Source organism: Acidaminococcus intestini DSM 21505 (genome assembly GCF_000425045.1).
In the GTDB taxonomy this organism is placed as follows: domain Bacteria; phylum Bacillota; class Negativicutes; order Acidaminococcales; family Acidaminococcaceae; genus Acidaminococcus; species Acidaminococcus intestini.
The window spans coordinates 1-42,795 of record NZ_AULA01000022.1 but is presented as its reverse complement, the minus strand read 5'-3'; the positions used below and the strand labels follow the sequence as shown (position 1 = coordinate 42,795).

The 42,795-nt window shown below is 49.9% G+C and carries 30 protein-coding genes and 6 tRNA genes; 28 read left to right on the top strand and 8 right to left on the bottom strand.

Annotated features, from left to right (window positions below; all coding sequences use genetic code 11):
- Positions 1 to 209 (bottom strand): transposase family protein (locus H503_RS12275; protein WP_071604138.1); only part of this gene is annotated, 209 nt, incomplete at its 3' end.
- A 484-nt stretch (positions 210 to 693) separates the two neighbouring features.
- On the opposite strand from H503_RS12275, the gene H503_RS0107800 reads away from it, so the two are divergent.
- The 7 genes from H503_RS0107800 (at position 694) to glyS (ending at position 11,653) form a co-directional block, all read left to right on the top strand.
- Positions 694 to 1,866 carry a M20 family metallopeptidase gene (locus H503_RS0107800; RefSeq protein WP_035196181.1) on the top strand — a complete coding sequence of 391 codons (1,173 nt, stop codon included), beginning with the start codon at positions 694 to 696 and terminating at the stop codon, positions 1,864 to 1,866.
- A gap of 20 nt (positions 1,867 to 1,886) precedes the next feature.
- Positions 1,887 to 3,326 (top strand): YfcC family protein, encoded by a 1,440-nt coding sequence (locus H503_RS0107795; protein WP_009015391.1) that lies wholly within the window; start codon positions 1,887 to 1,889, stop codon positions 3,324 to 3,326.
- A 143-nt stretch (positions 3,327 to 3,469) separates the two neighbouring features.
- Positions 3,470 to 5,503 carry an LTA synthase family protein gene (locus H503_RS0107790; protein ID WP_009014977.1) on the top strand — a complete coding sequence of 678 codons (2,034 nt, stop codon included), beginning with the start codon at positions 3,470 to 3,472 and terminating at the stop codon, positions 5,501 to 5,503.
- Between the two features lie 2 nt (positions 5,504 to 5,505).
- The gene (locus H503_RS0107785) at positions 5,506 to 6,249 is read left to right on the top strand and encodes a glycosyltransferase family 2 protein (protein WP_009014976.1); all 744 of its coding nucleotides are present in this window, start codon (positions 5,506 to 5,508) and stop codon (positions 6,247 to 6,249) included.
- Between the two features lie 486 nt (positions 6,250 to 6,735).
- Positions 6,736 to 8,190, top strand: a complete 1,455-nt coding sequence (locus tag H503_RS0107780; protein WP_026385657.1) for an amino acid permease — start codon at positions 6,736 to 6,738, stop codon at positions 8,188 to 8,190.
- A gap of 524 nt (positions 8,191 to 8,714) precedes the next feature.
- Positions 8,715 to 9,593 (top strand): glycine--tRNA ligase subunit alpha, encoded by an 879-nt coding sequence (gene glyQ / locus H503_RS0107775; protein ID WP_021737128.1) that lies wholly within the window; start codon positions 8,715 to 8,717, stop codon positions 9,591 to 9,593.
- On the top strand, positions 9,593 to 11,653 hold the full coding sequence (gene glyS, locus H503_RS0107770) for a glycine--tRNA ligase subunit beta (protein WP_009014973.1): 2,061 nt from the start codon (positions 9,593 to 9,595) through the stop codon (positions 11,651 to 11,653). Before glyQ ends, glyS begins: the two co-directional genes overlap by 1 nt.
- A gap of 73 nt (positions 11,654 to 11,726) precedes the next feature.
- Here the strand turns inward: glyS and H503_RS0107765 are convergent, their stop codons facing one another.
- On the bottom strand, positions 11,727 to 12,017 hold the full coding sequence (locus tag H503_RS0107765; RefSeq protein ID WP_009014972.1) for a GNAT family N-acetyltransferase: 291 nt from the start codon (positions 12,015 to 12,017) through the stop codon (positions 11,727 to 11,729).
- Positions 12,018 to 12,158: 141 nt separating this feature from the next.
- The gene (locus H503_RS0107760) at positions 12,159 to 13,295 is read right to left on the bottom strand and encodes a trans-sulfuration enzyme family protein (protein WP_009014971.1); all 1,137 of its coding nucleotides are present in this window, start codon (positions 13,293 to 13,295) and stop codon (positions 12,159 to 12,161) included.
- Between the two features lie 296 nt (positions 13,296 to 13,591).
- On the opposite strand from H503_RS0107760, the gene gatC reads away from it, so the two are divergent.
- Genes gatC through gatB form a run of 3 tightly spaced genes read left to right on the top strand, consistent with a single transcriptional unit; the run spans position 13,592 to position 16,805 of the window.
- A complete protein-coding gene (gatC, locus tag H503_RS0107755) occupies positions 13,592 to 13,879 on the top strand; it encodes an Asp-tRNA(Asn)/Glu-tRNA(Gln) amidotransferase subunit GatC (protein WP_009014970.1) in 288 nt (95 codons plus the stop codon).
- A 14-nt stretch (positions 13,880 to 13,893) separates the two neighbouring features.
- Positions 13,894 to 15,360, top strand: coding sequence for an Asp-tRNA(Asn)/Glu-tRNA(Gln) amidotransferase subunit GatA (gatA, locus tag H503_RS0107750; RefSeq protein WP_026385656.1), 1,467 nt, complete (start codon positions 13,894 to 13,896; stop codon positions 15,358 to 15,360).
- Entirely contained in the window at positions 15,360 to 16,805 is a 1,446-nt protein-coding gene (gene gatB, locus H503_RS0107745) for an Asp-tRNA(Asn)/Glu-tRNA(Gln) amidotransferase subunit GatB (RefSeq protein WP_009014968.1), read from the top strand. The genes gatA and gatB overlap by 1 nt, the downstream gene beginning before the upstream one ends.
- 415 nt (positions 16,806 to 17,220) lie before the next feature.
- Here gatB and H503_RS0107735 read toward each other — a convergent pair whose 3' ends face one another.
- A complete protein-coding gene (locus H503_RS0107735) occupies positions 17,221 to 18,111 on the bottom strand; it encodes a DMT family transporter (protein WP_014129061.1) in 891 nt (296 codons plus the stop codon).
- A gap of 274 nt (positions 18,112 to 18,385) precedes the next feature.
- Between H503_RS0107735 and rplU the strand changes: the two genes are divergently transcribed.
- From rplU to rpmA, 3 genes are read left to right on the top strand one after another with little or no spacing between them, the layout of a single operon-like run.
- Positions 18,386 to 18,697: a 50S ribosomal protein L21 gene (gene rplU, locus H503_RS0107730; protein ID WP_009014966.1), complete on the top strand. Its 312-nt coding sequence runs from the start codon at positions 18,386 to 18,388 to the stop codon at positions 18,695 to 18,697.
- Positions 18,698 to 18,700: 3 nt separating this feature from the next.
- A complete protein-coding gene (locus H503_RS0107725; protein WP_009014965.1) occupies positions 18,701 to 19,027 on the top strand; it encodes a ribosomal-processing cysteine protease Prp in 327 nt (108 codons plus the stop codon).
- 5 nt (positions 19,028 to 19,032) lie between these two features.
- Positions 19,033 to 19,323, top strand: a complete 291-nt coding sequence (rpmA, locus tag H503_RS0107720; protein WP_016459987.1) for a 50S ribosomal protein L27 — start codon at positions 19,033 to 19,035, stop codon at positions 19,321 to 19,323.
- A gap of 114 nt (positions 19,324 to 19,437) precedes the next feature.
- Here rpmA and H503_RS0107715 read toward each other — a convergent pair whose 3' ends face one another.
- Positions 19,438 to 20,046 (bottom strand): tetratricopeptide repeat protein, encoded by a 609-nt coding sequence (locus tag H503_RS0107715; protein WP_009014963.1) that lies wholly within the window; start codon positions 20,044 to 20,046, stop codon positions 19,438 to 19,440.
- A 217-nt stretch (positions 20,047 to 20,263) separates the two neighbouring features.
- Here H503_RS0107715 and H503_RS0107710 point away from each other — a divergent pair, with 217 nt between their 5' ends.
- The 3 genes from H503_RS0107710 to rpoC all read left to right on the top strand — a co-directional run bounded on the left by H503_RS0107710 (position 20,264) and on the right by rpoC (position 29,774).
- On the top strand, positions 20,264 to 20,617 hold the full coding sequence (locus H503_RS0107710; protein WP_009014962.1) for a hypothetical protein: 354 nt from the start codon (positions 20,264 to 20,266) through the stop codon (positions 20,615 to 20,617).
- Between the two features lie 1,401 nt (positions 20,618 to 22,018).
- A complete protein-coding gene (rpoB, locus tag H503_RS0107700; RefSeq protein ID WP_035196187.1) occupies positions 22,019 to 25,747 on the top strand; it encodes a DNA-directed RNA polymerase subunit beta in 3,729 nt (1,242 codons plus the stop codon).
- 16 nt (positions 25,748 to 25,763) lie between these two features.
- Positions 25,764 to 29,774, top strand: a complete 4,011-nt coding sequence (gene rpoC, locus H503_RS0107695) for a DNA-directed RNA polymerase subunit beta' (RefSeq protein WP_016459990.1) — start codon at positions 25,764 to 25,766, stop codon at positions 29,772 to 29,774.
- 442 nt (positions 29,775 to 30,216) lie between these two features.
- Here the strand turns inward: rpoC and H503_RS0107685 are convergent, their stop codons facing one another.
- Positions 30,217 to 30,864 (bottom strand): NERD domain-containing protein, encoded by a 648-nt coding sequence (locus H503_RS0107685; RefSeq protein WP_009014959.1) that lies wholly within the window; start codon positions 30,862 to 30,864, stop codon positions 30,217 to 30,219.
- Positions 30,865 to 31,050: 186 nt separating this feature from the next.
- Here H503_RS0107685 and H503_RS0107680 point away from each other — a divergent pair, with 186 nt between their 5' ends.
- From H503_RS0107680 to H503_RS0107630, 11 genes are all read left to right on the top strand, one after another.
- Positions 31,051 to 32,595 (top strand): AbgT family transporter, encoded by a 1,545-nt coding sequence (locus H503_RS0107680; protein ID WP_016459991.1) that lies wholly within the window; start codon positions 31,051 to 31,053, stop codon positions 32,593 to 32,595.
- 131 nt (positions 32,596 to 32,726) lie between these two features.
- Positions 32,727 to 34,274, top strand: a complete 1,548-nt coding sequence (locus H503_RS0107675; RefSeq protein ID WP_014129053.1) for an AbgT family transporter — start codon at positions 32,727 to 32,729, stop codon at positions 34,272 to 34,274.
- A 612-nt stretch (positions 34,275 to 34,886) separates the two neighbouring features.
- Complete coding sequence (locus H503_RS0107670; protein WP_009014956.1) at positions 34,887 to 36,431, top strand: AbgT family transporter; 1,545 nt, start codon at positions 34,887 to 34,889, stop codon at positions 36,429 to 36,431.
- Positions 36,432 to 36,614: 183 nt separating this feature from the next.
- Positions 36,615 to 36,689: transfer RNA gene (locus H503_RS0107665), tRNA-Asn, on the top strand.
- A gap of 2 nt (positions 36,690 to 36,691) precedes the next feature.
- Positions 36,692 to 36,766: transfer RNA gene (locus H503_RS0107660), tRNA-Glu, on the top strand.
- A gap of 9 nt (positions 36,767 to 36,775) precedes the next feature.
- Positions 36,776 to 36,851: transfer RNA gene (locus tag H503_RS0107655), tRNA-Val, on the top strand.
- A gap of 18 nt (positions 36,852 to 36,869) precedes the next feature.
- Positions 36,870 to 36,946: transfer RNA gene (locus H503_RS0107650), tRNA-Pro, on the top strand.
- 10 nt (positions 36,947 to 36,956) lie between these two features.
- Positions 36,957 to 37,030 (top strand) — tRNA-Gly (locus tag H503_RS0107645).
- Between the two features lie 9 nt (positions 37,031 to 37,039).
- A tRNA-Arg gene (locus tag H503_RS0107640) sits at positions 37,040 to 37,116 on the top strand.
- A 191-nt stretch (positions 37,117 to 37,307) separates the two neighbouring features.
- Positions 37,308 to 37,673, top strand: coding sequence for a hypothetical protein (locus tag H503_RS0107635; protein WP_009014955.1), 366 nt, complete (start codon positions 37,308 to 37,310; stop codon positions 37,671 to 37,673).
- Positions 37,674 to 37,867: 194 nt separating this feature from the next.
- On the top strand, positions 37,868 to 39,790 hold the full coding sequence (locus tag H503_RS0107630) for a TonB-dependent receptor plug domain-containing protein (RefSeq protein WP_226828459.1): 1,923 nt from the start codon (positions 37,868 to 37,870) through the stop codon (positions 39,788 to 39,790).
- A 617-nt stretch (positions 39,791 to 40,407) separates the two neighbouring features.
- Here the strand turns inward: H503_RS0107630 and H503_RS0107625 are convergent.
- Complete coding sequence (locus H503_RS0107625) at positions 40,408 to 41,439, bottom strand: hypothetical protein (protein WP_009014953.1); 1,032 nt, start codon at positions 41,437 to 41,439, stop codon at positions 40,408 to 40,410.
- Between the two features lie 745 nt (positions 41,440 to 42,184).
- Between H503_RS0107625 and H503_RS11940 the strand changes: the two genes are divergently transcribed.
- Positions 42,185 to 42,610, top strand: coding sequence for a TAXI family TRAP transporter solute-binding subunit (locus H503_RS11940; protein WP_026385652.1), 426 nt, complete (start codon positions 42,185 to 42,187; stop codon positions 42,608 to 42,610).
- On the opposite strand, the gene H503_RS12270 is transcribed toward H503_RS11940, so the two are convergent.
- Positions 42,543 to 42,795 (bottom strand): transposase (locus tag H503_RS12270; RefSeq protein WP_162141337.1); only part of this gene is annotated, 253 nt, incomplete at its 5' end. The two genes, H503_RS11940 and H503_RS12270, sit on opposite strands and share 68 nt — an antisense overlap.

The following is a 42,795-nucleotide window of genomic DNA, read 5'->3' as shown; positions in this document are numbered from 1 at the left end:
TGCAACTCTTTATGGAGAAGTGGGGAATGTTTGATGAGGCGCGTATAGTAGCCCTTTATGCGTCTTGTAGTGGCCTTACAATGAGGGCAGATGTGTTCTTGAGGCGGCAGCTGAACCGCTAAAACCAAGGCTGATTCCGTTTCCTTTAAATTTTGAATCCATTCCTCTTTAATTCCTGTTAATTTTTCGATATAATCTAGAGAAGGCATATGTATTCAACTCACTTTCTTTATTGTTTGATCACTTTAATTGTAGAGGATTTGAGTGCATATGCCTATTTTTTTATTGAAAAAAAAGTAGGCGCTGAGAGGACACGCATCTGGACGGTCACTTTAGCGCCCCAAAATAAATTATAGAACCTTTTTTCGTCTGCTTTTAGCAAAATTCGGTTCAGATGGGTCCAACTGTAAGGAGCTTCTGGCCTCTTAAGCTTTCTTAACCCATTTGGCTCACGTTCTACATCAAATCAGCCTGATTTTTGGCCTGACTTCGATAAGAACGTGAACGAGATGCTTTTTGTCCATCAGAGATGAATAATTAACCAACTAGGTGCAAACATGCTTTTTCATGGAAAGTTGACATCCGTACAACCCTAAATTTTTAGAAAAAAGTATTGCACCCTGTATAATTGTAGGGTAAAATGTATTTATATTCATTTTTTGCAAAGACGACCCAAATGAATGAGGAGGTTTTATGGGAGAACTTCAGGAAACCATCAAAGATAAAGTGGCCTCATACCATGAGGACATGATTGAATATTGGAAAGACCTTGTTAACTACCAAGCAGGCAGCAAGGAAGCAGAACTCATCACCGCCCTCCTACAAAAGGTGGCGGACCGTTTCACCAAGGAAGGCTTTACGGCGACAATGCTTGATACGAGCTGCGCCATCCCCATGCTGCGGGCAACCTTGGGTGATGATCGACAGGGAAAACCCATTCTTTTCTGTGGTCATGTCGATACGGTATTCCCCAGTGGGTCCTATCCTGATCAACCTTTCCGTATTGAAGACGGAAAGGTCTATGGACCGGGCTGCGCCGACATGAAGGGCGGCGTCGTGATGCTTTTATATGTCATCAAGATCCTGACGGATCTGGGATATAAGGACCATCCTTTCAAGGTTGTCCTTGTCGGCGATGAGGAAACGACCCATGTGGGATCTCGGGCCGACCAGATGCTTGCCGAAGAAGCGAAAGGTTGTCTCTGTGCCTTCAATATGGAAACGGGCCGCATGAATCACGTCCTTACCGTCGCCCGTAAGGGGTGCATGGATGTGTGGGTCAAGGTCCACGGCAAAAGCGGCCACGTCGGTAATGCCTATACGACGTCGGCAAATGCCATTGAAGCTATGGCCGGTATTATCACCAAGATGCGGGCGCTGACGGACCTTGAAAAAGGACGCATCGTCAGTACCGATGTCATTTCTGGCGGCGTGGTCTCAAACGCTGTCCCCGATTTTTGTCGCATCGAAGCGGATTGCTGTGTCGACTACAATAAGGATTTGGAAGAACTTAAAACGGCCATTCGAGCCATTTGTGAGCATCTTGACGTGCCGAACACAAGGGCGGAGGTGGAATTTCCAACAGAAATGCCTGTTTTTGAAAAAAACGAAGGAAATCTCAACCTCCTTGCTCTCTACAACGAATCTGCAGCGGAATTTGGCATTGAGCCCTTTGGTCCTTACCATCCAGGCGGCTGTTCTGACGCCTCGTACCTTGCCAAGGCAGGAATCCCCATCCTCGATTCCTTGGGCCCCGAAGGGGATCATGCCCATACCATGCAGGAATATGCCGTTCTTGACAGCCTCTTTACCCGTACAGCCATGCTGGTCCGTACCATCTTGAAACTTACGGACGTTACCCTATAAGAAAAAAAGGAGAACTCACGATGAGCGAAAATCCTCAGCAGGCGGCAAAGCCCGTCCAGAACAAAAAAGTCTCGGTCCCAAGTCCTATTATGATCATTGCGGTCATCCTCGTCTTAAGTGCCATTGCTACGTATATTGTACCGGCTGGTGAATTTGTCCGCATCAAGGACGCAGCCAGCGGCCGTATGATTGTTGATCCGAACTCGTTCCATTTCATTGCCCAGAAACCAACGAAGATCCTGGATTTCTTGATGTCTATTCCAAAGGGCATCAAAGGCGCGGCCAGTATTGTTGGCTTCCTTATGATCATTGGCGGTGCCCTGAACGTCATGGCGGAAACAGGCGCCATCCACGCTTTCATGGGCCACGTTGTCAAAAAGATGGAAGGTCACGAAACGCTGATCATTCCTGTCCTTCTGCCGATTTTTATCTGCCTCAGCGCAACGGCTGGCTGCAGCGAAGAATACATTGCTTTTATTCCGCTCATGACCGCTGTGTGCTACGCTTTGGGGTTCGACTCCATTGTAGCGGCTGGTATGTTCCTCTGTGCTGTTGGCGCAGGCTATGGTGCCGGTGTGACGAATCCTTTCACGGTTGGTGTAGCGCAGAGCATTTCAGGGCTGCCCATGTTCTCAGGGATCCAGATCCGTCTTGTCATGCTTGTAACCCTCATCATTGTTACGGTGATTCCACTCTACCTTTATGCCCGTATGGTCAAGAAGCATCCGGAAAAGAGCTTCATGTATGACTATGACCAGATCTACAAGGAAAAGATGAACATCGAATCCATTATGGGTGAAACGGGCACTATGACCCGAACCCATAAGCTTGTCCTTTTTGGTTTCTGTCTTGTTGTAGCCGGTATCCTTATTGGCGTTTTGAAGTTTGATTTCTATATGGATGAAATTGCGGCTCTTTTCATTGCCCTCATCATTTACACCGGCATTGTGTCCCGCATGAATGCGAACAAGGTCGCCAATGCTTTCATCAAGGGCGTTGCCGGTATGGCGCTTCCTTGCATGATGGTCGGTATGTGCAAAGGCGTGACCATTTTGTTGGATAATGGCCATATCCTTGATACCATCATCTACTACCTAGCAAACTCCCTGAACGCCGTGCCGAAATCCATGCTTGGCATTGGGATGTTCATTGTTCAGGATATCTTCAACATGGTGGTTCCTTCCGGTTCCGGTCAGGCCGCCATCACGATGCCAATCATGGCGCCGTTGGCTGACCTCGTCGGCATTACCCGTCAGACTGCTGTCCTTGCCTTTCAAATGGGCGATGCCTTCACCAACAGTGTCACTCCTGCAAGCGGTACGACCATGACCATCCTCAGCATTGCTGGCATTCCCCTGCGCCGCTGGTGGAAATTTGCTATCCCCATGCTGGGCATTTGGTGGATTGTAGCCTTTGTGGTTCTCTTTTATGCAACGGCCGTTCAGATCGGTCCCTTCTGATTATGGAATAAAAGCCCTTTCCTGCTGTTTTGCGGCAGGGGAGGGACTTTTCTTTTGTGCGAAAACAAGATTTTTATGCTTTTTCTTGCAGTTCACGCAAAGAACCGATAAACTAAGAGCAGATAGAAGCAAAGGAGCTCATTATGTTCAGTCAATTTTTTGCGTCCCTGCAGCAGGATGCCAAACTTTTTTTATTTTTCCCCATCCTATGCGCCCTCTTTCGGGCTATTTTCATCAAGGTCTACAGCCCGTACCCCAATTTTGCGGGGAAGGGAAAGATTCTCTGGCACACCTTTCGTTACGGTTTTTGGTGGGGCATGGACTTTAACGCCTATGTTTTCCTGATTTCCCTGGTCCTTGTGAGCCTGCCCGGCGCCTTTTTTCCTGCCTATTTTGCCCTGGGCAATACACTGCGTCTTGTGGGCGGCCTGCTTTATGCCCTTGTCCTTTATCTTGCTTTCATGGGAAAGATGCTCTACTACAGCCATTTTCATGACATCTACAACCAGACCATGAAGCTTGGCGCCCATGCGGAAAAGCACAACCTCGTTGATATTTTCTTCCATCAGGACCATGGTGCTTGGATCCTTCTTGGCATTGTGCCCTATCTGTACCTGTGCCGCCTTGCACTCTTGGCGTTTTTAGGTCTTCCCAGTCTTTCCTATCCAGCTATTGCCTCGCCTTTTCTTCGCTGCGCCTTCAATACAGTTGTTTTTCTTTTGTGTATTGCTGCGTTTTACTGGTTCCGGTATGGCGGGACCTTCTGGCATGACGATAAGCCCGAATGGGATACGATTCCGAGTCTTGTGAAAAAGGATATCTTTTTTGCCAAAGCGACCGTGGATGACCTTGTCGCCTTGGAACAGGTGATGAAGCATGACCTCAATGAAGCCTATGAGCACACGGACGAAGAGGACCTTGCCGCCATTGCGCCGCTGGTGCCGGTAAAAATGCCCCTTTCCGATTTTCCCAATCCTGTCTATGCCTTTCGCCGTGCGGCAAAGGGCGCGCGCATCACAAAACCGCGCCATATCTTCCTCCTTGTGGGGGAGACCTATCTTCAGCAGTTCTTTGACCCGGCCTTTGCCTCGCTGAACCTTGTCTCGGGCGGACGGTTTCTCAAGGATGATCCCCACACAGCCCAGCTTACGAGTGCCCTTTCAGCTGGCATCATTTCCAGGCCATCCATCGTGAGCCTCATGAGCGGCATCTTTGACGCTGGTCTTGAACTCAACGAAAAAGAAAGCTTCTGGACGAACAAACTTCCTACGGCCCTGCCACGACAGCTGAAGAAACTTGGCTATCACGCGGCCTATTGGTATGGCGGCAATGTCACATATGGAAACTTTAACCAGTTTGCTCCCAGCTGCGGCTTTGACGAAGTGGAAACGGCAACGGATTTTTGCGGCCCTGACGCGCCAAAGACCTGGGTCGGCGTCTATGACAACCTCTTTCTGGAAAAAGCAGCGGACATGATTCTTTCCGGGGACGAAGAGCGCGGGGAATATCAGTTCCATTTCCTTTATACGACAAGTTATCACGGGCCCTTCAAGATTCCTCTTGAAAAATATGGCTATGATACGGAGCGTGTCATGCCGGATGCTCCGGAAGACATCAAAAACAGCAAGAGTTTGCAAAAGAATCTCGGGACCTTCTGGTTCTCAGACCAGGCGATTGGAAAGTTCCTGCGCACCATGAAGGAAGCCTATCCAGACAGTCTTTTCATCGTGACAGGCGACCATTCCTATGACATGAGTGCCGTCCTTGGGAAAACAAGCCTCATGAAACGAGACGCGAACCTGCGGGAACGCCATAGTCCGGTTCTATTCTTCCATCATCCTGAAATCGACCAGTCCCTTTTCGGGGAAAATACCATTGGCGGTCATATGAATATCCTGCCGACGATTTTTGAACTCATTGCGCCAAAGGACTTTACGTACTATTCCCTTATGACGAGCCTCATGGATCCCATCGACCATGTCGTGTCGCCTTACCACTGGCTGCGAAAGGATGCTTACGGGACCTACAGCAACGACTTTTATCAGCCCTTAGGGGACGGCTTTGGACCGCAGGCTCTTCGGGAAGGCCCTCAGCCGTACCGTGAGGAAAGGGAAGGGTATATGGATCTTACGGGGTACCTTGTGCGCCATCCGGAACTTTTAGGAAAGGAAGAATAGTCATGGGCAGCATAACCTGCATCATCCTCACTAAAAATGAAGAAAAAAATCTTCCCAGCGCCCTTCAAAATGCTGCGTCCTGGGCCGATGAGATTCTTGTCGTTGACTCTGGAAGTGACGATGGGACCGTGGAAATCGCAAAAAAAAGCGGTGCTTCTGTGATTTACCGGGCTTGGGACGGGGACTTTGCCGCCCAGCGTAATTTTGCCCTGACGGGTGCCCATGGTGACTGGGTACTTTATCTTGATGCCGACGAACGGCTTACAGCAGGGGCCATCCAAAAGGTCCTTGCCATCAAAAAGGGAGCGCCCAACCACCATTACTCCTTCCGCAGGGAAAATATTGCCTTCGGTCATCATTTCCATCATGGGGCGTTCGGACCGGATCGGGTCGTGCGCCTTTTCCCAAAAGCGGCGGTCCACTGGGAGGGAAAGGTCCACGAACACGCCGTTTGCACCGTGCCTCTTGAGGCCCTTTCAGAAAGGATGGACCATTATACCTATGCGGCCTTTGCCGATTGGTGGCGCAAAGCCGGCCAGTACACGACCATTTGGGCCGATGATGCCTACGCCCGAGGAAAAAGGGCAAGCTATGGAAAAGCAGCCAGCCATGCCCTTTTGGGCATGCTTAAGGTCTATCTTCTCCAAGGAGGATTTCTTGAAGGAAGTATGGGCATCATTGCCACACTCCAGCACGGTATCTATACGGCCATAAAATATGCAAAACTGGCGGAAAAAAATAATTGAAGAAGTGATAATTCCCTCAAATTGGGGTTCCCTGTTTGAGGGATTTTTTATATTTCAAAAATAGAGGCTTATTTTACAGGTTCTTTCTTACGTGGATAAAAAGCCATCAAATGATTCATTGTAAGTTTCTTTAGTGTGGACAGCTTGTTCTTCAGATGCGGACTTTTTTCTTAACAAAAAAGGTTCCTAACTGCGACTTATCCTTTATTCCTTCACCGGTTGGTTTCATTCATAGGCCTGTTTAAAAAATTTCAAGTTGATTTGTGATGGCTGGATAACACGATATTGCGATGCTTTCTTCAAAAATGGTTCACTTTTTTTATATTTCGAATAATACGATGAAAATGTTACAGTGAACGTTCGGGATTGTCCTTAATATAAAGACAATAGCGAAAAGTCCTTATTTTCTGTCTTTTATGGAAGAACAAATCTTGTTATAATACGTGTAACAAATGTTGCACTTTAAACCAATTAGGGGGTATCGAAATGAGCAGCAACACAAATTCAAAAAACAAAGCCATGACTTGGCAAGCTCTGTGCCTAATGGCCTACACGGTCGTGTGGGGATTTGGCAATACGGTCAATGGCTTTGCCAACCAAGATCTGAAAGTCGTCGTTTCCTGGATGATTCTCTTCCTCTTCTACTTCATTCCGTACACGTTGATGGTGGGGGAAATGGGCGCGACCTTTGAAAATGGTGCTGGCGGTGTCAGCTCCTGGATCAAAGAAACCATGAGTTCCAAATTGGCCTTCTTTGCTGGCTGGACCTTCTGGGTAGTCAATATTCCTTATCTAGCCCAGAAACCGCAGAATATCCTTATTGCTATGGGGTGGGCCATTTTCCAGAATGACCAACTGACAACCATGATTTCGCCTATGATGCTTCAGCTTATCAGCCTTGGCATTTTCATGTTCTTCATGTGGTATGCCGCTCAGGGTGTATCGGCTTTGAAGCGCATTGGTTCCATTGCCGGTTCCTTTATGTTTATCATGAGCATCCTTTATGTGCTTCTCGTTCTCGCTGCGCCTTACATCACGGAAGCAAAGACCTTCTACTACAGCCTCAGCTGGGATACGTTCATGCCGAACTTCAACTTTGAATACATGACGACCCTCAGCATCCTCGTCTTTGCTGTCGGTGGCTGTGAACGCATTGCACCGTATGTCACGAACCTCCAGAATCCGGATAAGGAGTTCCCGCGTGCCATGATTGTCATGACCGCAATGGTGGCTGTTACGGCTGTTCTTGGTACCTTTGCCATGGGTCTTATGTTTGACCCCAACAATGTGCCGAAGGACCTGATGATGAATGGAGCTTACTACTGCTTCGCCAAGCTCGGCGCTTATTATGGCGTGGGCCGCGCTTTCGTCATCCTCTATGCTATTTGCCAGTTCTTTGGCCAGGCAGCAACCCTTGCCATCTCCATTGACGCACCCATCAAGTTCCTCTTAAGTGATGTTGATCCGAAATTCGTACCTCATTCCTTCACGAAGATCAACGAAAAGGGCATCCCTGTGAGCGGTTACAAACTGACGGGCATCCTTGTCAGCATTCTTATCATCGTACCGGCCCTTGGCATTGGCGACATGACAACGCTCTACATCTGGCTCCTGCGCCTGAATGCCATCTGCATGCCGCTGTCCTACCTGTGGGTCTTCCTGGCTTATATGGCGCTCAAACGGGCGAAAAAGGCTTACAGCTCTTCCTACTACCTTACAAAGAGCAAAGGCACCGGCTTTATGATTGGTTTCTGGTGCTTTGCCCTGACGACCTTTGCTTCGCTCATGGGTATGGTTCCTTACGGTGTAGAAATGTATTCTTCCACCTGGTGGTTCCAGATGATCATGAACGTCGTAACGCCGGTCATCCTTCTTGGTATCGGCCTTATTTTCCCTATCCTTGCACGCCGCGAACGGGAAAGATTGGGCGAGACGGCATAACCTTAATAATTTAATCGGCGTGGACATCGCTCCGATTTGATGGAAAACATGAGCCCATTGCTTCAGAAACATATCCGAAGCAATGGGCTCATGGCATATTGGAAGAAGGAACGTACTGCGATTGGGAAAAACGTAAAAGGGGCCATCATGCTGTCATGACTCTTCGGCGCTGGCTGTCGAGCTAAAAGATAAAAAGGCAGCTGTGATGCTGCAGGGACATGTTTCCAGGTGAATGTAATTCCGACCCATCCCCCGCAGGGGGGCGGTTTGGGTCCGTGTCTCACGGTCTTTTAGCATCACATCTCGACCGCCTTTTTCCACCGCTGCCTTGACAATCTTTCCCAATTTTGCTATATTGTTCGGAGCGCAATGAGGGGGTTGGCATCCCTGAGCGACTGTACCACAAGAGAGGCTGCCTTGGCAGCAAACAGGGTGGAACCGCGGAAGTCACTCCCGTCCCTGTAATGTAGATGATTCTCGTCTATATTGCAGAGACGGGAGTTTTTGTTTAGGAGGAGAAAACCATGAATTTCCAAGACATCATTTCGGCGCTGAGTGCCTATTGGGGGCGTCAGCAATGCATCAACTTCCATCCTTATGACGTAGAAAAAGGAGCTGGGACCATGAACCCGGCAACTTTCCTTCGCGTCTTGGGACCGGAGCCGTGGAACGTATGCTATGTGGAACCGTCCCGCCGCCCGGCTGACGGACGTTATGGCGATAACCCTAACCGCCTTTATCAGCATCATCAGTTCCAGGTCATCATGAAACCGTCTCCGGATAACATTCAGGAACTGTATCTTGAAAGCCTGCGCGAACTAGGGATCCATCCCGAAGAACACGATATCCGTTTTGTTGAAGACAATTGGGAATCGCCGACCCTGGGTGCCTGGGGCATGGGCTGGGAGGTCTGGCTCGACGGGATGGAAGTGACGCAGTTCACCTACTTCCAACAAGTTGGCAGCCTTGATATCAAACCTGTTGCCGTTGAAATCACGTACGGCCTCGAACGCCTTGCCATGTATATCCAAGGTGTGGAAAATGTCTACGACATCAAATGGGTGGGCGATGTGACCTACGGCGATGTGTATCACACAAACGAGGTGGAACAGTCCTGCTACAGCTTTGATATTGCCGATACGGATCTGCTCTTTGACCTCTTTGATAAATATGAAAAGGAAGCCAAAAGGGTCCTGTTAACGGGGAACATCCATCCAGCTTATGATTATGTGCTCAAGTGCTCCCATACGTTCAACCTTTTGGACGCCCGAGGTGCCATCAGCGTTGACGAACGGACCAACTACATCGGCCGTGTCCGCGCCCTGGCCCGCCTGTGCGCCGCGGCGTATGTGGAACAGCGTGAAAAGATGGGATTTCCTATGCTGAAGAGAGGGAACAACTAATGGCTACGTTATTATATGAAATCGGAACGGAAGAAATGCCGGCCCAATACATGCCGGGTATCTTGAAAAACTATAAGGAACTGGCAGAAACAAAACTCAAGGAAGCCCGTATTCCTTTTGAAAAAGTCAGCGTCTACGGAACGCCGCGCCGCATGGCCTTTGTGGCTGAAGGCATTGCTGACCGTCAGGAAGATATGACGGCAGAGAGCAAAGGTCCATCCCTCAAGATTGCCTTTGACGCAGACGGCAACCCGACGAAAGCCGTCCAGGGCTTTGCCCGCGGTCAGGGTGTGGAAGTCTCTGCCCTTGAAAAACGGGATGGTTACGTTTATGCCATCAAACACACAAAGGGCGGTGAAACCAAGGTCCTGCTGCCTGCCTTGTTGGATGATATTCTCCACAGCCTGTCCTTCCCAAAGACCATGCGCTGGGCCGACTATGACTTCGGGTTTGTCCGTCCTTTCCACTGGATGGTGGCCCTTCTTGACAGTGAAGTCATTCCTGTTGAAGCAAACGATGTCAAAAGCGGCAATGTGACCCGCGGCCATCGCTTCCTGGGCAGTCAGACCATTACGATTCCTTCGGCCGAGGCTTATGTAAAAACCCTCGAAGAAAACTTCATCATTGTCGACGTGGAAAAACGCCGTGCCCTCATCCGGGAACAGATTGAAGCGTTGGGCAAAAAAGCCGGCGGCCATACGGCCATTTCTGAAGACCTGCTCGATGAAGTCACTTATCTTGTCGAATATCCGACGGCCCTTTGCGGTTCCATTGATGATAAGTACCTGAAGCTCCCGAAAGAAGCTGTCATTACTCCCATGCGCGACCATCAGCGCTACTTCCCTGTCCTTGATGACAGCGGCAAGCTTTTGCCTTATTTCATTACGGTCCGCAACGGCAACAGTGAACATCTTGACATCGTGACCCACGGCAACGAACGCGTCCTTCGTGCCCGTCTTGACGACGCGGTCTTCTTCTTTGAAAACGACCGGAAAAAGAGCCTTGAAGCACATCGGGAGGCCCTGCATGATGTAGCCTTCCAGCGCGGCATGGGGAATATGTATGAAAAGACGGAACGCCTCGAAGCCCTTACGAGCTGCCTCCTCAAGGAATCGGGCGTTGCCGCTGATGAAAAGGCTCTTGTTCGCGCAGCCCGCCTCAGCAAGGCCGATCTTGTGACCGGCATGGTTACGGAATTTACGGAACTGCAGGGCACCATGGGCCGTGAATATGCCCTTCTTGACGGCGAAGGCGATACGGTCTCGACGGCTATTGGAGAGCAGTACATGCCGCGCTTTGCCGGCGATGAACTGCCTCAGACGAATGAAGGCCGTCTCCTTGCCATTGCCGATAAACTGGATAATATCACAGCAACCTTCAGCCGCGGGGAAGCTCCAACCGGTTCCCAGGATCCCTATGCCCTGCGCCGCCAGGCCCTGGGTATCCTCAATATCGTCACCGATGGAAACATCCACTTTGCCCTTACAAGCGCCATCAAGGAAACCTTGAGCCGCCTGCCCAAAACGAATCAAAGTGAAGACAAACTTGTGGCTGATATTGTTGAATTCTTCGCCCAGCGTTCCAAGAACATGATGCTTGACCGCGGCGTTCGGTACGATATCGTCGATGCCGTCCTTGGTGCTGAAGGCCGGGATGACCTGTGCGACGCTTTTGCTGCCGCTGATGCCCTGACGGCCTATCTCGGTACGGATAAGGCGCCAGAAACGCTTCAGGCCTTTACCCGCGTGGAAAATATTACCAAGAAAAGTCGCGTTGACGCACCTGTTTCCGAGGCCCTTTTGAGAGAAGACGCTGAAAAAGCCCTCTTTGAAGCTGTGGAAAAGGCTGCTGAAAACGTACATGGAATGCTTCTTTCCCGTGATTTTGCCGGCGTCCTTACCGCTTGCGACAGCCTTTCTGCACCCATCAACCATTTCTTTGATGACGTCATGGTCATGGATAAGGATGAAGCCGTAAAGCAAAACCGCCTTGCCCTTTTGACAAAGATCCGCAGTCTCATTGGCTGTGTGGGTGATGTCTCTCTTCTTGTCATGAAATAAAAACGTCATACTAAAAAGCCGGAAGATCCGATGTTAATAGGTTCTTCCGGCTTTTTGCATGCTGACGTCATGGTTAGAGATTGGCGTTTACTTCGTCGTATTTATGATCCTTCTTAAAAAGGCTCACGGCGTAGGAACACATGGGCAGGATCTTGACGCGGCTGTCCCGGGCTCCCATGACAACAGCGTCCACGAGACGGCGGGCCAGGCCTCTTCCTCCATAGGCGGGATCGACGACGGTGTGTTCAATGACCCAGACATCTCCATCAAGGGTGTAAGAACAGTACCCTACTTCTTGGTCTCCATCGTAAGCTGCGGAACGGTTATTATTTTCTTCAAAGCGTACACTGATGCAATCGTCCATGCCGTACTCCTTTCCTTGTCTAACGTTTCTAAGTGTTTTACGGCTTAGGATATTTTACACTATTTCCTCTTATTTGGATAGAGGCAAGGTATGAAAAAAGAGCTGCCGCCCCATATGGCGGGGAGCAGCCCAGAAACTGTTTTAGAGATTTTTGAAGACGGACAAAAGGTCTTCCTTGAGGTCTTCTACATCTTCAAGACCTACGGAAAAGCGCAGAAGCGTATCCGTAATTCCCTTTTCTTTTGCTTCTTCCGGCGTCAAGTCCGCGTGAGTCTGGGTGCGGGGATAGGTCATGAGGCTTTCGGCACCGCCCAAACTTTCAGCAAACTGGATGAGGGAAATCCCTTCAAGGATTTTCTTGGCCCGCTCCGGTGTATCAACATAAAACGAAATCATGCCGCCAAACCCGGTGGCCTGTTTTTTCTGGATCTCATACCCCGGATGTTCGGGAAGGCCTGGATAGAGGACCTTTTGCACATAGGGCTGGGTCTTTAGGAAAGCAGCCAGCGTTTCTGCATTTTTTTCGTGCTGGCGCATACGCAGGGGGAGGGTGCGGAGGCTGCGCAGCATGAGCCAGGCGTCAAAAACGCTCAGGCAGGCTCCTGTCGTTTTGTAGATGGAACGAAGTTTTTCCGCGATGGATTTTTCCCGGCTGATTACAAAGCCTGCGAGGATATCGTTGTGACCGGCCAGGTACTTCGTCCCGCTGTGCAGGACAATATCGCAGCCAAGTTCCAGAGGGCGTTGGAAATATGGGGTGAGGAACGTATTGTCAACGATGACCAGAAGACCCTTTTTGTGGGCAAGTTCTGCCAGGGCGCGCAGGTCGGTGATTTCCATGGTGGGATTTGTCGGTGTTTCCAGATAGATGGCCTTTGTTTTAGGTGTAATGGCTCTTTCCACGGCTTCAAGGTCGCTTGTATGGACGGCGGAAAAGGTTAGACCGTACGGTTCGTAGACGGAACGGAAGAGACGGAAGGAGCCGCCATAAAGATCAAAACCTGTAAGGATATGGTCTCCGGATACAAAAAGACGCATCACCGCATCAATGGCAGCCATACCGGACGAAAAGGCGAGGGAATCGACGCCGCTTTCAAGGGCGGACATGACTTTTTCCAAACGGGCATGGGTGGGATTGGATTCCCGGGTGTAGTTGAAGCCTGTTGACTCTCCTACATGAGGATGGGAAAAGGTGGACGTACAGTAAATCGCCGGTGAAACGGCACCCGTTGCATCGTTGGGCCCGTCTCCATGGATACAGGTTGTTTGAAACTTCATGGAAACCCCTCCTAAAACATAGAAAATTGATAGGATTAAAAAGCATAAAAGAAATCACATCAATGATTTTCTACTACTTTACGATGAAAAAAAGCGGCTGTCAATAGAAAGGCCCATGATTGATTGGAAGACAGCCTCTTCTTTCAGTATAAGAAAATGCGCGAGGCGTTTTTGATCGGGCCTGAGGGAAGTTCTCTGCCGATTGAGTGAGGATAAAGGCGGGGCGGGGGATGTTCACACGTCCTTTCATGTGATATAATCATTAGATGTTAAAAGTATAGACAGGCGGTGAGACCATGAGTATTACAGCGAAAGATGTCAAACATATCGCAACTCTGTCGAGACTCAATGTGCCGGCAGATGAGCTGGAAAAATTCGAGGACCAGTTCAACCAGATCCTTAATTATGCGGAAATCCTGAAACAAGTCGATACGACGGGAATTGAACCTTCTCCTTATGTCCTTCCGACGAGCAATGTCTTCCGTGAAGATGTGCCCCAAGAAGGGCTCTCCCACGAGGACGCCATGAAAAATGCACCGGAAGAACATGATGGCGGCTTTAAGGTACCCCGCGTCATCGAATAAGAGGAGGAAGCACTGTGACGTTATATAATGAAACTGTTCACGATCTCCATGAGAAGCTGACCAAAAAAGAAATCAGCTCCGTGGAACTGACCGAAAAAGTCTTTGACCGCATTGACAAAGTCGAAGACAGTGTCAAGGCATACATTACCTTGGATAAAGAAGGGGCCCTGAAGAAAGCTCGCGAAGTCGACCAGAAGATTGCCGCGGGTGAGGCCATAAAGCCGCTGACGGGGATTCCCGGCGCCATCAAGGACAATATCAGCCTCAAAGGTATGCGCCTGACGTGTGCTTCAAAGATCCTGGAAAACTTCCAGCCCGTCTACGATGCCCACGTCATTGAAAATCTCCGTAAGGATGATACGGTCTTTATCGGTAAGACCAACATGGATGAATTTGCCATGGGTTCCACGACGGAAACAAGTTATTTCAAGGCCACGTCGAACCCTTGGGATCTTACCCGCGTACCGGGCGGTTCTTCCGGCGGCAGTGCCGCTGCTATCGCAGCCGGCGAAGCTATTTGGTCCCTGGGCAGTGATACGGGCGGATCCATCCGTCAGCCTGCTTCCTTTAATGGCTGTGTCGGAATCAAACCGACCTATGGCCGTGTCTCCCGTTATGGCTGCATTGCCTTTGCTTCTTCCCTTGACCAGATTGGGCCCATCACGAAGGATGTGACCGATGCGGCGATTGTCCTCAACACAATCTGCGGCGTAGACGCCCATGATTCGACTAGTGCAAATGTCCCTGTGCCCGACTTCACGAAAGCCTTGAAACAGGACGTAAAGGACATGGTCATCAGCCTCCCGAAGGAGTTTTTTGGCAAGGGGACCGATCCCAAAGTCGCTGAACAGATCAAATTGACGGCGAAAAAATATGAGGAGCTGGGCGCAAAAGTCGTTGAAGTTTCCCTGCCTCATACGGAATATGCCGTCATTACGTACTACATCATCGCACCGGCAGAAGCGTCGGCCAATCTTGGCCGTTTTGACGGTGTTCGTTACGGCTTCCGTGACCTTTCTGCCAAATCGGCCCCGGAAATGATGGCCGCCACCCGTACGGAAGGCTTTGGCGAGGAAGTGCGCCGCCGCATCATGCTTGGGACCTACGTCTTAAGCTCTGGTTATTACGACGCTTACTACAACAAAGCCATGCAGGTCCGTACCCTCATCCGTCAGGACTACCAGAAGGCCTTTGAGACCTGTGACCTCCTGCTTACCCCGACGAGCCCGGTCGTGGCCTACTCACTCGATGCCAAGATGGATCCCCTGACGGTCTATATGCTTGATGTGACGACCATTCCTGTCAACATGGCCGGCCTGCCCGGTATGTCCATCCCCTGCGGATTTGTGGATGGCATGCCCGTTGGTGCCCAGCTCATCGGCAAACCGCTTGGCGAGGAAACCCTGCTGCGCGCCGCTTACACCTTTGAACAGGCTACGGAATTCCACAAAGCCGTGGCGCCCCTGGGAGGTAAGAAATAATGACTGAATATACTACTGTAATTGGTCTTGAAGTCCATGCCGAACTAAAGACGAAGACCAAAGCTTTCTGCTCCTGCTCCACTGCCTTTGGCAGCGAACCGAACACCCATGTCTGCCCTGTCTGCCTTGGTATGCCTGGCGCCCTGCCGGTCATGAACAAGCAAATGGTTGAATTTGCCCTGCGGTTTGCCCTGGCTGTCAATTGTGATATCCAGCACTACAGCAAGTTTGACCGGAAAAACTATTACTATCCAGATCTTGCCAAAGCCTACCAGATTTCCCAGTTCTATCAGCCTATCGCCTTGGGCGGTCATGTTGATGTCAACGTAAATGGTGAAACCAAGCGCATTGGCATTACGAGAATTCATATGGAAGAAGATGCTGGTAAGCTCGTCCATTCCGGTGCCACCATTTCAACGAGCGACTCTTCCGCCGTTGACTATAACCGTGCCGGTGTGCCCCTTATCGAAATCGTTTCCGAACCGGATATGAGAAGTGCGGCAGAAGCCCGTGCTTATATGGAAAAACTCCGTTCCTACCTGCAGTACACGGAAGTCTGCGATGGAAAAATGGAAGAAGGATCCATGCGCTGCGATGCCAATATCTCCATCATGCCTGTAGGCAGCAAGGAATATGGCACCCGTGCAGAAATCAAGAACCTGAACTCCTTCAAAGCCTTGGAACGGGCCATTGAGTATGAAGTCCAGCGTCAGAAAGAGATACTCGAAGACGGCGGGCACGTCGTCCAGGAAACCCGTACGTGGGATGATGCCCAGGGCATGACCTTCTCCATGCGTTCCAAGGAAGAGGCTCATGACTATCGCTATTTCCCGGAACCGGATCTTGCGCCCATCATCATTGATGACGCGTGGATCGAAAAGGCCAAGAGCGAACTGCCTGAACTCCCTGATGCGAAGAAAGACCGCCTCATGAAGGAAAAAGGCCTCGATGAATACAATGCTGAACTCATTGTATCGGACAAGAAATTTGCCGCTTACTTTGATGAAGCCGCTAAATCAACGGAAGACGCCAAGAGTGTCGCCAACTGGATGCTCGGTGACGTATCGGCTTATCTTAATGCCAATAGCGTGACCATTGGCGAATTCCCCGTTTCCCCGACCCATCTTGGGGAAATGGTCAACCTCATCAATAAAGGCGTCCTTTCGAGCAAGCTTGCCAAGAAAGTCTTTGCGGAAATGCTCAAGACCGACAAAGCTCCGGCTGCCCTTGTTAAGGAACTGGGCCTTGAACAGGTGAGCGACGCTGGCGCTATCCAAGCCATGGTCGACGAAGTCCTTGCTGCCAATCCGCAGTCTGTTGCGGATATCAAAGCGGGTAAGGATAAAGCCATTGGCTTCCTTGTAGGACAGATCATGAAAAAATCCCGCGGCAAAGCCAACCCGGGCATGGTCAACCAGATGATCAAGAAGAGCATTCTCGGCTAAGAAAAATGAAAGGAACGGCATCCCAAGCAATTGGGATGCCGTTTTTGTATTTTTGCGATGGACAGTCTCAAATGTATTGCCTTTTGAGAGGTGAAAAAGACCAAACGCACGGCCCGAAACCGTTACTTCTTCGAAGGGTGGGAATCAAACTTAATTTGGCTTCAAACAAGTTTCTCGGACTTCTGTTATCGCTCCAAAGGCACCCTTCGAACTCCGGGCGAATGGTCCCTCACTACCGTTCGTATGAAAAGGTCGCTGTGCGGTCTCATCCACTGCCAAGACGGGGAAATGGCAATGGAACGACTTATGGCCCTCCTGCGATACGTCATGAATCCATTGCCTTAGAAGAATCTTTTCTAAAGCAATGGGCTCAAGTTCTACATCAATTCGGAGCGGTTCTTGCTTTGAATAAAAATCAACCATGCGTCGTCAGGTATACCCCTACAAAAATCACACTGGCTCCGACAATCTGGAGCGGTCCGATGGGATCTGCAAAAATGAGATACCCGGCAACCATTCCCATGACGGGCGTGAAATTCAAAAAGACGGAACTGACGCTGGGACCGACATTCTTGACGCCAATGTTCCAAAAGACATTGGCGGCAATCCCGCCGAAAAGGGTGATATAAAGATAGGAAAGAAAGGGAACAGGCGGCAAGGGAGAAAGGACAAGGGTGTTTGAAAAAATCCCATAAATAGCGGTTCCGGCTGTCCCGCAGAGACTGCACCAGCCAAGGGCCGTAAGGACGTCCATGTGGCCTGTCAGCTTTCGTGAGGCCAGGCTGTAAAAGGCCCAGGCAAGCTGGGATGCAATACAGAAGACGTCGCCTACATTGAAGCTCATGGTGCGGATTATGTCAAAATTCCCTTTGGTAATGACTGCAAGGACGCCGCTAAAGGAGAGCAGGATGCCCAGCCACTGTTTCTTGGAAAAGGCTTCGTGAAGGATCAGGTAGGCGCAGACCGACGTAATGGCAGGTGTCGTCGCCGTAATCAGGGTGCTGTTTGTCACCGTCGTGAACTGGAGACCGTGGAACTGGAGCACGGAATTGAGCATCTGTCCATTGATTCCCATAAAAACAATCCACGGCCAATCTGTCTTGCGGGGGAGAAGCTTTGCCATGTCCCGACCGAGACGGAAGTATTGGTAAAAGAGGATGACCATGCCGACGACGAGGAACCGGAAGGTCGTAATGGTTGCTGGCGTCCAATAAGGGAGCAGCCATTTGAGCGTAATGGGCTGGAATCCCCACAAAAGCCCGATGAGGGACAAGAGGATATATGTTGCCTTCGTGCTGATGATCATCGCCCCCTTTAGTATCATAGATGCATTATATCATAGAAGGCGTCAAAAAAACGGATGGGGCCATTTATCTTTTCGCTAAGCTGGCGGCAGCGTGAATCGGTTCCATTCATTGAAAAACATGAAGAGAAAGCCCAAAATGGCTTGACTTTTCCCTTTTCATATAGTAAATTTATAGGGCTGAAGCTAATTTTAGCACTACCGCCCGGAGAGGTTCCAAAAACTCCGGAAGGAGTACCGTATTCGGCGAGTCTTGGAATGAGGGAGGTGCATCTGAATGTACGCTATTATCCGTACTGGTGGTAAACAGTATCGTGTCAGCGAAGGGGATGTCCTGGAAGTTGAAAAACTGAACGTCCAGGAAGGCGACGAAGTCGTTTTCGATGACGTCCTGACCGTTGTAAGCGATGGGGATGTCAAGGTTGGCAAACCGACTGTAGAAGGCGCTAAAGTCACTGCAAAGGTTGCTGCTCAAGGCAAAGCTGATAAGATCTTTGTTTTCAAATACAAAGCAAAGAGCAACTATCGCAAACGCCAGGGTCATCGTCAGCCCTTCACCCGCGTTGAAATTACTTCTATCGAAGCATAAGCCATGATCAAAGTCGATATTTACGAAGATGATCAAGGAAAGATCAGGGAGTACCGTGTATCCGGTCATGCCGATTCGAATCCCGAGGGATTCGATGAAGTGTGTGCCATGGTTTCCCTCACAACCCAGGTCCCGGTACTTGGGATGGAGCAGGTCCTTTCCCGTACGCTGGATTACAGCGTCGATGAAGAAGACGGATTGCTCTGTGTCAGACTGGTCGATGCGCCCGATGATAAAACCGAAGTCCTCCTGCGGACCATGGTCCTGGGACTGAAGGGCATCCAAAAGGCATATTCCGACTATCTGGCTATCGAGGAACACAGGAGGTGAGTTTAGTGTTCGAATTAATCCTGCAATTACACGCTCATAAAAAAGGTTCTGGTTCCACTCACAACGGTCGTGACTCCAACGCTCAGCGTCTGGGCACGAAAGCTCATGATGGTCAGTTTGTAACGGCTGGTTCCATCATTGTCCGTCAGCGTGGTACCCGTTTCCATATGGGGAAAAACGTTGGGATGGGTAAGGATTACACCATTTTCGCAAAAGTTGACGGTAAAGTCGCTTTTGAAAGATGGGGTAAGGATCGCCGCATCATCAGCATCGTTCCTGTTGAGGCGGAAGCTTAATTCCAAAATAAAAAGACTGCTGCTTAGGCGGCAGTCTTTTTTTATTCTTGGGAATGTTGGGCGCCTGAAGCGGAACACTTGATGAGGGAATACCGATGGCGTCAAAGAAAGGTTCTAGTGTTCCCCATGAAGAAGTGCAGCTGCGGCTTCCTTGTTTCCGGACTTACTGGCACGAGCGTACCAATAACGGGCTTTTGAAAGATTCCTTGCCGTGCCTTCCCCCTTTTCATAGAGGCGTCCCAAGGCAAGCTGACTGGGGGCTGAAACATGGTCGCTGCGGTATGCGGACTGCAGGTAAAGGTCCATGGCTTTTTGTATGTCTTGAGGAACGCCCTTGCCTTTTTCGTAAAGCGTACCCAATAGATAAGTAGCAGTTACATCTCCTCTAAGGGAGGCTGCTTGGTACCAATGGGCGGCTAACTGGGCATCAGGAGCCACACCATATCCATTTTCAAAGCAAAGACCGATATATCGTCCTGCCTTCATGTCGCCTCGGTCAAAGGCAATTTGTAAAATCTTGAGTGCGCTTTCATAATGACCCTCGGTGTATAAGCGGATTCCCTCTTTTAAGAAGAGACGATCTGAAAGGGAATGTGTGGCTGTTTTTTCATAAGCTGGATGAATTATGATTCCTTCCGTTTTCGTCTTAGCCTGAGCTGGAGCAAGAGGCAGTAAGAAAAGGCAGGAAAGCAGAAAGGATCCCGCCATGGCAGCAAATTTCATAGGAATGCCTTCTTTCGTAAATCATTGATTGCGGTCATTATAGCATATAAATCTAGTATGAATCATGAATTTTCGATAAGTTGATTTTACTTTCCACTAATATGACGCGATTCGATGATTTACTAGATATTTATGATATAATACAAAATATAGATATAGAAATAAAAATAATTAGCATTAAATATACTGATTTACTGGGAAAGGGGATGCGGAGTTGATGAAACCTACGTATTGTTCTTGCCGGAGCATACTTGCTTTTTTTGTTTTATTGAGCCTTCAGACGGGAGTCACCCATGCGGAAACCCATACGTACGGTACCATTGCGGGTCCGGATCATGTCAGCGCGACTGATGATGGTGACATCACGGCCGAAGGTATCAATGGCTGGCATTGGAAATGGACAGATCCCGCGACAGGCGAAGTTTATGAAAATACGTACACAGGAGACTTGCTTGTCGGCAACCGCACGGGAACGGATACGGTTGCTATCCAAAAGGGAAAATGTTCCTCGCTTGCCGCTCGTAAGGAGGCGTCGGGCATATATTTTTACTCAGCCCAAAAATCGGGCTGATTTGATGGAGTACGTGAGGCCATTGCTTAAAAAAGATTTTGTGGAAACAATGGCCTTATGGCCTATCGTACGATGGACAGTCCCACGTTTGGGGATAGCTTACGCCTGGGCGTTTCCTTTCCTACCCATGTGTCGTCACTTCCAGCGCCTAGCTTATCAAAGCGGAAGCTTTTTGCAATCTTCAGTCCATATGGGCCCATCTACTTTGTCGCCCGCGCGCCCAACCTCCTAGACGTACCGGCCTCTGGCCGCAAGGAAACTCCCGCGTCGCTGCGCTAGCGGACTGCTGGCGTCTCAGGTCTGTCGTCGGTGGAAGCGGGGGCTCCTCGCATCTGGATCCATCTGAACCGAATTCGCAAAAAGCAATTGGAGGAAAAGACCGGAAGGGAAAAGATTGTAAGGCAAAAAACGTAAGAGAAGCCCAAAACCGAACGTAGACGTAGGTTCGGTTTTGGGCTTTTATCTTCTGTTCGGCTTTTGTAGGAGGTGGGTCCTTTGAAATAGAAAGATAACAATGGCGCTTGGAACGACTCGCGTCCCCTCTTTCCCCTTTGAACTTGCTGCAACGCATCGATCTGCCTTTGCCAAGGCGGTAAGCGCATCGCTGCCTTAGAAAAGCGAAGTGGGACATCGTGCAGGGCGGGTAAGTGAGTCGCCGAATTTTTCGTTTTCTCTTATGCTGAAAAATTCGTGCAGAAAGCTTACTCAGAGGGCAGCAACGATAGGAGCAGTCGGAGTTTCCTCTGCCGGAAAGGCCGGTCTTCTGATGTGAAACAGCAGAAAGCGAGTCCTTTTATCCCTTACAGCCGCACCCGTATAAATCCATTGCGGCTGCGGAGGCAAAGGAACTGTTTTCGTGTACGACAGGGCCGCTGATAAAATTGATTAACACTCATGTTGTGTGGAAATTTCCATAAGCATTTATCAACATAATTTTCCCGTTTTGGTGATGGATGAGAAGCGGCGCTTCGTCTCCTTGCAGGCGGTAGTGAGGAAGATTCGCCCGAGTCCCAAGCCCGCTTTGGAGCAGCCGCGGAAGGGCGGAGGGACATGTTTCCGGGCGAATGAAGTTCCACCCCTCCAGTAGGGAGGCTTGGGGCGGCGCACCATGGTCTTTCCTCCATATTTCACAAAAATATTTTTCTTTAAAACTCCTTGCAATAACCTAAAATACATGGTACAATATCAGTCCATGAAATTTTATTTACTAGCAGGATTATAAGGTTTCGCGAGTGCTCAGTGGTTGGACATCGCGTTCCGATCGTTTGGTTGAGAGGAGCACGAAATGCTGACTGAGGGAACTTGGTTTTTACAAGGCTAATCAAAGATTCATTTTGATTGTGGGCCTTGTTTTTTTGTGTTAAAAAACCTGCAGGATGTAAAGGAGTGAGAACCCATATGTTGTTCAAGCCGGTTCATAATGGCAACCGTAAAAGGTACAGCTATGCCAGAATCAAAGAAGTCCTGAAGATGCCGCATCTGATTGACTTGCAGAGAAAATCCTATGAGTGGTTCATCAGGGAAGGACTTCATGACGCGTTCCAGGACGTATCGCCTATCAAGGATGCTACAAACAGCCTGGAACTGAGTTTCGAGAATTTTACCATCGGCGATCCGAAGTATGATATCGAAACTTGCAAGGAAAAAGATGCAACCTATGCGGCTCCTTTGAACGTAGACGTCCGTCTGCTTTATAAAGATACGGGCGAAATCAAGGAATCGACTGTCTTTATGGGCGATTTCCCCCTTATGACCGATACGGGGACCTTCGTCATCAATGGGGCAGAACGTGTCATTGTCAGTCAGCTTGTCCGCAGCCCTGGCGTCTATTATGCCAAGGATATGGATCCAATGGGTAAGTTCCTCTACGGGACCACAGTCATCCCGAACCGCGGGGCCTGGATTGAATATGAGACCGACCTTAACAGCATCATCTATGCCCGTGTGGACCGGACGCGCAAACTGTCTGCTACGGCCCTCCTGCGTGTCATGGGTCTGCCGACAAATGATGATATCATCAGCGTCTTTGGTGAGCATCCTTACCTGGTTGCTACCCTTGCCAAGGACACAACGAGAAATGAAGATGATGCCCTTCTGGAAATCTATCGGAAGCTGCGTCCGGGTGAACCTGCTAACCTTGAAAACGCTGAACAGCTCATCTATAACCTTTTCTCCGACAATCGCCGCTATGATCTGGCAAATGTCGGTCGTTACAAAATCAATAAGAAATTGGGCTGGCGTCATCGTCTTCATGGCAAGACCCTTGCTGAAGACCTGTGCGCTGAAAACCCCGATGGCACGAAAGGTGCCGTGGTCCTTCCTGCAGGGACGAAGATTGGCGATGCCGAAATCGATACCATCGAAAAGAGCGGTATCTTTGCCGATGAGGGCTATGCCATCGTCTATGTCAAGTTCCAGGAACATGCAGAACGCATGATTGTAACGAAGGATATTGAAGCGTCCGTACGCACCATCACGCCGGCTGATGTCATTGCTTCCTTTGGCTATCTCCTGAATGTCATTGATGGCATGGAAGGCAAGGATGATATCGACCATCTGGGCAACCGTCGTGTCCGCTGCGTTGGCGAACTCCTGCAGAACCAGTTCCGCATTGGACTGTCCCGTATGGAACGTGTCATCCGTGAACGCATGACCATCCAGGATGCTGACGTCATCACCCCGCAGGCCCTTATCAACATTCGTCCGGTCGTAGCGGCTGTGAAGGAATTTTTCGGCAGCAGCCAGCTGTCCCAGTTCATGGACCAAAACAACCCGCTTGCCGAACTGACGCATAAACGCCGTCTGTCCGCCTTGGGACCTGGCGGTCTTTCCCGTGAACGTGCCGGCTATGAAGTCCGTGACGTCCATCCTTCCCATTATGGCCGTATGTGCCCAATTGAGACCCCTGAAGGTCCGAACATCGGGCTCATCGGTTCCCTGGCTGCCTATGGCGTGATCAACCGGTATGGTTTCATTGAGACCCCATATCGCAAGGTCGATAAAGTCAATAAGCGTGTTACCGATGAAATCGTCTATCTGACCGCTGACGAAGAAGATAACTATGTTGTTGCCCAGGCCAACGAACCGCTGACCGAAGACAACCATTTTGTGAATACCCACGTCACCTGCCGCGATAAGAACGAAGTCCTTGCGATTCCGCCGGAACGTGTTGACTTCATGGACGTTTCGCCAAAACAGGTTATGTCCATTGCAGCTGCCCTGATTCCTTTCCTTGAAAACGACGACGCCAACCGTGCCCTCATGGGTGCGAACATGCAGCGTCAGGCTGTACCTCTGCTCAATCCGAAGGCGCCAGTCGTTGGTACGGGGATGGAATATAAGATCGCTGTTGACTCCGGTGTCTGCATCCTGGCTAAGCACGCTGGTACGGTCAAGTATGTCAGTGGTGACAAGATCCTCATCACTCGTGATGATGGAAAAGGCATCGATGAATACAATGTCCTGAAATTCAAACGTTCCAACCAGAGTACCTGTGTCAACCAGCGCCCCATTGTCTTTAAGGGCGATAAGGTCGAAGAAGGTCAGGTCCTTGCTGATGGACCGGCAACAGATCACGGCGAGCTTGCCCTTGGCCGCAACGCCATTGCTGCCTATATGCCTTGGGAAGGCTACAACTACGAAGACGCCGTCCTCCTCAGCGAAGACCTCGTCAAGGAAGATGTCTTTACCTCCATCCATATTGAAGAATATAACTGCGATGCCCGCGATACGAAACTGGGACCGGAAGAGATTACCCGCGATATCCCGAACGTTTCTGAAGATGCCCTGAAGGACCTCGACGAAGACGGAATCATTCGTGTCGGTGCTGAAGTCCGTCCTGGCGATATCCTCGTCGGCAAAGTCACGCCGAAAGGGGAAACGGAACTTTCTGCTGAAGAGCGCCTCATCCGTGCCATCTTTGCTGAAAAGGCACGGGAAGTCCGTGACAGCTCCCTCCGTGTTCCTCATGGGGAATTCGGGATCATTATTTCCGTCAAGGTCTTTACCCGTGAAAACGGCGATGAACTGCCGCCTGGCGTCAATAAGCAGGTTCGTGTCAGCATCGTTCAAAAACGTAAAATCGGCGAAGGCGATAAGATGGCAGGCCGTCACGGGAACAAAGGTGTTGTTTCCCGCATCCTGCCGCGCGAAGATATGCCGTTCCTGCCTAATGGCGAACCGGTCCAGATCGTACTGAACCCCTTGGGCGTACCGAGCCGTATGAATATTGGGCAGATTCTTGAAGCCCATCTGGGCTGGGCGGCAACCGCGCTGGGCATGCGTATTGACAACCATGACCCCAACGTCGAAGCAGACCTGCGCAAAGCGGGCTATGATTTCGATGAACTGGGCATGCCAGAAACGGTGGATGGCGCTGTTCCTGTCGCGGTCCCGGTCTTTGACTCGGCTCGCCAGGATGATATGGCCCGTACCCTCGAAGCGGCTGGCGTCGATCCCAGCGGCAAGACAGTCCTTTATGATGGCCGTACCGGGGAACCGTTTGATAACCCTGTTACCGTTGGCTGCATCTACTACCTCAAGCTTCACCATCTGGTTGCTGATAAGATCCATGCCCGTTCTACCGGTCCGTACTCCCTGGTTACCCAGCAGCCGCTTGGTGGTAAGGCGCAGTTCGGTGGGCAGCGTTTCGGTGAAATGGAAGTGTGGGCCCTCGAGGCTTATGGCGCTGCCTATACCCTCCAGGAAATCCTGACCGTGAAGTCTGACGATGTTGTCGGACGTGTAAAGGCTTATGAATCCATCGTCAAGGGTGAAAATATCCCTGAACCGGGTGTCCCTGAATCTTTCAAGGTCCTTGTCAAGGAAATGCAGGCAATCGGTCTTGATGTAAGCGTCCTCGATGAAGATGATGAGGAAATCGATCTTGATGATGAGGATGAAGATATTGGAATGGGCGATATTGCCCGCGAGCTTGACATGGATATGTCCGGCAAGGTCTCCACGGCTGCCAACACCGGGGAACAAGCCCAAAACCGCGCCAATAGCGACGAAGAAGTGAGCCCCGATGAAGACCAGACGGAAGACAGCGATTTTGATGTCATTGCCGATATCGGCAACATGGGAATGGATGATTCCCAAGGCGATGACAACGGCTCTGATGAAGAGTAGGAAGGAGTGAGTGCTCTTGTTGGACGTAAATAAATTTCATTCTATGAGAATCGGCCTGGCTTCCCCGGAAAAGATCCGTTCCTGGTCCCACGGCGAAGTCACGAAGCCGGAAACGATTAACTATAGAACGCTGAAACCAGAACGGGACGGCCTTTTCTGCGAACGCATCTTTGGCCCGACCAAGGACTGGGAATGCCACTGCGGTAAGTACAAACGCATCCGCTATAAAGGTGTGGTCTGCGACAAGTGCGGCGTCGAAGTCACGCGGGCAAAAGTCCGTCGTGACCGCATGGGCTCCATTGAGCTTGCTGCTCCTGTCTCCCACATCTGGTATTTCAAGGGGATTCCCTGCCGCATGGGCGCCATCCTTGACATTGGTCAGCGCGCCCTTGAAAAGGTCCTCTATTTTGCAAGCTACATCGTCCTTGATCCGGGCGATACGAACCTGACAAAAAAGCAGCTCCTCACAGAAGCCGAATACCAGGAAAAACTGGATGAATTCGGGGATACTTTCCGCGTCGGCATTGGTGCCGAAGCCATCAAGGAACTGCTCCACGAAATCAATGTGGAAGAACTGACGAAGGAACTGCGGGCAGCACTCAAGACGGAGACGAGCCTCCAGAAAAAACGCAACATCGTGCGCCGTCTCGATGTCTGTGAAGCCTTCCTCAAGAGCGGCAACAAGCCAGAATGGATGATCATGGATGTCATTCCGGTCATTCCGCCGGATTTGCGTCCGATGGTTCAGCTCGATGGCGGCCGTTTTGCTACAAGCGACCTGAACGACCTCTATCGCCGTGTCATCAACCGTAACAATCGTTTGAAACGCCTTCAAGAACTGCAGGCTCCGGACATCATCGTCCGGAACGAAAAACGGATGCTCCAGGAAGCTGTCGATGCCCTTATCGATAACGGCCGCCGCGGCCGCGCCGTAACGGGCCCTGGCACGCGCCCCTTAAAGAGCCTTTCTGATATGCTCAAAGGGAAGCAGGGCCGTTTCCGTCAGAACCTTTTGGGTAAACGTGTCGACTACTCCGGTCGAAGCGTTATTGTCGTTGGTCCTGAAATGAAGATGCATCAGTGCGGCCTGCCGAAAGAAATGGCCCTTGAACTCTTCAAACCGTTCATCATGAAACGCCTTGTCGAAAACGGTACGGCAACGAACATCAAGAGCGCAAAGAGAATGGTCGAACGCGCGACGGATGCCGTTTGGGATGTCCTGGAAGAAGTCATCAAGGAACACCCTGTCATGCTGAACCGTGCCCCGACGCTGCACCGTCTGGGCATCCAGGCTTTTGAGCCGATTCTGTCCGAAGGCCGCGCCATTAAACTTCATCCGCTCGTCTGCACGCCTTTCAACGCCGACTTCGACGGTGACCAGATGGCTGTTCACCTGCCGCTGTCTGCTGAAGCCCAGGCTGAAGCCCGTGTGCTCATGATGAGTGTCAATAATATCCTGGCTCCAAAAGATGGGAAACCAATCACCGTTCCGACGCAGGATATGGTATTGGGCGCGTATTATCTCACCATTTTCCGCGAAGGGGCCAAAGGAGAAGGCCGTCGCTTCATCAGTTTTGACGAAGCAAGACTGGCATACTTCAATAAGGACATCGCCCTCCAGGCCAAGATCAAGGTTCGTGTCCCCAACTCCGAAATCTATCCTGAACCGTCCGATGTGGGTGAGAGCCTTGTCACGACGAGCATGGGCAATATCATCTACAACTGCGAACTGCCGCTTGAAATGCGCTATTATTCCAAGCAGGAAGATGGAACCTGGCTTCTTGGCAAGCTCATTGATAAGAAGGAACTGGGCCGTCTTGTCGCCAAGGCCCATAAGCTTTACGGGAACTTCGGCACGGCCCGCGTCCTTGATACGGTCAAGAAACTCGGTTATGACAACGCTTGTCTGTCCGGTCTGTCCATTGCCGCGTCGGATATCGAAATTCCGAAGGAAAAGGGCGAAATCCTTGCTGCTGCTGAAAAAGAAGTCGATAAGGTCGAACGCCTCTTCAGCCGTGGGTTGATGAGTGAAGACGAACGCTACCGCAAGGTCATTGATATTTGGAACAAAGCTACGGAAGATGTTGCTGATGCCCTGATGAAGAACACCATGGATCAGTTCAACCCGCTCTTCATGATGGCCAATTCCGGTGCCCGCGGTAACGTACAGCAGATCCGTCAGCTCGCTGGTATGCGTGGATTGATGGCTGACCCGTCGGGCCGTATCATCGACCGTCCGATTAAATCAAACTTCCGTGAAGGGCTGACCGTATTGGAATACTTTATTTCCACGCACGGTGCCCGTAAAGGTCTTGCCGATACGGCCCTTAGAACGGCTGACTCTGGGTATCTGACGCGCCGCCTTGTTGATGTTGCCCAAGATGTCATTGTACGTGAAGATGACTGCGACGTAACGACCATGAATCTCGTCCGCGAACGGGCTCGTTTCTGCAAGAACGTCCTCGGCTCCAGCCAGCGCAAGCTGAAGGAATACGCCGTGGGCCGTACCCTTGCTTCCAGCGTCCTTGCTGACGATGATTCCATCATTGCCGAAGCCGATACGGTGGTTACGGAAGACGTCTTTGACCGTCTCCTTGCTGCCAAGGTCCTGGAAATCCGTCTGTATCCTCTTGATGAAGAAAATGGCGAAGACGCCGAGACCCTTGCCATCAATGTCAGCGAAGATAAGGTCAAGACGGCTTTCCGTGAACACATGACCCATCACTTCCTCGATAAGGAAGTGGCGGAAGATATCCTTGATGGGGAAGGAACCGTCCTTGCCCATAAGGGAGATCATTTCACGGCAGAGCTCATTGAAACCATTCTTGATAATGGCACGGTTAAGGAACTGAGTATCCGCAACAACGAAGTTGACGGTATCTACGTTGAAGCCATTACGGCCGGCAAGAACAAGAGCACGGTCCTGGAATCCCTCCGCGACCGCCTCGTGGGCAGAACCCTTGCCGAAGAAATCGAAGACAAGGACGGTCACGTCCTTTATCACATCAATGACTACATTACGGAAGATATGGCTGATGTCATCGCCAGCCTCCGTGAAAAAGTCAAGATCCGCAGCGTTCTTACCTGCAAATCCCACTTTGGCGTCTGCCGCAAGTGCTATGGACGCAACCTCGCCACGGCCCGCAAGGTCGAAATCGGCGAAGCTGTCGGGACCATTGCCGCCCAGGCCATCGGGGAACCGGGCACCCAGCTCACGATGCGTACGTTCCATACGGGCGGCGTTGCCGGTGCTGACGATATTACCCAGGGTCTTCCTCGTGTCGAAGAGCTCTTCGAAGCACGGAAACCGAAACATCCGGGTATCCTCAGCGAATCGGCAGGAACCGTCAGCGTCCAGGAAAAGGAAGATGGCCGTTTTGTCATCATCACCCGCGAAGATGGCACGGAAGATTCCTACCATATTCCATATGGGGCCAAACTTCATATTGCCGACGGCGATCATGTGGAAGTGGGCGACCGCCTGACCGAAGGGTCCCTCAATCCGCACGATATCCTGCGTATCAGCGGGCCTGCCGCTACGCGTCACTACCTCGTGCAGCAGGTACTCAGTGTCTATAAATCCCAGGGCGTTGAAATCAACGATAAACACGTTGAAGTCATGGTCCGTCAGATGATGCGCAAATACCGCATCGACGATGCTGGAGATACAAAGATGCTGCCGGGCTCCGTTGTGGACATCGCACAATTTGAAGATGAAAACGATGAAGTCATGGCAGAAGGCAAGGAACCGGCACAAGGACATCCGATCCTCCTCGGGATCACCAAAGCTTCCCTGGCAACAGATTCCTTCCTGTCAGCTGCTTCCTTCCAGGAAACGACGAGAAACCTGACCGACGCCGCCATCAAAGGCAAAGTCGATCCGCTCCTTGGTCTTAAGGAAAACGTCATCATTGGTAAGCTGATCCCCGCAGGTACGGGCATGCCTAAATACCGCAATATCCAGCTCAAGCTTCATCGTCCCGATGAAGTTCAAGAGAGCACGGACAGCGAAAATGCTGATGAATAAGCTGTAAATAGAAAGCCGCGAAGAAACCTAGATTTCTTCGCGGCTTTTTGTGTTTGGTGGAGTAAAGAGACTGTACAGGCAGCGACGCTGCCTCCTATATGGGGGCGGTTTGGATCCGTTCCTTTGAGGCTTTTCTCATTATCCGAACATTACTCATTGTTTAGTTTTCCATTGACCACTTTTTATCCTGTTCTTATTCTCTTTTTTCGTCCTTTCTTTTTCAAACAATTCCATAATGATTACATATTGCATACAATATACTTTCAAATTGTCCCTAATATTTCTCCCAATCCCTTGACAATGACACTGCTTGTGTTGTATAAATAGACCAATGCTAATTATGAACGAAATAAATAAAGAGGCATTCAACGTTCATAATATAACAGCTTTTTCCATCAAAAAAGGGAGCCCCGCTCCCTTGTCATTGTGATTCTATTTTTTATCATTCATCTGCAGGTACATAGTGTTTCAGACAGGCACTCTTGAGTCCTTCCGATACCGGTGTCTTTTCTTCCTTCACAATCCTCTGGACTTCTTTTTTCAGCGTCTGCGTCGATGCCAAGTGGGGGAGGACGTCTTCCTCCGTAAAAAACGATGGCTCGGCGTAGTTATCAGCAAAGACGGCGATAGTTTCCACCTTTACGTGGTGGGCACCTTCTTTTGCCAGGGTTTCCTTAAAGACCGCTTCAGATTCCTCAAGGGCCCGTACAGGATTTTTTACAATGAGGCTTGACGCATTATCCGTCACACGCCATGTGGAATCCTGATTATGACCATAGATGCGGTAGCCCTTATGGATGACCCTAAGGAGCAGCGCCTTTCCGGGAAGAAGGGCAATGAGGTCGACGCCTGTAAGGCTGCCTTTTGGGGGCACAAAGAAATAGGTTTTTTTATGGGAACCTTCTCTGATGGCTTTTTTGACACGCTTCATGGCCATTTCCGGTGTGCGGGCTTTTTTCATCTGGAGCCATTTCCAGCGGAACACAACAAGGCCCGTAGCAAGTACGAGGAAAAAAATAAGGATTTCTTTGAAACTATGAAGCTTCCAGATTGTGAAATCAGGAAGGATTTTGATGACAACGTCTTCCATGACAAGACTCCTTTTTGTAGGGAGAAATTTTTACATGCTCCATTATATCAGCCTTTCGTAGTTTTTACTAGGCGAGGCCCCTTTCCAATGATATAATGGATATGTACTAAAATTCTGAAAAAAGATGATTTCCCCATCTGGGGTTTTCATACAGCGCACTCATTCTATTTAAAAGGGGGACCTATTATGGCTGCAACAAATGAAAAGGAACTGTCCCGGGTGGACCGGTTCCTCAACACGATTGAACGTGTCTGCAACAAATTGCCACCGCCTGCCATCCTATTTTGTATCCTGTTTCTTATCGTGGCTTTTGTCGGGATGTTCTTTACCTTCTCTGGTTTTGGCCTCGAAAATCCGGCGACCCATAAGGTCGTCTATTCCCAGAACCTCTTTACCAAAGAAGGTGTCCAGTGGCTTTTGACCAGCATGGTCAAGAACTTCACCGGTTTTGCACCTTTGGGACTTGTCATCACCATGACTATGGCCATTGGCTTCTGTGAAGAATCAGGCATGCTTGTTGCCATGCTCCGCCGCAGTATGAAGAATGTACCGCCTAATATCGTACCGTTTCTCATTGCTTTTCTTGGAACGGTCGGCAACATTGCCTCCGATACGGCCATGGTCGTCATTCCGCCTCTTGCTGCCCTCGTTTACATCGGCGTCAAGAAAAACCCGGTTGTAGGGATGATTGTCGGCTATGCCGGTGCCCAGGCTGGTTTTACGGCAAACCTCATGATTGCTGGTACGGACTCCCTGCTGCAGGGCCTTACGAACCAAGCCATTGATGCGTTTCTCGGTACACCTGGGAAATTTGTTGTTGATGTCACCTGTAACTGGTACTTCATGATTGCTTCTACCTTCCTGTGCTCCCTTGTGATTGGCCTTGTTTCAACTAGGATCGTGGAACCTCGGTTCCCCGTCTATCACAGCAAAGATGAAGACGAGACCATCCAGGAAGTGACCCCCCTTGAAGTAAAAGGACTTCATCGTGCCGGTTTTGCCGTTGTGCTCTATATTGCCATCCTCGCCATCGGTTTCTTTGCAGGCGTTCTTTCCAAAGACGGACATACCCTCGTCGGATCGTTGCTCCTCAAAGGTCTCATCCCGATTCTCTTTTTCCTCTTCAGTATTGCCGGCATCACGTATGGCATCACGACGGGCAGCTTTAAATCTGTCAAGGACGTCAACAAAGCCATGGTCAAGCAAATGAGCGGCATGGGCGCCTACGTTGTTTTCTGCTTTTTCTGCGGCCAGTTCCAAGCTCTTTTCAACTGGACCCATCTGGGCACGCTCATGGCGATTTCCGGTGCTGACTTCCTCAGAGGAATCGGCTTTACGGGCCTTCCCATGTGCATCGCCTTTATCCTCATTACGGCCCTCATCAACATCTTTGTTTCGAGCGGCTCTGCCAAGTGGGCCATCCTCGCTCCGATCTTCGTTCCGATGTTCATGCTCCTTGGCTACCATCCTGGATTTACCCAGCTCATCTATCGCTTGGGCGACTCTCCGGGGAACTGCTTTACCCCGATGTCTCCCTACATTTGGATGATCCTTTCTGTGGCCCAGGAAAAATACATGCCTGACATTGCCATTGGGACCCTCATTTCCAACATGATTCCTATTGCCATCGTCCTTCAGATTGCCTGGATTGTTTTCCTCATCGTTTGGGAAACCTTGGGCCTTCCCATTGGACCGGGCGTCGGCATGCAGCTGCCCCCGGGCATTCTCTGACTAAAACGACTTTCCTTTTAGGGAAAGGTAACCCGTACGCTCTCTAGTTTGAAAAAGCGCTGCGCTTTTTGAACATCCGGCGGGGCTTCGTGCCTTGCCGGATATTTTACTATCTAAGGAAGAAGTTGATTATGATGAAAATACAGAAAGTACCCCAGCAAAAAGGTACCCTTGCCGCCTTCATGAACCTTGTCGAACGGGTCTGCAACAGGCTGCCGCCTCCAGCTATTCTTTTTTGTCTGCTCTTTGTCCTGACCGCCCTGTTGGGCGCCCTCTTTACGGAAATGGGGGTACATCTTGAAAACCCCGCCACCCACCATATCGTCACGGCCCAGAACTTTTTCAGTAAGGCCGGTATCCAGTGGCTCCTCACAAATATGGTGAAGAACTTTACGGGCTTTGCGCCTTTGGGCCTTGTCATTACTATGACCATGGCCATCGGATTTTGTGAGGAATCAGGTCTCTTGGTTTCCCTTTTGAATCGATCCATGCGCCGCGTGCCGCCCGCTCTCGTGCCTTACCTCATCGCCTTTGTCGGGACCTTGGGGAACATTGCTTCTGATACCGCGGCCGTCGTTATCCCGCCCTTGGGTGCCCTTGTTTATCTTGGCGTCAAAAAGCATCCTGTGGCCGGGATGATCGTGGGCTACGCCGGTGCGAACGCTGGTTTTACGGCAAATCTCATGGTCGCTGGTACGGATTCTCTGCTGCAGGGCTTGACAAACGAAGCCATCAAAGGCTTTTTGGGAAATCAGGACTTTGCCGTTGATGTCACCTGCAACTGGTACTTTATGGTTGCCTCCACCTTCCTTGTCGCCCTCGTGATTGGGTGGCTCTCCCAAAAAATTGTAGAACCCCGTTTTGGGACCTATGAAGGGCCCGTGGAAGAGGAGACCGTCGCTGAAATCGGGCCGGCGGAAAAGCGCGGCATAAAAAACGCGGGACTTGTCGTCCTTGTCTTCATCCTCATCGTCGTGGCAGGTTTTTTTACGGGCATCCTTTCCAAAGATGGACATACCCTTGTGGGCTCCCTGCTCCTCAAAGGGCTCATTCCTATCCTCTTTTTTGTCCTCAGTGCGGCAGGCATTGCTTACGGTCTCACCACAGGAAAATTCATGAATCTAAAGGATATCAACAAAGCCATGGTCAAACAAATGAGTGCCATGGGTTCCTACGTTGTTTTCTGCTTTTTCTGCGGCCAGTTCCAGGCCCTTTTTAACTGGACCCATATGGGAACCCTCCTTTCTATCAAAGGGGCGGAGCTGCTCCGGGAAATTGGCTTTACTGGACTTCCCCTCAGCGTGGCCTTTATTCTCATCACGGCGCTCATCAACCTTTTTATGTCAAGTGGTTCTGCCAAATGGGCCATCTTCGCGCCGATCTTTGTCCCGATGTTCATGATGCTCGGGTATCATCCCGCTTATGCCCAGCTCCTTTATCGCCTGGGTGATTCACCGACCAACTGCTTTACCCCCGTCATGCCCTACCTGTGGATGGTCCTTGCCGTAGCCCAGGAAAAATACATGCCCGATATCGCCATCGGAACCCTCGTCTCGAGCCTCGTCCCCCTGGGCCTTGCCCTCCAGGTCATTTGGATCATTTTCCTCATCGCCTGGACCCTCCTGGGAATCCCCATCGGTCCTGGTGTCGGTGCGACGCTGCCGCCAGGAGTCTTGTAAGGGAAAAACAGTCCTAGATGGATTATCGTGTGTACTGCCTTGCGAACATTTTGCAGGGCAGTGTTTTTTTAAGCCTTTTTCAGCGGTAATGAAAAGGCCCGTGAAAAGGGAATAAAGAAAGAAAAAAGGGGGTTCATAATTTACAGTGGTTACAATTATCGATAAAAGAATTTGGCAAAGCATATAAAATGAAACTATCATATAGTTAATCATGGCTAAATGGATATAAAAAGAAGGTTAGAAAAGACGAATAATTTTTGAGAAGAATTCCTATTATGTCTCTTTGAAATAGACAAATTAATAGAAAAATAAGGAAAATATGATATACAAAAATGAAAATCTGTTATAATAGATACAGAATCAAAAAACGAAATGACCCATCATTTCAGCATCATGCACTTATTTTTTGCAATGCGCAGACAATATGAAAGGTGCTGTCTTTCTTCAACCGACTGATTCGCCCTGTGATCTTGGAATCGCCATCGCGTTATTTCCCTGAACCCTTACCTTATGGATTCTTGTCAATCCAAGGAAATTTCGCCCTGGCCCTTACGGATCCTCCGCCGATGAAGCCATTGCCTGCGGATCCATCAAAGGAGGAACTCAAAAGACATGGAAAAGAAGCTGCAAGAAAAAGCAAGTCTCCTCGATCGTTTTCTGGATACGGTCGAACGGGTGTGCAATAAATTGCCACCTCCTGCCATCTTATTTGGCATTTTATTTGTGATTACGGCGATTGTTGGGGCTCTTTGCACCCAGGCCGGATTTGCACTGGAAAACCCGGCCTCTCACAAACTGGTGGCATCCCAGAACTTCTTTACTAAAGAAGGCATCCAATGGCTTCTCACGACGATGGTGAAGAACTTCACTGGATTTGCCCCCTTGGGCCTTGTTATCACCATGACCCTTGCCATTGGTTTTTGCGAAGAATCAGGCATGCTTTCCGCGCTGCTGCGCCGAAGCATGAAGAACGTACCGCCCTCTCTCGTCCCCTTTATTGTTGCCTTTCTTGGCGTCTGCGGAAACATTGCATCTGATACGGCCATGGTTGTCATTCCGCCCCTTGCGGCTGTTGCCTATATCGGTGTCAAGAAGCACCCTGTTGTTGGGATGATGGTCGGTTTTGCTGGTGCGGAAGCAGGTTTTGGCGCTAACCTCATGATTGCGGGGACCGATTCCCTGCTCCAAGGCCTTACGAACCAAGCCATTGATGGTTTCTTTGGCAAAGCGGGAGTTTTTGCTGTAGACGTGACGTGCAACTGGTACTTCATGTTTGTCTCTACTTTCCTCTGTGCCTTCATGATTGCCCTTGTTTCCATCAAAATCGTAGAGCCGCGCTTTGGCAAATACGAAGGCCCCGGTGCTGATGAGGAACTGGGCGGTGTTTCGGAACTTGAAATCAAAGGACTTAACCGTGCGGGTCTGGTCATTGTCCTTTATATTGCCATCTTGGCTGTTGGCTTTTTCTCGGGCATCCTGTCTAAGGACGGACATACTTTTGTAGGGTCTCCGCTTCTTAAGGGCCTCATTCCCCTTCTCTTTATCATGTTCAGTTTGGCCGGTATTACCTACGGCGTGACAACAAAATCTTTTACCTGCATCAAGGATGTCAACAAAGCGATGGTCCACCAAATGAGCGGGATGGGTGCGTTCGTCGTTTTCTGCTTCTTCTGCGGTCAATTCCAAGCCCTCTTCAGTTGGACCCATCTGGGAACCCTGCTTGCCATTTCAGGGGCTGATTTCCTTGAAACGGTAGGTTTTACGGGGCTTCCCATGTGTGTAGTCTTCATCATCATCACAAGTCTCGTTAATATCTTCATGTCTTCCGGCTCTGCCAAGTGGGCCATTTTCGCACCGATTTTCGTTCCTATGTTCATGCTTTTGGGATATCACCCTGGATTCACTCAATTGCTTTATCGACTGGGCGATTCACCAACAAACTGCTTTACCCCCATGAACCCTTATTTGTGGATGATTCTTTCCGTAGCCCAGGAAAAATATATGCCCAAAGCGGCCATTGGGACCCTTGTATCGAACCTCATTCCGATTGCTGTCTGCCTGCAGATTGCGTGGATTATTTTCCTGATTATTTGGATGACTTTGGGTCTTCCCATTGGACCTGGCGTTACGATGCAGCTGCCTTCTGGCATCCTGTAAGAGTTCGGTTTATTTCTGAGCGCTGGAGCTTTGGCTTCGGCGCTCTTTTCCTGTTGCCTGGAAAAAGTGGGGGAGGAAGGAATCTTTCTTCCTTTTCCCATATTTTTTTATAAAATCCGTTGACAAAAATGCCACTCTTCGATATAATAACGCTTGTGACCGCGTCCTAGGACGCACCAAGATTCCCCGATAGCTCAATGGTAGAGCACTCGACTGTTAATCGAGTTGTTGTAAGTTCGAGTCTTACTCGGGGAGCCAATGGCCGGATGGTCAAGCGGTTAAGACACCGCCCTTTCACGGCGGTATCGGGGGTTCGATTCCCCCTCCGGTCACCATTTTTTTTTGGGCGCTTAGCTCAGCTGGGAGAGCGTCTGCCTTACAAGCAGAATGTCAGCAGTTCGATCCTGTTAGCGCCCACCATCTTGTTGCTGTTTATAACGGGGCGTAGCTCAGTTTGGTAGAGCACCTGCCTTGGGAGCAGGGGGTCGTAGGTTCAAATCCTGTCGCTCCGACCAAATTTTTTTTGCGGGTGTAGCTCAATGGTAGAGCCCTAGCCTTCCAAGCTAGTTACGTGGGTTCGATTCCCATCACCCGCTCCATTTTATTTTGGCCCCGTAGCTCAGCTGGATAGAGCAACGGCCTTCTAAGCCGTGTGTCGAGTGTTCGAATCACTCCGGGGTCACCATGTCGAATCTTTAGCCTTCCTTTCGGGGAAGGCTTTTTTGTTTCACGGTGCGGTTCCTGATAGAAATCGCATTCTTTTTGGGCCCCAATATAATGAAATCAGACCACCACGAAAAAAGGGTCGGAATATGGGGCTTTTTCGATTCGATCAAGGCTGCGGCAGAAGAATGTGCAGTTTAGCAAAAGGCACAGATGCAGCTTAGCCCGGCCCGGGAATTTTTGGGGATGGAACGCTATGCCATTGACTGCTGCGGCGCCAATCTCTATGTTCATGATCATGCCGTTGTCATCGATAAGACGGGCGGCCTTTGGATCGTGGGGGACAACAATTTCAAGGTCATTCCTTTTAAGTCCATTGCTGCTATCCAGGTAAAGCTGCAGTCGACGATCATCAATGGGTACCTTGAATTTAAACCGGCAAACAGCCCCCTTACCATCGGCAGCGGTAAGGCCGAACAGACGCGTGAAAACAGTGTGATCCTAAGCGGAACGGATGAACGCTATGCCGAGGCAAAGGAAGCCCTGCCATACATCTTTGACAAAATCTGCAATCACTGAAAGGATTCTATCATAAGCCATGACTAGGTAAGGTCGTGGCTTTTTTTGTTATTTTTGTTGCAAAGAAGGTGAGCATTTCGTATGATAGGAACGTGATAAATACGAAGTAAAATAGGGGAGATTAAAATATGGGTAAAAATCCCAGATCATGGGAAATGGAGAATGGACCGAGGGCGTTTTTTGCCTTTGTGGCAATGACCTCATTTTTTTTGACGGGAAGCACTGCGGCTGCAGCAGACGAGCCTATTCAGGAGATTGTTATTACGGCGACGAAGACCAAAAACGACCGCAAGCTGATTCCTCAATCAGTTGATGTATTGACGCAGAAAGACTTTGCCAAATGGGGAGCCCAGACCGTGGAAGATGTCCTGAAACGGGTGCCGAATCTTGACCTGACGCCGACTTCCATGCAGGGTCAGTCGTCACAAGTGACGCACCAGGTGTCGCTGCGCGGCATGGGCAATAAGGGAACACTGATCCTCGTCGATGGGCGGCGGCTAGCCGGTGAAGACGCACCGGAAACAATCAATGGCTACGAATTGCGGCGCATCAACCTTCATGATGTGGACCGCATTGAAGTGCTCCGCGGGGCAGCCTCCGCCCTTTATGGCAGTGATGCTGTAGGCGGCGTAATCCAGATCTTTATGAAAAAGCCCGAGGGGGCATCGTCTTATGCCGGCGTCACGACGGGGTCCAGCGAAACTTCCTTGTATGGCGGCTTGAATACGGATAAGCTGGGAAAACTGAGCCTTGGCATGAGCTACGACCTTACCAAGGTCCGTAAGGATGAAAGTGAAGGCTGGACCAATATGTTTGGGCCCCGGCGCCATTTTTCTTTTGAAGGAACCTATGAGATGACGGATGAAGATAGTGTCCGCTTTGGAGCGTCTTTTATGCGCGAATCCCTGCGGCAAAGCGTCCAAAGCCGCGGCACCACTTGGTATGACAATAATCGTCAGGACTATCACTTGGCCTATGAAGGGACGCACGGAAAAAATGAGTACGATCTCAAGGTGTACCACAACCGCTTAGGAAAACACTCTTATTTGGGTGCAGGAACTGGGTACAATTTTGACCGGGCCGAGTATGCGACGAGTGCCGTCGAAGGGCGCGTGACGTACCGCGCCGATGAAAGCCATACCTTTACTTACGGGACAGAATACCGTCATCTAGAGGCGGGCAGCACGCGTTATGGCGGAAGCCGTACGGACCGTTTTCAGAGCGAGGGAGGCCTCACCAAGGGATATAGCGAACGGGGCACGGATCAGTATGCTTTTTACGGTGCCGATGAATGGAAAATCGGGAAGAAACTGCTTTTTGTGCCTAGTATCCGCTGGGACCATCATGAAGACTTTGGCAGTGAGTGGTCACCGCGGGCTGGACTGACCTACCTTATGGATGACCATAACCGTTTCAAGGTGAATTATGGCTTTGCCTACCGTGCACCATCCCTTTTTGAACGCTATGGTGATATGGAAGAAACGCCCGTACCCTATATGACGGTCATCGTCTACGGAAACGAGGACCTGCGCCCCGAAAAGACCCGCACTTTTGATGCCGGTTACGAAGGGGAGTGGGGCAAAGCAAAAGGCCGCGTGACCTACTTTTATAATCAGGCAAGAGACCTTATTGTCAGCAAGGTCATAGGCAGGATCCCGGGCCGCGGCCATATGACGCTCATCAACTCCTATGCAAATGTTGACCGCGCCACCATTCAAGGCATCGAAGGTGACTTCCATTATGACTTTGATGACCATTACGGTATCCGGGCCGCCTATACCTATATGGATGGGCGTGACGACGAAACCCATGAACCGCTTTCGGGGATGGCCCGAGCCACGGGGCTAATGGAAGTTTCCTACACGGATGGTAAGAAAGCCCCCTTTACTGTGAGCCTTGCCGCTAGATGGAACGACCGTTACCGCATCGAAAGCGCCAGGACCGGATTAGCAAGCCTTTATAGCTACAGCACGATGGATCTATCGCTTACTAAACAACTGGGTCGCATGATGGTCTTTGCCGGCATCGATAACCTTTTTGATAAAACGTTCGATACGGACAGTAGCTTTGCCATTCCCGGACGGGTTTGGAAGGTGGGGGCGGAGTGGAAGTTTTAGTTTAGTTTGGTTCGGCGCAAAGATTGCATCAAGTCAAGGTGTTGTGAAAAAACCATAACGCCGACCCTAAACCTAAAGAAAAGAGAGAAAAGCCCCACCTGGACAAAGAGACGCGTTCGGGTGGGAGCTTCAATCTGATTTCTTCTTTCATTCGGAATCAGATGATTCAATAGGTGTTGAAATATTTTCTGCAGATCGAACTGAGCGGAGCGATGTGAAGGCAAAAGCCCGTAAGGCAGGGATAGTACTGGAATGAAACATGGACTTTCTTGCCTTTATATTGCCTTATAACTGCCTTCTTCAGACAAGAAACGCATCCCCGACAACACAATTGGCGCCGGCCTCACAGTTTTTAGCCTGTCGCCATCGGCGGTCTTAGCCAAGCGGAGCGTCTTAGCCAAGGAAGACCCTTTTTCCTATGCTTTCCGCCTCAGCCAGCTGCCGAAGGCAGCCTTAGCGATATAGCATCAAAGCAGGCCTTTTAGCTCGACAGCCAGAGCCGCAGGCTCGTGACAGCCATTTTGGCCAAGCCTGAATAGACAGCTTGACAGCCTTTCTTTTCCCACAGCCTACGGGCCACCCTTGCACGCTGCAATGGTGGCCCGTTCTGCATTTTCTTATAATCTCATTTCCCGCACGCCGTCAAAGAGGACGACGGCTTTATCTTTCTTGAGGTTCTTCATGACATTTTCGTCTTGGCTTTCTGCAAACTTCCCGTCCTTTAAGTCAAGGCGCACAATCTTACTGGGGGCACCGCCGCCGCTTCTCCGGACGATGAGGCTTGTTGGATCTGCCGTAACAATAAGGGGCGTTCTCATGAGGGTGAAGGTCTGCTTTACCTCAAAGGTGCCGTTCCGGAAGGTCCCCCACAGGGCTGAATCACCGCCTGTGCCACTTGTGTAAGGCCCGGAAACAATCGCAAGGACGTCAAGAGTCCCGTCTCCATCCAGGTCAAGGATTTCATAGGCGTATCTTGTATCTTTCCGCTCCGCCTCGTCGATGCCGTAGGTTTTTATGATGGCCCTTTCAAGGGGCGGAAACTTTTTCATGCCGCTTGTTATGCGGCGAATGTCCTCTGGAATCCACTTACCGCCCCATAAAGGCGGTGTAACCGTGTGGCCTCTCTTTTCAGAGGGGGTGACTTCAAGGGCCGACAGTCCATACATTTGGTAGAGCCGAATTCGGGCATTTTCATGGGTCCATTCTGTATAAGTGGCTCCTGCTTCAGACGGAACCGATTGGACCTTTGTCGGAGCACCATAGTACCACGTTAGGACCGGTTCATAGGCAGCGGCCCGGGAATCTTCGAGCTGGACCGTAATGCTCTGCACCTTGCCGTCCCGGTCATAGAGTGTTCCCGCTTCCCGGTTTTCACCAAAGAGGCGGACCGGATAGGTGCGGCCAATTGTAAATGTTCCATCGGCGGAATCAGTGGGCGTGCCGCCACCAAAAAATTCTGCGGCTTCTTTGTCATTTTTTCCTAACAGGGCAAAAAAGTGGGTAAGGGTCCAGCGGGTCCCCGTGTGCCGTAGCGGAGTATAGAGGGCTGCCTCATTTTTTTCAAGTAATGAAGGAAAGGCTTGAGCGGCCCCCATAAACCCCATGGAAAGACAAGTGAGTAGGATAGAGGCAGCAATTTTCTTATTCATAAGATCCTCCTTGTGGAACGAATGAAATGAAGATTCCTGCAGGAACCTATTATTTACGGTGCTTGATACGTATAAACACATAGATAAGGCAGAAGACCCATACCGTATGGGTCCGCGCGTCAGAAGGAAAAAGAAAGGAAGCTCCCAAAATAGCAAGCATGAGATAATCAGATAGATACATAGGCACTCCTTTTGAGGATGGTAAGGACTGGTTTGATAGGTCCATTATAGCATGCTTCTGTTACCGCATCTTAGGGAAATCCCATACAGGTGGTTTTAAGCAAACGATTTATCTAAAATCTAAAATGTCATTCGTATCGATTTGAACATTCATCGTGATGGACTGAAAGAAGAATTTAGTAAGGAGCTTTCTTTTTACACTCCGTCACGGACGGACGAATTCGTGAATTGATTTGAAAAGTATTAGAATTTTCTGCAAAAATGTAAAGAATAATATATGTGATTCGTAGATACTTTTATATATAGTTGATAAAATCAAACTTTATATACTTATTTTGCAATACGTAAATTATAGAAAATGTAAAATAATTGAGAGTTCACAATATTGACGTAAAATTCTGTTCATGATATTCTTTATTCATAAAATATGTTTCGCAATTCCATTTATGGTTGAGTCATTTTATCAATGAGGATGCGTGGGTCCCCTATTGAGCACTGCAAATGATTGCCATATGGGATAATTGTGAAAGCATAGCAGAAAAGGGTTTAAAAAGGAGGCGTTATCATGAAAGTCAAAAAAGTCGTTACCTCAATTTTAGCCATGCTTGTTGCCGGTTCCGTCATTGCCGGCTGCGGCGGTAGCGGCGGGGATAAGAAATCCGCTGATGGTAAGCTTGATCGAAGCAAACAGTTTGTAACCGTGCTGACTGGACCTACGAGCGGGATTTATTTCCCCATTGGAGGTGCATTCTCTAAGGTTGTAGGAGAGATGGGCTATAAGACGTCTTCGACGGCAACAGGTGCAACGGTTGAAAACATCAATGGCATCCTCACTGGAAAAGGTGAACTTGCCATTGCTATGTCGGACTCGGTTATTCAGGTTCTTTGTCAAATGTTGGGGTGCCCCACAACTAAATCGCCTTTTAGGAACTCGGCAAGGCATTTGCCGAGTTCCTTTTTTGCCAATTCACATAGAGAATCCGGTTCCTAAATCTGTTGAAATCACGCATTCCAAATGCAACTCTCTTAACCGTCTTAATCAGGTTGTTACAGCCTTCTGTGAATCCATTGGAGTATGGCTGGATAATTGCTTGAATAATTGCAGCCTCCCAATCTTTAAAAGATCTTAAAATCCCTTTAAAAGCATCTAAGTTGTAGCCCATTACCATAGCTAAC

What these genes read in the sequence shown, in the direction of transcription:
- H503_RS0107800 (WP_035196181.1), top strand. Translation starts at nt 694, where the DNA reads ATGGGAGAACTTCAGGAAACCATCAAAGATAAAGTGGCCTCATACCAT.
- H503_RS0107795 (WP_009015391.1), top strand. Translation starts at nt 1,887, where the DNA reads ATGAGCGAAAATCCTCAGCAGGCGGCAAAGCCCGTCCAGAACAAAAAA.
- H503_RS0107790 (WP_009014977.1), top strand. Translation starts at nt 3,470, where the DNA reads ATGTTCAGTCAATTTTTTGCGTCCCTGCAGCAGGATGCCAAACTTTTT.
- H503_RS0107785 (WP_009014976.1), top strand. Translation starts at nt 5,506, where the DNA reads ATGGGCAGCATAACCTGCATCATCCTCACTAAAAATGAAGAAAAAAAT.
- H503_RS0107780 (WP_026385657.1), top strand. Translation starts at nt 6,736, where the DNA reads ATGAGCAGCAACACAAATTCAAAAAACAAAGCCATGACTTGGCAAGCT.
- glyQ (WP_021737128.1), top strand. Translation starts at nt 8,715, where the DNA reads ATGAATTTCCAAGACATCATTTCGGCGCTGAGTGCCTATTGGGGGCGT.
- glyS (WP_009014973.1), top strand. Translation starts at nt 9,593, where the DNA reads ATGGCTACGTTATTATATGAAATCGGAACGGAAGAAATGCCGGCCCAA.
- H503_RS0107765 (WP_009014972.1), bottom strand. Translation starts at nt 12,017, where the DNA reads ATGGACGATTGCATCAGTGTACGCTTTGAAGAAAATAATAACCGTTCC.
- H503_RS0107760 (WP_009014971.1), bottom strand. Translation starts at nt 13,295, where the DNA reads ATGAAGTTTCAAACAACCTGTATCCATGGAGACGGGCCCAACGATGCA.
- gatC (WP_009014970.1), top strand. Translation starts at nt 13,592, where the DNA reads ATGAGTATTACAGCGAAAGATGTCAAACATATCGCAACTCTGTCGAGA.
- gatB (WP_009014968.1), top strand. Translation starts at nt 15,360, where the DNA reads ATGACTGAATATACTACTGTAATTGGTCTTGAAGTCCATGCCGAACTA.
- H503_RS0107735 (WP_014129061.1), bottom strand. Translation starts at nt 18,111, where the DNA reads ATGATCATCAGCACGAAGGCAACATATATCCTCTTGTCCCTCATCGGG.
- rplU (WP_009014966.1), top strand. Translation starts at nt 18,386, where the DNA reads ATGTACGCTATTATCCGTACTGGTGGTAAACAGTATCGTGTCAGCGAA.
- H503_RS0107725 (WP_009014965.1), top strand. Translation starts at nt 18,701, where the DNA reads ATGATCAAAGTCGATATTTACGAAGATGATCAAGGAAAGATCAGGGAG.
- H503_RS0107715 (WP_009014963.1), bottom strand. Translation starts at nt 20,046, where the DNA reads ATGAAATTTGCTGCCATGGCGGGATCCTTTCTGCTTTCCTGCCTTTTC.
- H503_RS0107710 (WP_009014962.1), top strand. Translation starts at nt 20,264, where the DNA reads ATGAAACCTACGTATTGTTCTTGCCGGAGCATACTTGCTTTTTTTGTT.
- H503_RS0107685 (WP_009014959.1), bottom strand. Translation starts at nt 30,864, where the DNA reads ATGGAAGACGTTGTCATCAAAATCCTTCCTGATTTCACAATCTGGAAG.
- H503_RS0107680 (WP_016459991.1), top strand. Translation starts at nt 31,051, where the DNA reads ATGGCTGCAACAAATGAAAAGGAACTGTCCCGGGTGGACCGGTTCCTC.
- H503_RS0107675 (WP_014129053.1), top strand. Translation starts at nt 32,727, where the DNA reads ATGATGAAAATACAGAAAGTACCCCAGCAAAAAGGTACCCTTGCCGCC.
- H503_RS0107670 (WP_009014956.1), top strand. Translation starts at nt 34,887, where the DNA reads ATGGAAAAGAAGCTGCAAGAAAAAGCAAGTCTCCTCGATCGTTTTCTG.
- H503_RS0107635 (WP_009014955.1), top strand. Translation starts at nt 37,308, where the DNA reads ATGCAGCTTAGCCCGGCCCGGGAATTTTTGGGGATGGAACGCTATGCC.
- H503_RS0107630 (WP_226828459.1), top strand. Translation starts at nt 37,868, where the DNA reads ATGACCTCATTTTTTTTGACGGGAAGCACTGCGGCTGCAGCAGACGAG.
- H503_RS0107625 (WP_009014953.1), bottom strand. Translation starts at nt 41,439, where the DNA reads ATGAATAAGAAAATTGCTGCCTCTATCCTACTCACTTGTCTTTCCATG.
- H503_RS11940 (WP_026385652.1), top strand. Translation starts at nt 42,185, where the DNA reads ATGAAAGTCAAAAAAGTCGTTACCTCAATTTTAGCCATGCTTGTTGCC.